Consider the following 55383-nt stretch of genomic DNA (forward strand, 5'->3'; position numbering starts at 1 on the left):
TCCCGCTACCAGCTGCGCATCGCCGCCCGCGCCCGGGAACTCGTCGACCAGGGCACCCCCATCGAGGCCGCCTGCCGCATCGTCATCCTCGAAGACCAGCTCGAAGAAGCCCAGCGCATCAACGCCGAACACCGCCGCACCGCCGAATCAGCGAAACCGCCCGTGGCTTGAGGCAGCGCGCCCGCCTTCGCCAACGTCTACGGCGTGGGCGTTCTGCTGCGCCGTGCCACAGGAACCACGGCGATCACCTCTGCCTCCCGCACGTTGCGGGAGGCCTACATCGGCTGGCAGGCATGAGACATGGCTACGGGAACGGTGAAGTGGTTCAACGAGGACAAGAGCTTCAGCTTCATCGCGCAGGACGGCGGAACAGACGTTCAGGCACTCGTCCAGGCTTCGAGGAAGGCTTTCCGTCCAGCGGGATCGTCCGACCTGCCGTCGGCGTGCAGGACGCGCCAAGCGGTGAGTTCGAGATCTCGGAGCCATAGTTCTCCGATGACCTGTGTCTTGAGGTCGGGAAGATGGTCGGACTCGGCGAGGGCTTGACCGATCACCTCCCCGGCCGCGACGCGTTGGGACGGGGTCATCTCGTCGACAGCCGAGAGGATCTGCCGGGCCAGGGTGGTTCCTTCGCCTGCCAGGGATTGCAGCACCTCAGCCTTCATGTTGGCAGGTAGCAGGTAGGCGGTGCCCGAGGACCTCCACAGTTCCAACCAGAAGTGCTCACCTGCCGCGGTGGGGGCAGGGAGCGCGGCCAGCAGCCCGAGGAGATGGCCGATGGCCGCGTAGCCACCGGAGTGAGCAGCTGCGACGACTGCGATGCCGGCTACGCGCTCCACATCGAGATGGCTGGCTTCGAGGTCTGGAGCCAGACCCAACTGGTGTTCCAACTGGTCTGTGAGGGGGGCGGATACGTGGGGGCGGACTTCAGGAAGCATCGGCGATCCTTGCGGGTAGGCGAGCAGTGGTGCCCGTTCGGAAGCCCTGATCTTTCCCACGATCGGCCGGGCTACTCGGCCTCGGGGGCCCATCGGCGGGACCAAGGGGACCGGAGTCCGCACGGCGAGAGACAGTCCAGGCCCGGCGACTTGGGCCTGGATTTCAGGCCGGCCTCTCGAAAGGGCTGTCCTGTGAGGTCTCTTAGCATGAGCGCGTGATTGCCAGTGACGCCCAGGAGTCCGGGGGAGGACGGGAAGCCATGTGCCGTGACGCCGCTGAGGTCGAATGTGGCCACGTCGCCTCAGAGTGTGGAGAACACCGCGAAGTCGGGCTGGCTCCCGGGCCACGATGTGACGATGCAGGAGAAAAGGGTCACTCGGTTGCCGCTCTGGTGGAGCAGGCGGCCGCCCTGGCAGAACCGATCAAGCCGAGGTTGCGTGGCTGGCTCCATGCCGGAATGGTCCCCACCGCGCTGATCGCAGGCATCGTACTCATCTGCCTGGCCGGCACCCCGCAGGCGACTTGGGCCTGCGCCGTGTACGCGGTCACCGCCTGGCTGCTGTTCGCAACGAGCGCCGTGTACCACCGCGGCACCTGGGGACCGCTCGGCGAGGCCCTTCTGCGACGTCTGGACCACGCCAACATTTTCCTGATCATCGCCGGCACCTGCACCCCCCTGGCTGTGCTTCTCCTGCCGCCGGACCAGAGGTCCATGCTGCTGTGGATCGTATGGACGGGCGCATTGGCCGGCATCGCGTTCCGGGTCCTGTGGGTCGGAGCTCCGCGCTGGTTGTACACCCCGTGCTACCTGGCCCTGGGGTGGGCACCGGTGCGCTACCTGCCCGACTTCCTGCATACCGGCGGAGCGGCCGTACTCACCCTGATCGTGGCCGGCGGTCTCCTCTACAGCGCGGGCGCAGTCGTCTACGCCCTCCAGCGCCCCGACCCCTCACCCCGCTGGTTCGGCTTTCACGAAGTGTTCCACGCGCTGACCGTGGCAGCCTTCACCGCGCACTACATCGCCATCTTCCTGAACATCTCCTGACCGCGCCCCCGATCTGTGTCGAGACCGGCTACGGGCCGACGCCGGGCGAGATGGTGCCACCGGAACAGTTGTGCCCTCCGAGCCGTGAACAGCGCCCGCCTTTCCTGAAACGCTGCGGTCCGGGTGGGGCAATATCTATGACCGCGAGATGAGGGTTTAACGCGCAGCGCGGGGAGTGTTTTTATGGCAACCAACGGAGTGGAGTTATTTACCGTACATGGGCCGCTACCTCATGCTACTGTCGATCTCAGTTGCAGTTGTGGTTCCCAAAAACTTTCGAGCTTCTTCGCCGGAGTTTCCCGGCAGTCTGGAAGCTTTTTGTATTGCCGGTCTTTTTCCGGACGGGGCATCATCGCGGCGACCCGGTATCCGCACATCGCGGGTCCCGGCGTACTGCCCCCAAAGGAGATATGGCATGGCGTCAGGCACAGTGAAGTGGTTCAACGCGGCCAAGGGTTTCGGCTTCATCGAGCAGGACGGTGGGGGCGCCGACGTGTTCGCCCACTTCTCGAACATCGCCGCCCAAGGCTTCCGCGAGCTGCTCGAAGGCCAGAAGGTCACCTTCGACATCGCGACGGGCCAGAAGGGCCCGACGGCCGAGAACATCGTTCCCGCCTGACGCTGACGCGGACTTCGTAGCTGGGGCCCGCATCCCTCGGGGTGCGGGCCCCAGCTACGGACATTTCCCACAGCGGTGTCACCTGTGGGACAACACTGCCCGCAGCCCCATCCTCAGGGGCGCCTTTCCGGAGCTGTGCCGGTCGACGTCCGGGATTTCACGTCCACATGACGTCACCTATTTCATAGCTTGCATCCCGCACCGGATTCACTGCAAGCCACATTCCTCTTTCGCATTTCCATTCGGTTCGTTCTTGTGATTCCCCGCGCTGCTCTTTCGCTGAGGGAATTCCTTGATACGCGCCGTATCAAGGAAGGTTCTCGATGAACCCCACACGTACGAACGGCCGTTCCTCCCGCCCCCGCCGGACCGAGGGCCCCGCTTTCGGGTCCGGCGCCGGTTCGAGGCGGGGCGCCCGCTTCGGCTCGCCCGCCCCGACCCGTTCCGGCGCTCAGGTCCGCTCGGGCGGCCACGGCCGGCGGCCCGCCGCGGTCCAGGGCGAGTTCGCCCTGCCGAAGACGATCACTCCGGCGCTGCCCGCGGTCGAGGCGTTCGCCGACCTCGACATGCCCGCCCAACTGCTGGCCACACTGACCGCGCAAGGCGTGAGCGTCCCCTTCCCGATCCAGGGCGCGACCCTGCCCAACACCCTCGCGGGCCGCGACGCCCTGGGACGCGGGCGCACCGGCTCCGGCAAGACCCTCGCCTTCGGCCTGGCCCTGCTGGCCCGCACCGCCGGGCAGCGCGCCGAGCCCCGCCAGCCGCTGGCCCTGGTCCTCGTGCCGACGCGTGAGCTTGCCCAGCAGGTGACCGACGCACTCACCCCCTACGCCCGCTCGGTGAAGCTGCGGCTTGCCACCGTCGTCGGCGGGATGTCGATCGGCAGGCAGGCCAATGTGCTGCGGGGCGGCGCCGAGGTCGTCGTTGCGACGCCGGGCCGGCTCAAGGACCTCATCGAGCGCGGCGACTGCCGACTCAATCAGGTCGCGATCACCGTCCTGGACGAGGCCGACCAGATGGCCGACATGGGCTTCATGCCCCAGGTCACCGCACTCCTGGACCAGGTACGCCCCGAGGGCCAGCGGATGCTGTTCTCCGCCACCCTCGACCGCAACGTCGACCGCCTGGTCCGCCGTTACCTCACCGACCCCGTCGTCCACTCCGTCGACCCGTCCGCGGGCGCGGTCACCACGATGGAGCACCACGTGCTGCACGTCCACGGCGCCGACAAGCACCGGACGACCACCGAGATCGCGGCCCGCGACGGCAGGGTGATCATGTTCCTGGACACCAAGCACGCCGTCGACCGGCTGACACAAGACCTGCTGAACAGCGGGGTGCGGGCCGCCGCCCTGCACGGCGGCAAGTCGCAGCCCCAACGCACCCGGACCCTGGCCCAGTTCAAGACCGGACACGTCACCGTGCTCGTGGCCACGAACGTCGCCGCCCGCGGCATCCACGTCGACGACCTCGACCTCGTCGTCAATATCGACCCGCCGACCGACCACAAGGACTACCTCCACCGCGGCGGCCGTACCGCGCGGGCCGGGGAGTCCGGCAGCGTCGTCACCCTGGTCACCCCCAACCAGCGCCGGGACATGACCCGCCTCATGACAGCGGCCGGCATCGTGCCCCAGACCACCCAGGTCCGCTCCGGCGAAGAGGCACTCAGCCAGATCACCGGCGCCCAGACCCCCTCCGGCATCCCCGTGACGATCACCGCGCCGGTAGTCGAGCGGCGTCAGCGCAGCGCGTCCTCACGCGGCCGACGCAGCCCCGCTTCGGCGGCCCGGCGCATGACAGCGCGGCAGACCACCTTCGACGCGGCGGCCTAGAACCTTCGTGATCAGGAAACTTGCCCACCACTGCAGGAGGCACCTTGTGACGCTGGTTCAGATGCAGCCCCGCTCGATGAGTGCCGCAACCGTGCACAGGACGGCGGCCGACGCCATGGACACCGGCGGACCGCAGGTCTGCGACGACATGACCGTCGAGGTCGCCCTGTCCGTCATGGCCAGCGCCCGCACCGGACACCTCCTCGTCTGCGACAACGACGGCCTGTGCACCGGACTTCTCACCCAGGCCCAGCTCACCGCGGCCCGTGACAGCTCCGCGTACACAGACCGGGTCCAGCTGCGCGACATCCTCGGCGACCGCGGGCCGTTCACCTCGCCGGTGACCTCGATGGCCGAGGCCGAGCATGCGATGCGCTGCCGCCGGCTCGATGCCCTGCCGGTCGTCGACGAACGGGGCAGTGCTCTGGGTGTCCTCGCCCTTGCCCGCTGAACCGCCTCACCGCGGCAGAACCATCCCCCTTCGTCCTTCTCCTTGTGAGGCATCATGCGCTGTGTCATCGCCCGCTTCCCGTTCGACCTCACCAAGAGCGGCGTCCTGGAGTCGATGAAGGGCGTCAAGCCCGAGCAGGCTTCCGGCGAGTCCGTGATCATCGGCCGCCGCACCTACCCCGTCAAGCAGGTCGGACAGGTCGTCACACGTCAGGACCGCCGTGACTTCAGCGCCGGCGAAGTCCTGCGGGCCATGACCCAGCTCGGCTTCACCTGCCGCGGCCTTCCCCCGGCCGCCGCGCCCACACGCGTTCTCAACCCGTTGCAAGAGGCTTCCGCGATGCTCGGTGCCCCTGCGGCAGCCTGACCGACGGGCAGGCGCGCCGCCAGCAAAGCAGCGATGAGGCTCCGACCGGAATACGCCGGTCGGACCCTCACCGCGTACCGAAGCATTCTCGGCGCGACAGTTGGTCAGTGGTCGGAGTAGCTGAAGTCGCCGATGGTCCAGGCACTGACGCCCTCGATCGCCACGCGGTACATCCCGCCCGTCTCCGGGATCCCCACCGCGTCCTCGCGGGCAGCCGCCCCTTCCGAGGCACATCGACGTCGCCGCTCCGAACGTGGCTCCTGTGGCACCCGCCACAACTCTCGTATGCGCACGCTGAGCTACCGGTGCGCGGCTGACCTGCGAAACGGTCACTGGCTCGACCTCGGGCGCAGGGGAAGCGAGCCCGCGTTCATCTCGATGCCGGTGCGAAGCTCCCCAGTTCGGCCCCCACTCCGACCAGCGACGCTGCCGCTCAGCACGTTCCTGGGGCCGGCGCACGGGAACGGATGGGAACCTGGTGGGAACGGAAGGATCGGGAACGATGCGGCAAGGCCGAGCGAGGGCGGCCACCCGCACCCACCCTGACCTGCAACGTTCCCGAGAATCAGGTCATGCTGATCAAAATCTTGATGATCATGTGCTGACTCGTAATGCGTAGGTCTCGGGTTCGAATCCCGAAGGCGGCTCCATCGAGACCCCAGCCCAGAGATCATCTGAGCTGGGGTTTCTGGTGTCAGCGACGCGACGGCGTCGTTTCGACCGGCGTCGGCTCGATCCCATGCACGGAGCCAAGCTGATCCATACGGAGGCTGCAGCCGAACTCGACCACCCCGACGCGCTGCAACCCATCGTTGATCTGGCGACAGCAATCGACCCGCTGAACGATCGGCTTCCGGACCAGCAGCAACTCTCGGACGAGGTCACCTCCGCAGCACGAGACTCTCTCGCCACAGACGCGCACGACAATCACAGCCCTTGAACTACCTCGCACGCCTTTCCGTGCCATCGAACACGGTCCGGCGGGAGCGAGGTGCGACCCTGCAGGTATGAACCATCTCGGCGACGCGAACATGCGCACGTGGACGCTGCGATGCATGACCCTCCTCGCAGCCGACACCCAGGATCAGCTTGCCTGGCTGGGCGAGCGTGAGCAGGAGACGGAGTCCGTCGTTGAAGAGGCGGAGCTCCTCTGTCGCATCTCCGAAGGGCTCGCGGAGCGCGGAGCCTTCGAACCCGAGAATGTGCGCGCTCTTCAGGCCATCGGCCGTCGCCTCGGCGAGATCGATGCCGCCTGCCGCGCCGGCCTCTGGGTCAACGCCCTGGCCACAGATCCGGCGTGGGACGAAATACGTTCCCTCGCCCGCCAGTTTCTCCTCACGACGCTGGGCGACTGGCGTCAGCCGCTGCCACGCCCCGTGAGCCCGCACACGGGCGACCACTGAGCACGTCCAGGGCGCCTGGGCGACTCTCACGCAGCGTTCGAATCCTCGGTGTGCTCTGGCGCCTCCCGAAGTCGTGAACATCTGCTGCCCGTTCTCATGGACGTCGCCACTCCGTGTAAGTGGCGACGCCTGCCCTGGCGGTGCCCGCGGTGCCCCGGCTCAAGGACTTCTGCGCCCTGCGCCTGGTGAGCGCCCAGGTCCCTGTGAGCTGTGGCGCGTACGTCCGTGTGCGCCTCGTTGCTTCCGCGGCGGCCGGCCGGGCGCGCAAGGCCGCGCTAACCGATGGTGGTCGGCTGTTCGCGATGGTCGGTGGAGCTCCATCGCTGCCTCCGGAGTCTCTCGAATCCGTCGAGCAGCAGATCGAGTGCGAACTCGAACTCGAACTGGTCGTCACAACCCGGGCCGACGACCGACGTTTCGTCGTGGGCGGCCCCCGACGCGATCTCCGCGATGTAGGGGTACCTGCCGGACAACTCGCGCAGCATGGCCGCCTGCCCTTCCGGCTCCATGCCGACGGAGTCGTCGAACAACTCCTGGGCGAAGCCGAACATGCGACTGCCCAGGGCGTGCATCACGTGATGCGTGAGGTCGACGGAGAAGCCGTCGGCCCGGAACATCCCGATCATCGAATTCATGTACTCCAACACGGCCGGTGTCGGGGTGGTGCGCGACTCGATCACGCGAGAAGCCCAGGGGTGACGCAGGAGCGTTCGGCGCGCGGAAAGGATCCGCTGTCGGACCGCCGTCTTCCAACCGGCGCCGGGGTCCGGTGCGTTGATCTCGCCGACGACGACGTCGACCATGCCGTCCAGCAGCTCTTCCTTGTTCGCGACATGCTTGTACAGCGCCATCGGTACGACGCCGAGCTCCTGTGCGAGCTTGCGCATGCTGAGCGCGTCGATCCCGGCGTCGTCGGCGAGCGTGACGGCGGCGCGCAGCACCCGGTCCCTGCTCAGAGGGGCACGGCGCGCGGCCTCCTTCTGCTGGGCCATCGGATCAACCCTTCACCGGGACAGCTTCGCTGTCCGATCTCTCCACTTGACAGGTGTACAGCGTACACCTAGGTTCAGGGTCACAGTGGGTGTACGCCGTACACCTCGGGTTCCATGAATGAGGCGTCGACATGAGCTCAACGAGACGGACCGCGGTGGCCGCAGGTGTGTTCTTCCTGATCACGGAGATCGCTGCGATCGCGGGGCTGGTGCTGTACCGCCCGGTCCTGAGCGATGCGAACTACGTCGCCGGCGCCGGTGCCGACAGTCGCGTGCTGCTGGGCGGGTTCTTCGAGGTCATCCTTGTCGCCGCCGTCATCGGCACAGCGGTCACGCTGTATCCCGTCGTCAAGCGTGAGAACCAGAGCGTCGCCCTCGGCTACGTCTGCGGTCGCCTTCTGGAAGCTGCCGTCATCGTCGTGGGCACCGTCGGTGTTCTGTCGGTCGTGACGTTGCGACAGGGCCTCGCGGGGGCTTCGGGTGCGGACAAGACTTCACTGGTCGCCGTCGGAAGGTCGCTCGTCGCCATCCATGACTGGGCGTTCCTGATCGGTCCCAACTTCGTCCTGGGGGCGAACAGTCTGTTGCTGGCCCACCTGATGTACCGGTCCCGGCTCGTGCCGCGGTTCATCGCCGTGCTGGGGCTCGTCGGGGGCCCGCTCATCTGCGCCTCGGCGACCGCCGTGATGTTCGGGCTCTACGACCAGCTCTCGCCGTGGGGCTCGGTCGCCGCGCTTCCTGTGTTCGCGTGGGAGGTCACCCTGGCCGTCTTCCTCATCCTGAGGGGGTTCAAGCCGTCTCCCGTCACCGCACGTGACATTCCACCGGCGCAACTGCACGCCGGGGCGTCCGCCGCGTGAGAGTCGGGACCTCCCCAACGGGCGGGGTCGGCCTGGTCGTTCGCCGGCAGTGAGTCGGTGTTCGGCCGGGGCGATGCGTGCACCGGAGGGCCAACTCGTCGGCGTACCACGCTGTCTGACGGCGGGCGGAGGACCACTCGGCGAGCGTCGCGAACAGCGGTGCCAGGCTGCCGCCGAGCTCGCAGCGGGTGAGCCCCGACGTCGAGCGGATCCTGGGCCGCGCCCCCACGGCTTCGCGGACTGGGCGGCCCGCAACATCGCGGCCTTCAAGTAGCCCTCTCACCACGCCCGAAGCGCCCCGAAGCCCTCGCACCCCTACGGACCCGCCACTGTAGGGATGCAAGGACATGGACCCGCTCACCGGCTGATGCCGGACCGCGGGTCAGTCGTCGGCGGCCTCGTCGATACGCCGGCGCAGGCTCCGCATGCCGCGGAGCCAGCGATCGGTGTCGGTGGCCCGGAACGCGTAGTGGTCCCGTACTTCCGGGTGGGGAAGGATGAGGAACCGTCCGTCCGCGAGGCCTTCCATGACCTCGTCCGCCACCTGCCCGGGTTCGAGCACCGCGCCGCCGAGTACCGCCTTGGCGGCTGCGTCGGTCCGCTCGTACATCTCGGTGCGCACGCCCATCGGGCACAGGACCTGGACCGTCACGCCCTTGTTCCCGTGGGTGGCGGACAGCCACTCGGCGAAGGCCAGCGCGCCGTGCTTGGAGACCGAGTACGACGCCGATTCGAGGTGGGTGAGCAGGCCGGCCGCGGAGACGGTGGCCAGGAAGTGGCCGCGTCCCCGCTCCAGCCAGGGCCCGATCAGATGACGGGCCGCCCGCACATGACCCATGACGTTCACCTGCCAGACCTGGTCCCACACCTCTTCCGGGGTGTGTTCCCCACCGCCGGGCTCGATGCCCGCATTCGCGCAGAACAGGTCGATCTCTCCGAGGTGGGCACGCGCCGCCGCCACCAGGGCGGCCACGCTCTCCTCGGCGCCGGCGTCGCCCGGCACCGCGAGCCCGCCCACTTCGTCCGCCACCCGGGCGGCCGCCGAGCCGTCCAGGTCGTTGACCACGAGCCGGGCACCCGCGGCGGCGAACCGGCGGGCGAGCGCTGCGCCGATGCCCGATCCGGCCCCGGTGACGACCACACCCGCGCCCTTGAGTTCCATGGCTGCCATCGCTCTACTCGTCCGCGACCTTCAGGACCAGCTTTCCGAGGTTCTCACCGCGGAACAGCCGCAGCAGGGTCTCGGGGAATGCCGCGACCCCGCCGGACACCACGTCCTCCAACGACCGCAGCCGGCCCGTGGCCCGCCACTCGGCCAGCTCGGCGACGGCCTCGTGATACCGGTCCGCGTAGTCGAAGACCACCATGCCCGTCATGGAGGCGCGGTTGACGAGCAGCGACATGTAGTTGCTCGGTCCCTTGACCGGCTCGGTGTTGTTGTACTGGGAGATCGCGCCGCAGATGACGATCCGGGCGCCGCGCGCCAGCCTGGTCAGGACCGCGTCCAGGATGTCGCCGCCGACGTTGTCGAAGTAGACGTCCACACCGTCCGGGGCGTGCTCGCGCAGGGCCTTGCGCACATCCTCGGTCTGGTAGTCGATCGCGGCGTCGAATCCCAGCTCCTCCACCACGGAACGGCACTTGAGCTCTCCGCCGGCGATGCCGATGACCCGGCAGCCGAGGATCTTGGCGATCTGGCCGACGACACTGCCGACCGCACCCGCCGCTCCGGAGACCACGACGGTCTGCCCGGGCTGCGGACGTCCGATGTCGAGCAGGCCGAAGTAGGCCGTCATGCCCGACATGCCAAGAGTGCCGAGATGCACGGGCAGCGGTGCCAGTTCCGGGTCGACCTTGGTGACGCCGCGCCCGTCCGACAGGCAGTACTCCTGGACACCGAACGAGCCCGAGACATGGTCCCCCACCGAGAACCCGGGGTGACGGGAGGCGACGACCCGGCCCACCGCACCGGCGCGCATCACCTCGCCGATCTCGACCGGCCGGATGTACGACTTGCCCGCGTTCATCCAGCCGCGCATGGCCGGGTCGATGGACAGGTAGAGCACCTGCACCAGAAGTTCGCCGTCGCCGGGCTCGCCGGCCGGCTCCTCGACGTGCTCCCAGTCGGTGGAGCGGGGCTGTCCCACGGGACGTGCGGCCAGGCGCAATTGACGGTTGGTGCGGCTCATCTCCGCGACTCCTCGGCTGTGGTGGGCGAATCCGGCGCGCGGCGCGAGCAGCCGGGAAGCCGGTCGCTTGATGGATGCCGGCGTGCCACGCCATACCTACTGGTCGGTACGTATTCGTGAGGCTAGGCGCTGCCGCGCCACGAGGCAAGAGGCCCACCGCCGGCCGGGAGAGGTGCGCATCACATCACCGGGCCGGGCAGGTCGGCGCGGGTCGAAACCGAGGGCCGGGTCCGGGTCCGGAGCCCGGGGCCCGTACCGCACCGGTCGCGTGCCTACCGCAGCGTGGCCCCGAAGCTCCGGCCGTGGGCATGGTGTGTCGTGACGTCGATACGGGTGCCGCCAGGGACGCGGTGGGTGCGGACACCGGCGTCCGACGAAAGGGTCCTCATGGGCCGGCCGTGGACGGTCACCGAGACCGATCTCCGGGTCATCGTCGGGTCGGACACGGCGATCGATGTGGTGCCCTCGGGTGTCCTCCGGAGAATCACCGATGCCGGGCCGTCGGTCGACAGGCGCTCGGCCCGGTGCCTGCCCGGTGCGAAGACGTTGACGGCGACCAGGCCCAGCCGCGCGTGCTTGACGGCCTGGACGCGGACGGTGTTGGCCAGGACGGACACGGGGCCATGGGCGTACGACGCCAACTGCCGTTCGGAGGCGTTCGGTACGAGCAGATGTGCCATGGAGGCGAGCGACGCGGCAGGCGGCTGTTCTACGGTCACGGTGAAGACCTGCTTGCTCACCGGCGAGGCCGGGTTGGACAGGCGGACGACTCGGCGGCTGCGGGTGACGGTCTCGAGTGCGACCGTCGGCCCGGGGCCGGCCAGAAAGACATATCCGACCGCGGCGTTCTCGTCGGCGTTGGCAAAGCGCAGCCAGGCGAGCGGGGCAGTGCCGGTGCCGGACCAGGGCGTGCCGTTGCGCAGCTGTCCGGTGAGCGTGACGGTGTCCGCCGGCTCGGCGATCCTGCTGTCGATCGTCGTCGCGACCGCGCGGCCCGCCGGATCGCCCACTCCGGCGGCGAGCACGACGATCTCGTCGTCGAGCATGAACCACGACTTCGTGGCGCGGGCGCCCCGGTAGACGACGAAGTCGTCGGGAAGCGTGCCGTTCTGCTTCGCGGCGTACGCGACGTCGTCCGCCAGGACGTGCCCGGCCGCGCCGTATGCGCCGAGACGGGTGCCGCCGGAGTACGTGTTGGTGCCACGGGGGAAGTAGACGTAGGTGTTCTGCGGCTCGGACGACGGGGTGAAGCCGCGTTCCGGGTTGTCGTACCACAGCGTGCCGTAGAGCTCAGGGACGGTGCGGCGCATCTCCACGGGGGCGGTGACGCCGGACAGGCGGTGGGGCGGAACGGCGGTGTAGTGGTCGACGCCGTAGGACCGGGTCTGGTCCTGGCCGGAGAGGTAGAGGTGGTGGGCACCGTCGCCCTGGAACCAGGGCATGAGGTTCTCGCCGCTCATGTACTCGTACTTGCTGATCCGTGCGGAGCTGCGGGCCAGGGCGAAGGCGTAGCCGGGCCGTCGGTGGACGGTCCTGTCCATCGCGTTGAACGTGATGTGGCAATGGGCGGGAGTGAGGTCCTTCGCGGGGGCCCCGGAAGCGAGGATGTCGGTGTAGCGGGCGATGCTGGCCGGGGAGACGAATCCTGTCGGGTCCAGGGCCGCCTTCGAGGACTGCCGCACATACGTGACGTAGCCCTTGAGCGCCTCGGCGTCGGCGCCTGTCGCGTACGCGGAGAGGTCGACGACGGCCTCGACGACCGCCGCGACATCGGTGTAGCCGGTGGTCGTCCGGGAGACCCCGCGGCCCTTCACGATCTCCATCATCCAGCCCTCGAAGATCAGCGGGGCGAAGCCGTCGACCACCCATCGCCGCACGACACCGATGAGATCCCCGGCGGGGACGTATCCCGTGCCGTCGAGGATCTTGACCGTCTGGACGACACGGCTGAGCAGGCCCTTGCCGTAGGAGCCCGTGTAGGCGACGGAGGCGTGCTGGATGAAGGAACCGTCCGCGTAGAAGCCGTCGGTGACGCCGTGTCGGAGCTCGTACGGGTCGATCGTCGCGAAGACGGTCAGCTGGTCGGCGACGGCCTTCCTGATGCGGGCGTCGTCGCCGAGGACGGCGCCCTGGAGGATCCGGTTCGTCGTGATGTCGGCCAGGTTCGCGCCGGTGTGGAAGCGGGAGTCGAGGTCGACGTCGCCGTCCGTGCCGTTGCGCAGGTAGGCGTCCATCGAGGCCGCGTAGGCGGCGGCGAGGCCGGGCCGGTACGCCGTGAGCTGGTCCTTGAGGAGGACGAGGGTCTTGCTCACGTGGGAGGAGATGCCGATCTCCCAGGTGAACCAGTTGCCGTAGTAGCCCTTCGACTGGTCGCCGTAGTAGGTGTCGTGGAGGTGGTGCAGGCCGTCGATCACGCGCCGCTGGACCGCGGGGTTGTCGCGCAGGTCCGAGGGGGTGGGGCCGGGTGTGCGGGTGGCGAGAGCGATCTCGTACAGGTACTGGAACGACCTGTTCAGATTCGGGTCGCTCGTGCCGAGCGGGACACCGGCGAAGAGCTCGTTCTGTCCCGCGCCGTCCATCGCGGTGAGCCGGGCGTGTGCCGTCGATTCGATCGACGCTGTCTTCGGAGCGACATCCGGCCGGGCGTTGGACTCGGCGGTGCCGGCGAATACGGCGACCGTGTTGCGGATCAGGGCGGCATGGTCGGAGGGAGAGCCCTCGGTATCGGTGTCGGCTCTCGGCTGCGGCGCGGCATGTGCCGGCGGCTGAGCGGCGGCCGCTGTGGCCGCGGGGAACATGGACAGCAGGGTGCGACGCGAGATGTGCACCTGACGCTCCAATGCCGGCGGGAAGCGCTTGCTGCAAGCAAAGCAACGGTCACTGGCCGTGTCAACGGAGCGCGGGCCGGGCCTCCCGACGGCGATCCGGGCACGGCACACGCGGGGTTGCCCTCGTCACGGCAGCCGGCTGCCGGCCCGTATCCGGTCCATCGGCCCGGCCCTGCCCTCGCTGACCTGGGCGCTTCCGTTCGGTGTGCCACTGCGCGCCCGAGGGGTGCACGCTGGGGGTATGGCCGGGAGCCCGCCGATCGTCGTGCACCGGATCTCCCCGTCGGGCGGCCGACGGGTGACCGTACGGGGACGGATCATGGGGCTGGCGCACTCGGACGGAGACGTGGTCGAGTTCCTGCGGCAGGCGGGGCTGCCGGACGAGGGGGAGCTGCTGGAGGACCCGACGTGGACGGAGTGGGTCGGGGACCGGCCGCACCAGTACGACCCGCTGGAACTGATGCCGTAGGACGGCTCGGTCCGGACGCGGCGTGCTGCCGTGGTACGCGGCGCCCGGACTGTCTTGAGTCGTCCGCCTCACCGCACGGGCGGCGTCGGCGTGGTCGTCAGACCTCCGTCGCCCGGGCGGCCTTCCAGGCAGCGGCGTTGCTCTCGTCGAGGCGGTAGAACGCCTCGGCCTCGAAGTCCGAGTCAGGGTCCGTGCCCCATACGAACTGCATCGGCCAGTTCCCGCGGTCGTAGTGCGCGTGCACATGGCGGGTGAACGCGGACAGGGCTCCCTTGAGCCGGCTGCGGTCGAAGTCCAGGCGGGCGACGACGGCCGTGGTGCTGAAGGACCGGCCCGGGTCGGCCGCGAGAAGGTCGAGCAGCGCCGCGACCCGCTGGACCGACGGGAGGTTCGTGGCGATCAGGGACTTGAGGTCCTCCACCGTCCACTCCCGCTTCGGCCACTTGCCGCCCGGGTCGGCTCCCTGTGTGCCCCCGGGGAGCGGGCTCTCCGGCTTCGACGGGTGGTCCAGTTCGGCAAGAAGTGCGTAGACGCGGGTCACGTGCTGAGCCGGTACGGGCACGGAGATGAACTGCTGGTCGTGGGACATGTCGGGACCCCCAAGTCCTGTCGGCGGACTGCCTGTCGACAGACACAGAAGAGACCGGACGGGTTCCCACTCTGTCCAGTTGTCTGTCTACTCCCAAAGGACTCTGTCCAGTTCGACGGGTCCGGGCAAACTGTTGGGCAGGCGCAGGGCGACTCGGTTGGCGTCGCCGCATGACGACGCCTGCCGACAGCATCTGCGGGAGTACGTCGGGGCGTGAACAGGCGCGTGACGAGGGGCACGAACATCCGCCTGAAAAGACGTCTGAAACATTTCGCGGGCGTCGGCGCGTCAATGAGGTGAAGGGGTCGCCGACGTACGACGGGGAGAGTGGAATCGGGTATGGGAGCGTCCCGCGCCGAGCAGTTCAGGGAGTTCGCGGCCGGCCGCGCCGCCCATCTGTACCGCTCAGCCTGCCTCCTCACCAGCGGTGACACCCATCTCGCCGAGGACCTGGTGCAGGAGACGCTGGGCCGGATGTACGTGCTGTGGGGCCGCGTCTCCCGGATCGACAACCCGGCGGGCTACGCGCAGACCGTTCTCGTACGTGTCTTCCTCACACACAAGCGACGCCGCTCGGCCACCGAGCGACCGGTCGGCGAACTTCCCGACACTGCCCCGGAGTCCGGCGAGGACCCGGCGTTGCGCATCGCACTGCTGGGCGCGCTCGGCCAACTGGCGCCCAAGGACCGGGCGGTGGTGGTGCTGCGGTACTGGGAGGACCGCAGTATCGAGGAGACCGCCGACGCCCTGAACGTCAGCTCGGCCGCCGTGCGCACCAGAGCGGTGCGCGCGCTCGCGAGGCTGCGCGAGCAACTCGGCGGCAGCCTGGTGGAGTTCGCGGCGCACTGACGCGCACGTCCATCGTGCCCCCGCGCGGCGGGAGCGGGGGCCCGGCCTTCCCCCCGGGCCCCCGAGGGCTCTTGTTACGTCCGTATCTGATCAGGGAGCGTGGTTCCCCATGCCTTTCGAAGACGAGCTCGGCCAGGCACTGCACCGCACCGGTGAGACTCTCCGGCCCACGGACCGGCCCGCGCTGGTCGAAGGAGGGCTGACGCGCGGCCGCCGACGGCTCGCCCGGCGCCGCGGGGCGGCCGTGACCGGCAGCGTGCTGGCGCTGGCCGTGGTGGGCGTGACCGGTGCGTACACAGGCGGCGCCTTCGACGGGGGCGGCAAGGACGGCGCCGTCGAGATCGCCTCCCCGTCGGATCCGGCCGGGAAGGACAAGAAGGACGGATCCGCGGGCGCCGTCACCGAGGAGCGGATGCTCGGCACGCTCAAGAGCCTCCTGCCCGAGGGGAGGATCCGCCAGGAGAACGGGCGTGGCTTGGAAGCGGGGCCCGGGGGCAGGTCCATGCCGCCGTACGCCTCCGTCGTGTTCGACGACGGCAGAGGTGCCGCGGCCGTCGTGCTGTCCCTGAACACCGTCGTCCCGGACAGCGAGGAAGCCGAGGAGTGGGTGACCTGCCCTTCCAAGGCGCTGGTCCCGCACGACAACTGCACGTCCGAGACCCTCGCCGACGGCTCCAAGTACATGCTGTTCCAGGGGTACGTGTACCCCGACAAGCGCGTGGCGACCAAGAACTGGCGCGCCACCCTGGTCACGCCGGCCGGGGTGCTGTTCGACGTCACTGAGTACAACGCGCCCGGCGAGAAGGGGACAGCCGTCTCCCGGCCCAACCCGCCGCTGACCCCGTCCCAGATGAAGGCCCTGGTCACGGCCGGGGCATGGAAGCCGATCGCCGAGGACTACGCGAAGACGGCGGCCGAACCGGCCGGGAAGCCCGCCGGCCAGGGCGGTGGGACGAGCGCCGACGCGGCGCACAAGACTCTCGCCTCCTTGCTCCCCGAGGGTATGAAGGTCACCGACAAGGGCGGTGACAGCGGCTACGGCTTCGTGGTCGTCGACGACGGCAAGGGCAAGAGCTTCATCCAGGTCAACGTCCAGTCCGGCATGTCGGATGTACCGGGACACTGGACCGGGTCGGTCACGACGGAGCCGGACGGCACCCGGGTCATGGAGGAGCAGCAGACGGACCCCGACCAGAAGGGCGGCGCGGGTACGGTCGGCTGGACCGTCGACACGGTGCGCGCGGACGGCTTCCGCGTGGTGGTCATGGCGTTCAACGCGCCCGGCCAGGGCCAGGACGCCAGCCGCCCCGAGCCCGCGCTGACCATGGCACAGCTCAGGAAGCTCGCGCTCGACAAGAGCTGGCTCACGTACAAGTAGCCCCATCGCGTGGCTACTTCGCGTCGGAGTAGCGCTCCACCACCGCCGTGGTGAACGGAAACCGCACCGGCGTCTCCCCGAAGGCGATCCGCCCGGCCAGCTCACCGGCCGCGCGGATCGCCTTCGTCACGTGATCCGCCTCCTCGGCGGGGCAGTGCACGATCACCTCGTCGTGCTGGAAGAACACCAGCTCCGCGCGCATGCCGGCCAGTGCCTGGCGCAGGGCGGCCAGCATCAGCAGCGCCCAGTCGGCGGCGCTGCCCTGCACCACGAAGTTCCGGGTGAAACGGCCCCGCGCGCGGGCGTTCGTCGATGCGTAGCCGGGCGTGAACTCGCCGTCCGCCGACGGGCCGGGCTCCTCGCCCTCCTGCGGGATGCCGGCCTCTTCGTCTTCGCCCGCGCCGGCCGCGCGCGGACTGGTGCGCCCCAGCCAGGTGCGTACCAGCCGGCCTTCCTCGCCCGCCCTGGCCGCGTCGTCCACATAGGCCACGGCCTGCGGGAATCTGCGGCGCAGCGCGGCCAGGTTCTTCAGGCCGTCGCCCGAGGTCTGGCCGTAGATCGCGCCCAGCAGAGCGACCTTGGCATGGTCGCGGTCGCCGGAGAAGGCCCGGTCGGACAGGACGGAGTACAGGTCGCCCTCGTGCCCGGCCACCTCCATGAGGCCCGGGTCACGGGAGATCGCGGCGAGCACGCGCGGTTCCATCTGGTCGGCGTCGGCGACCACGAGCTTCCAGCCGTCGTCCGCGACCACCGCGCGCCGGATGACCTTCGGGATCTGAAGGGCTCCGCCCCCGTTGGTCGTCCAGCGGCCGGAGACCGTGCCGCCGGGCAGGTACTCGGGCCGGAACCGGCCGTCGCGCACCCAGTCCTGGAGCCAGCTCCAGCCGTGCGCGGTCCAGATGCGGTACAGCTTCTTGTACTGGATCAGCGGCTCCACCGCGGGATGGCCGAGGCCCTCGAGCTCCCAGCGCCGGGTCGACCTCACGCGGATCCCGGCCTGCGCGAAGGCCTTCACCACATCCGCGGGAAGGTCGGGACGAACCCGGCGCCCGAAGGCCGCCGACACCTCGTCGGCCAGCTCCGCGAGCCGGCGCGGCTCGCCCCCGCCCGCGTACCGCTCGCCGAGCAGCTCGTGCAGCACCTCGCGGTGCACGTCCGCCCGCCACGGCAGCCCCGAGCGGTTCATCTCGGCGGCGACCAGCATTCCCGCGGACTCGGCAGCGGTCAGCAGCCGCATCCGTGCCGGGTGCTCGGCGGCGTCGTGCCGTCGCTGCTGGTCGGCGTAGACCTCGAGCAGTGCCGCCAGCGGCACGGCGACCGGCTGCGGCTCGAACAATGACGACTGCGAGCCGGGCTCGGCCGCCCTCTGCGGCGGATCGGGCGGTACGGGGGAGTGGTGCAGACGGGCGAAGGCCGCGGCCGCCGAGCGGGGCTCGCCCAGCCGCCCTTCGTGGCCGAGCAGGAGCAGTTCCGCGTCCTCGATGTCGTAACACCGCTCGACCCGGACGCCGGCGGCCAGCAGCCGCGGATAGATCTCGGCCGTGGACCGCCACACCCAGCGCCCCACCTGCGGCCGGGACCGGACCGCCCCGGCGAGATCGGGCTCCGCGACGACCGGTCCCGCGGGCAGGCCGTCGGGGCCGAGGGGGACGAGCAGCGCTCCGTCCCCTTCCGCGGCCACAGCCCATCGTTCGCTCACGAGCGCGAGTCTGACAGGCGGGTCCGACAACCGAGGGGCACGCCACCGAGCCCTACGCCACCGCGTGGAACAGGGCCGATGCCTCGCCGCGGGTGGCGACCCCCAGCTTGGTGAGGATGTTCGCGACATGGAACTTCACCGTCGACTCGCTGATGTGCAGCTCCTGCGCGATCACGCGGTTGCGGTGGCCGCGCGCCAGATGCGTGAGCACTTCCAGCTCCCGTGCGCCCAGTGGCGCCAGCGGGTCCTCGGGCGCGGTCTGCGGCGTGCCCAGCGGGAAGGTCGCGGTCGCTGTCGTTCCCCAGCCCGGCACCGCGTCCACGTCCAGCCGGCCGCCCAGTGCCTCCAGCCGTTCGCCGACCCGCTGCGGTCCGAGGCTGCACGCCGACAGGGCACCGGGGCCGTCGTCCCGTACGGTCGCCCGCAGTTCCGTATCGCCCAGCGACCAGCCGACATGGACGCGGCTCACCGCGTCCTGCTCCAGGCAGGTGAGCAGCATGGCCCGAACCACCGCCCGCGCCGCATGTGCCACGTCAGCGGCCAGCGGGCGGGCCGACTCGGGTGCGCCGAACTCCAGCCTGACCGGGCTGTGGCGCACCAGCGGCCGCAGGGAGTCGGTGAGCCGGGCGAAGGCGTCGGTGGCCGGCTCCTCGGCGACGGCCCGGTCCCGTTCGGTCTCCGCGCGCAGGTCCACCAGGGCGGTGACGGCCAGGTCGACGGCGGTGGCACGGGCCGCCGCGTCGTCCAGGTTCCGGCTGCGCAGCACGCTCAGCAGACCGGACAGCGCGGTCGCATGGTTCTCGCTCAGCTCGGCGATCACCCGGGCCCGCTCGCCGGCCGAGGCCCGCGACCGGGCGAGCGTGCCGGGCAGCGCCTCGGTGACCAGCCGGTCGAAGTGGCTGGTCACCAGGTCCCACAGGGCCTGGACGACGGCGGTGTCCGACGCGGTGAGCGGATCGTCGTGGGCGCGTACGAGCACCAGCAGCGCGCCGCGGTCGGTCGCCTCGCTGGCCACGGCGAGTACCGGGCGGTCCGCCCCGCCGATGTGGGCCGTGCCCTGCCAGGGGCTGCCCGCGGACACGGAGGCGATGAGCGGGTCCAGCTCGGCGGAGGTGATCCGCCCGACCGCGCCGTCCGGGACGCCTGGTGCGGTGTGAGACTTGAACGGGGAGTGCGCGCAGTGCGTGGACCGTTCGGCCGCCGCCAGATGCGGGACGAGCGGGGCCACGGTGGCCGACAGCCGGGGCAGCACCTGGCCCAGTGGCTGCCGGATCACGTCCTGGGCGGCGGCCAGCGTGGACGCCGCCGGCGCGGACGCGGTGAGTCCGGAGTGCTCCATGCCTGTCAGCGTACGGGGGCGGCTCGCCTCGTCGGCCGTTCCTTCGGACAGGTGCAACTGTCCGAAAGGCGGGCCGGATCTGTGTCCTCACCACCCGAAGGTTGATTGCGGCGGAAGGAGCCAGACATGGAAGCGATCGTCTTCGAAGAGTTCGGCGGACCCGAGGTGCTGCGATTCACCGAGGCGGAGGAGCCGCACGCAGGACCCGGTCAGGTACGGGTCAGAGTCATGGCGGCCGGGGTCAACGCGCTCGATCACAAGATCCGCAACGGCTGGATGGAGGAGCAGTTCCCGACCCCGCTGCCCAGCACGCCCGGCCTGGAGTTCGCCGGGATCGTCGACGAGGTCGGCGAGGGGGTGACCGGTACGGCGGTCGGCGACGAGGTCCTGGGCTGGACCGCGACGGGTGCCTATGCCCAGTACGCGCTGAGCGAGTCGTACGCCCCCAAGCCCGCCGGCCTGGACTGGGCCGACGCGGCGGCGCTGCCGGTGGCGACCGAGACCGCCGCGCGTGTGCTGGACCTCCTCGGGGTGCGGGACGGCGAGACCCTGCTGCTGCACGGCGCCGCCGGGGTGGTCGGATCGGCGGCGGTGCAGCTCGCGACCGCGGCCGGCGTACGCGTGATCGGCACATCGTCGCCGGGGAACCACGACTACCTCAGGGAGCTCGGTGCCGTCCCGGTCACATACGGGGAGGGTCTGGTCGAGCGGGTCCGCGCGCTGGCTCCCGAGGGCGTCGACGCCGTCTTCGACACGGCGGGCCGGGGCGCGCTCGCGGACTCCGTCGTTCTGCGCGGCGGCACGACGGACCGGATCGTCACCATCGCCGACCCCGACGCGGCCGAGCACGGGGTGACGTTCTCGTCGGGCGGCACCAAGGCACCGGAGCGCGCACTGGCCGGGCATGCCCGGCTGGCGGCGGACGGCAGGCTGCGGATCCGGATCGACAGCTCCCACCCGTTGCGGGACGCGGCGAAGGTCCAGACGCTGAGCGAGGCGGGTCGTGCCCGGGGGAAGCTGGTGCTCACTCCGTGACGGGAGCGCAGCCTCCGCCGGCGGACGTGCCGGGGGAGAGCGTGCGGATCACGCGGGCCGGGTTGCCGACGGCGAGCACCCCGGCCGGCAGGTCCTTGGTGACCACCGCCCCCGCTCCGACCACGGTGTTCTCGCCGATGGTGACGCCGGGGCAGACGATCACCCCGCCGCCCAGCCACACGTTGTCGCCGATCGTGATCGGGACGGCCCTCTCCCAGCCGGCCCGGCGGCGCTCGGTGTCCAGCTCATGGGCGGGGGTGAGAAGTTGGACATTCGGTCCGATCTGGACGTCGGCCCCGATCGTGATGGGCGCGGCGTCGAGGAACACCGCGCCGAAGTTGATGAACGTACGGTCGCCGATGCTGATGTACCGGCCGTAGTCGCACTGGAACGGCGGCCGGATGCGGACGCCCTTGCCCAGTGAGCCGAGCAGTTCGGTGAGGATCCGCTCCCGCCCGGCGGCCCCTGCGCCGCCGGCGTTGTACGCGGCGCAGAGTTCGACGCGCCGCTCGTTGTCCGCGGCCAGTTCGGGGTCGTCGGGGAGGTACCACTCGCCCGCGAGCATCCGGTCCTTGTTCACACCCATCCCGTGTCCTTTCCCGATATCTCCAGGCTGGAACGGCCTCTTCGGAACGGCCTCCTTAGGATGGGCCGGCGCGGCATATGACCGGCGCACGCGACTCGGCATGAGCGTGACATTCACAGGGTGGGGATCCATGGTGCGCAGTGCGGTACGAGGTCTGATGTCAGGTGTGGGCCTCGCAGTTGTTCCGGCGGCGCTGCTGCTCGGGTCGGTGACCGGCTGTACGGCCGAGCCGGAAGCCGGCCGGCCGGCGAACGGGGCATCGAGCGCCAAGGGCGGCAAGGACGCCGAGGCGGACAGCGGCAAGGCGGGCGGCAAGGGCGACGGCGGCGCGAAGGCCGCCGAGAAGGGCGGCTCGGTCGGCGGCGCGGGTTCGCCGTGCTCCCTGCCTGTCACCTTCGACCTGGCCAAGTCCTGGAAGCCGGAGGCCGTTCAGGCCGGATTCAGCCAGGGCACGGTCTCGCTCGCCTGCGAGATCGACGCGAAGCCGGCGGGAAGCATCGGCTACATACGGGTGTGGACCGGGGGCAAGCAGGGCGACGACGTGCGCAAGGCGCTGGAGGGGTTCGTCGCGGAGGAGTCGAAGGACCGCGAGGGCGAGAAGTACACCGAGACCAAGGCCGGTGCGTTCGACGCGGTCGAGATCTCGTACCTCAGCAACAGCGAGTTCCAGGACGGGCCGAAGAAGGAGCGGGCGTTCGCCGTCGCCACCCCGAAGGGGGTGGTGGTCGTGCACCTGGGCGGACTGGACTCGCAGGAGCACGAATCGATGCTTCCGGCCTACGAGCTGGCCAAGAAGACGCTGCGCGGCGTCTGAACGAGCCTGAGGACGCGTCCCACCCGCTGCGGGTGGGACGCGCCGCCGTTTCGGGAACGGTTTTCGCGGCACGGGACTTTCGTCGTCGGGGACGGAACCTTCAGCGGCGTACCCGCCGGCAGCTGAGCAGCGCCGTCACGGGTGCGATCACCGCGCACGCACCGAGCGCGAGCCCCGCCGTCCCCCACGGCACCGCAATCGTCACGGGTGCCGAGAGCGACGCCAGCGCCGCGCCGAGCCCCGCGAGGTTGACGGCCGTGACCGCCGCGCCCAGCACCCCGCCGACGGTCACGGCGAGCAGCGCCTCGCCCGCCACGACGCGCAGGACCTGGCCGCGGGTGGCGCCGGCCAGCCGCAGGGAGTTCAGTTCGCCGGTGCGCGCGGCGGTGGCCATCAGCAGCGTGCCCGCGAGGGCGATCGCCGTGTAGACGAGGGCGACACCGAGGACGACGAGCAGCCCGAGACGGGTCTGCGGACCGGTGCGGGCGTGGGTGTCGGCGACCCACTCGGCCACCGGGCGCACCGTTCCGCCGGTGGCGGCGCGCAGTCGGGCGGCCACCCGCGGACCCGCTCCCGCCCCGATCCGTACGTCGATCCGGTCGACCGGAGCGGCGGGTGCGTTGGCGGCGGTGATGTACGCGCCGTTGCTGCCCGTCCCGGTGGCCAGCACTGCCGCGATCCGCAGCGTGACCGGGCGACCGTCGCCGAGCCAGACGTCGACACGCTCGCCGACCGTGTGCCGCTCCCACTCCTCGTTGACGACGATCGACCCGTCGTCGAGGTCCCGCAGCTCACCGGCTACGACAGGGAGCCGGGCCAGGTCCGCGAACGCCGCCGGGTCGGCGACCGCCCGAGCCTCGGACCTGATGAGGGCCGTGCCTTCCTCCCGTACGTGGACGGCGGTCGACGCGGACGCGGAAAGCGTCGCGCCCGGCACGTCGGCCTGCTTCAGGTCGTCACCCGTGACGATGAGCTGCGCCGAGGTCTGCTCCCGTGCCTCGGCCGCCTTCGACGCCGTCACGCTCCGGGCCGAACCGAGCAGCGATCCCGCCAGGGCGACGGTCACCAGCACGGGCGCGGCGACCGCTGCGGTACGGCGCAGGGAGGCGGCGGTGTTCTCCCGTACGAGCATCCCGGTGGCCCCGGGCAGCGGCAGCAGCCGGACCGTACGGCGTACGAGAAGCGGGGCGAGCAGCGCCACCGCGGTGATCAGGACCATCGGCCGGGTGGTGTAGGTCTTGCGCTTCAGCAGGTCGGCGGGATCGGTGGCGAGCCCCCAGACCAGCAGCCCGATGCCCGCTCCCACGAGGGCGATCCCGGCCAGCAGCCTCCCGAGCGGCATCGTGCCGCTGTCCACGTCCGCCTCGCGCAGCGCCTCGGCAGGACCGATGCGGCCGGCCCGGCGCGATGCGGCCCACACGCCGGTGAGCGCCACGGCCAGACCCGTCCAGAAGGCGGCGTGGAACGGCCAGTTCACGTCCTCGCGGATCGTGAACCACTGTGGGGCGACCTCCCCGGCGACCAGGAGCCGTGCGAGCCGCGGTGCGCCCCAGGCGCCGAGCGCACAGCCCGCCGCGGAGGCGATCGTGCCGATGACGAGGGCCTCGGTCAGCAGCAGCCGGCGGATCTGGCCGGGCGTCGCGCCCGCCGTCCGCAGCAGCCCGAACTCCCTTCTGCGCAGGGCCACCGTGAACGCGAACGTCGACGCGACGACGAAGACGGAGACGAATGCGGACACGCCACCGGCGGTGCCGAGCAGCGAGTTCACCGAGATCAGCGCCTGCGCGTCCCGCTCCTGTCCGGGGTCGGCACGGCGGCGCTCGTCCCCGGTGAGCACCTGGGCGCGGTCGCCGACGACGGCGCGTACTGCCGCGGCCGGGGCGTCCACCCCGACCGCGTCGGGTCCGCCCCGGCGCAGGAGGGGGCCGAGGCCGCGCAGCTCGCCCACGAGGTCCGGGTCCACAGGGTGTGGATGGGCGAGCCTGTGGGTGACACGGGCGGTTCCGGGTCCCCGCCGCACGTCCACCGAGAGGGTGTCCTGCCCCATGACCACGACGGGAGATGCGGCGAACCGCTGTGGTGCGCGTTCAGGAGCGTCGAGGGTGGAGGCGAGGCCGAGCCCCATCGCGGTGACCAGTCCGACGCCGAGCGCCAGCGCGACGGAACTCGCGACAAAGGTGGCCCAGCGGGCACGCAGGGCGGAGAGGGCGACGATCAGCACAAGGTGTCCTCCGGTCTCAGGGGTCCGCCGCCCGACGGGGAGTCGTCGGCGGCTCGGGGCGAGGGGACGGCCGGGGGCGGCGCAGGAGCGCCCAGGCGCACGGCCGGACAGGTCGCGGCCGGACGGGTCGCGGGCGGACGGGGTGCGGGCGACGGCGTCAGCACCGCGCCGTCTCCGGATCCGGGCATCGCGCCGTCTCGGGACCCGAGCTCCGCGCCGTCTCCAGACCCGCCAGGTGCGACGCGACCTGCCCGGCCGTGGGCGCGGTGAGCTCGCCGGCGATCCGGCCGTCGACCAGCAGCACGACCCGGTCCGCGAAGGCCGCCGCCACCGGGTCGTGGGTGACCATCACGACGGTCTGACCCTCCCGGTCCACGAGCGCCCTGAGCAGCGTCAGCACCTCGCGGCTCGTGACCGTGTCCAGCGCGCCCGTCGGCTCGTCGCCGAAGAGCACGGCGGGCCGGGTGATCAGCGCCCGCGCCAGGGCCACGCGCTGCTGCTGGCCGCCGGACAGCTGCCCCGGGCGGTGCCCCGCGCGGCCCTCCAGACCCACTTGCGTCAAGGCCTCGCGCACCGCCGCACGGGACGGCCGCCTGCCGGACAGCCGCAGCGGCAGGGCGACGTTCTGCGCGGCCGTCAGCGACGGCAGCAGATTGAACGACTGGAACACGAACCCGATCCGGTCCCGCCGCAGCAGTGTCAGGCGGCGCTCGCTCAGCCCGCCGAGGTCGGTGCCGTCGATCTCCACCCGCCCGGAGGTGGGCCGGTCGAGTCCGGCGGCGCACTGCAGCAGCGTCGACTTGCCGGAGCCGGAAGGCCCCATGACGGCGGTGAAGGAGCCGCTGGGGAAGTCGAGGTCGACACCGTCCAGCGCCGTGGCATCGCGGTGGACGCGTCGGAGCGCGGTGAGCCGTACGGCAGTTGAGGTCATGCCTCAAGGCTTGCGTCCCGCGGCGCGCGGATCACGACCACTGGGGGGCGTCCGGCAGGTAGGGCCTGCCCTACCCCGTGGGACCATCTGAGGTGTGAGTGAGGTCGGCACGGTCGGGAAGGCACTGGCCGCAGCGTTGTACGCGGACGGCGACGAGGGGCTCGACACGGGCGCGTCGCTGCTGGCCGCGGATCCGGCCGCCGACGACGAGCTGCGGCGGCGCGGCGAGGAGTACGTCCGCGGCGCCTGGGAGCGCGGCTGGCAGCCGGCCGACGTCGTACGCCTCGTACGCCGTGACCTCGACGAGCCGCATGAGCGGCTGGCGGCGGAGCTGATCACGGGAGAGTCGACGCGGTACGGCACCCGGCTCGCGCCGCGCTGGCAGGCGCAGCTCGCCGAACTGTCGGGCGTCGCCCCCTACCGGGCGGACCGTTTCTCCCGCGCGACGGCCGTGCTCGAGCTGTACCGCCTGCTGGTCCGCCTCCCGCGGATCGAGCCGGTCGCGCCGCCCCCGGGCACGGCCGCACTGCTCTCCGTACCGTCGCCGCACGAACCGCGCATGCTCTCCCGTGTCCGCGCACTGCTCGCGAAGGCCGAGGCGACGGGCTACCCGGAGGAGGCGGAGGCGCTCACGGCGAAGGCGCAGGAGCTGATGGCGCGCCACAGCATCGACGACGCGCTGCTGGCTGCGCGCACGCACAGCCCCGAGACCCCCTCCGCCTGCCGGATCGGCGTGGACGCGCCGTACGAGACGGCCAAAGCGATCCTTCTCGACGCCGTGGCCTCGGCGAACCGCTGCCGCGCGGTGTGGAACAGCGCCTTCGGCTTCTCGACGGTCGTCGGATTCGAAGGGGACCTGGAGTCGGTCGAGTTGCTCCACACCTCGCTCCTCGTCCAGGGCACGACGGCCATGACCCGTGCCGAGGCGGCGCAGCGCGCGGGCGGCCGCAAGCGCACGAAGACCTTCCGCCAGTCCTTCCTGATGGCGTACGCGACCCGGCTCGGCGAGCATCTGTCGGCGGTGGCCGACGAGGTGGTCACCCAGGACCTGCTGCCGGTCCTGGCCTCGCGGGACGTGGCGGTGGCGGACCGCGCGGACCGGATGTTCCCCGAGACCACGACCGCACGGGTCCGTGGCGTCACCGACCTCGGCGGCTGGCAGGACGGCACGGCTGCGGCGGACCGGGCCGAGGTCGCGGGAGGCCGGCGCCGGCTGGGCGGGACGCGCGCCGGCGAGAACCAGCGGTGACGCGGCCGGCCCGACACGCAGGCATCCTGGCCGGAACGGCCACGCCCTCCCCGCCGGCGGCGGAGCCCGTCAGGCCGCGTCGTACCGCTGCTTGCCCGAGTGCCGGTGCCGCACCCACCCGGTGAAGCCGGGCCTGTGCCGTGGTGTGTCCGGACACCCCGCACCGACAACCCGCCGGTCGGCAAAGGGCCGCGGACCCGTGCGGGTTCCGCGGCCCGGGGCGCAGCGCTCCTGCGCGATGTCGGTGGCGGGGCCGTCAGCCGGTCGGCAGGTCCGTGGGCAGATCGGTGGGGAGCTCCGGCAGCTTGCCGGGGTCCGCCTTCTTCAGCGTGTCCTTCTTCCCGGCGTCCCAGGAGATGACCAGGGTCTTGCCGTCGTTGGACTCGATCGCGCCCATCGTGCGGTCGGTGTTCCCGTCCGCGCACTTCAGCGACAGCATCGGCTCGCCGCCCATGTCCTTCACCTGGCCGGTGCAGGCGTGACCGTCCGCGACGATCGATGCGGCCGTGCCCGAGACGGACAGCGCGACGGGCCCGCCGTCGGCCATGCCCGTCCAGGCGCCCTCGAGGCTCGCGCTCTCGCCGCCGCCACTGCCGTTGTCGCCTGACTCGCCCGGCGAAGCCGAAGCCTTGGGCGTGCCGTTGCCGCCGCCAGCGTCGCTGCCGCATCCGGTCAGCGCGAGCGCGGCGAGAAGACCGGCCGCGGCCGCCGATGTACGTACGAGCTTGCGCATGTCTCATTTCCCCCTGGTCGGTTGCAGGACCGCGCCAAGCTACCAGGAGGACCTCCGGCAGATCTGACCGAGGATCACGACGCAGTGAGCCGAACGGGCTTCCCGTGCGTCTGTCTCTACGAAGGGACTCACCGACACGAGGGGACTCACCGACGCACGGAGCGCCCCCGCCTGTAACCAGGGGAACACCCCACGTGCACGTGCATCTGCCCGTGCAGCCGCTCATGCATCGGCATATGAACACAGCTATGATCCGGGATAGTTGACACCTGCACCTTGCATCCCGGGAGCGACTTGTGCACCACGTGTACAACGGCATGGCGGCCACGGAGCTTCAGGGGGTCGTCTGGCAGAAGAGCAGGCACAGCAACTCGCAAGGCTCCTGTGTGGAGTTCGCCAAGCTGCCCGGCGGTGACGTCGCGATGCGCAACTCGCGGCACCCCGACGGCCCCGCACTCGTCTATACGCCGGCGGAGATAGAAGCGTTGCTTCTGGGCGTCAAGGACGGGGAATTCGACCATCTGATCGCGGGAGCCTGACGGCCGGGAGTGGTCACCGGCCGCCGCTCACGCGGGCTTGCCCAGACGGAACAGCGCCCAGACCACTTTGCCGTGCAGCGACCCGGCGAGCGGGTGCCAGCCCCAGCCGTCGCTGAAGGAATCGACCAGGAAGAGCCCACGGCCCGACTCCGCGGAGAAGTCCTCGTCGGTCTCGCGGGTCGCCGGGCCGTCCTGGCTGGGGTCGCGGACCGCACACACCAGGCGGCTCGTCCAGCGCATCAGATGCAGCCGTACCGCAGGTTCCTGGGCCGGCTCGCGCGCGGCGTCGGGGGTGGGCACGGCGTGCCGCAGTGCGTTGGTGACGAGTTCGGACACGACCAGTGCGACATCGTCGAAGCGGTCGTCGAGTTCCCACTTGCCGAGCGTCGTCCTCGTGAACCGGCGGGCTCCGCGGACCGCTTCGTAGCGGGCGGGAAGGGCGCACGAGGCGGAGCTGGAGACGGCCGCGGGATCGATCGGAGGAAGCCCCTGCCGTAACGGCTCGAGCATGGTCGATCCATTCGTCCCCATGCGAGGCACTCCCGAAATCGCGGCTGTGGCGCTACAACACGAACGAGCACGCAGGTGCGCGAGGACCATGGTTGCGAATGCGTAGAGCAGATGCAAGGGCAGATGCACGTGCACGCGCCTGACCTGTCCATGCCCGTGCCGGTTCTTGCTCATTTCTTCCATGACCCTCTTCCGGGGCCCTGCCCGACTGCTTCCCGTTTCCGTAATCGCCTGTGTACGGGCTGAAGCGTTTGGTGGCAGAATCCGGCTCTTGGGATTCGGGGGGATCTCGCGAGAGAGTCGAGCCGGCATCGAGGACCGGGCATCGGGCCGGGCACATCACGCACATCGAGTACATCGGGTCACTACGAAGAGGCAGCGATGGGGAGGGTTGTAGCCGTGACGGCAGGCGAGTCGTGGGGTTACCCCCGAGGCGACGGCCCAGGCGGAGGTTCTGTGGTGCGTCGCATCCTGTTGGGCTCGCAGCTGAGGCGGCTGCGGGAATCGAAAGGCATCACCCGTGAGGTCGCCGGATACTCCATCCGCGCGTCCGAATCCAAGATCAGCCGCATGGAGCTGGGCCGGGTGAGCTTCAAGGCACGGGACATCGAGGACCTGCTCACCCTCTACGGGGTGGCGGACGACATCGAGCGGGAGTCCCTGCTCGGCCTCGCCAAGGAGGCCAATGTCGCCGGCTGGTGGCACAGCTTCGGCGATGTGCTGCCGGGCTGGTTCCAGACGTACATCGGCCTCGAAGGCGCCGCCTCGCTCATCCGTGTCTACGAAGTGCAGTTCGTGCACGGTCTGCTGCAGACCGAGGCGTACGCGCACGCCGTCGTCACGCGCGGAATTCCGGACGCGCCCCTGGCCGAGATCGATCGCCGGGTCGCGCTCCGTCTCGAGCGCCAGAAGACGCTGGTGTCCGAGCGGGGCCCCCACTTCCATGCCGTGCTCGACGAGGCCGCGCTGCGCCGCCCGTACGGCGACCGGGCCGTGATGCAGGGACAGTTGAGGCATCTGATCGAGATCTCCGAGCAGCCGAACATCACCCTGCAGGTGATGCCGTTCAGCTTCGGCGGGCACGCGGGCGAGAGCGGCGCGTTCACGATGCTGCGCTTCCCTGAGTCGGACCTCTCCGACATCGTCTATCTCGAGCAGCTGACCAGCGCCCTCTACCTCGACAAGCGCGAGGAGGTGGCCCAGTACGAGCGGGTCATGAAGCGGCTCCAGGAAGACAGTCCGGATCCGGCCGAGAGCCGGGACCTGCTTCGCGGACTCCTTCAACTCACGTGAAACACAAGTACGATGACGCAACATCAGAAAGATCAGACGTCCGTGCTTCCGTCTCCGGAGTAAGGGATCACATGTCCTTCTTCACCGACCTGGCCCACCAGTACATAGACGGCGAATGGAGGCCCGGCAGCGGGTCCTGGGACATCATCGACTTCAACCCGTACGACGGGGAGAAGCTGGCCTCGATCCCCGTGGCGACGGCGGACGAGGTGGACCAGGCCTACCGGGCGGCGGAGCGCGCGCAGCGCCAGTGGGCGCAGACGAACCCGTACGCCCGCCGGCTGGTCTTCGAGCGCGCGCTGCGGATCATCGAGGACCGCGAGGCGGAGATCACCGAGACGATCATCGCGGAGCTCGGCGGCACGCATCTGAAGGCGGGCTTCGAACTGCACCTCGCCAAGGAGTTCCTGCGCGAGGCGATCCAGCTGGCCCTGCGGCCCGAAGGCAAGATCCTGCCCTCGCCGGTCGACGGCAAGGAGAACCGGGTCTACCGCGTTCCCGTCGGCGTGGTCGGCGTCATCAGCCCGTTCAACTTCCCCTTCCTGCTCTCGATCAAGTCGGTCGCTCCTGCGCTGGCGCTCGGCAACGCCGTGGTGCTCAAGCCCCACCAGAACACGCCGATCTGCGGCGGCTCCCTGGTGGCCAAGGTCTTCGAGGACGCGGGCCTGCCCGCGGGTCTCCTCAATGTCGTGATCACCGACATCGCCGAGATAGGCGACGCGCTCATCGCGCACCCGGTCCCGAAGGCGATCTCCTTCACCGGCTCCGACAAGGTGGGCCGTCATGTCGCCACCGTCTGTGCCGCGAACTTCAAGCACGCGATCCTCGAACTCGGCGGCAACAGCGCGCTGATCGTCCTCGACGACGCCGACATCGACTATGCGGTCGACGCGGCGGTCTTCAGCCGGTACGTGCACCAGGGCCAGGTGTGCATGGCCGCCAACCGCATCCTGGTGGACCGCTCGGTGGAGCAGGAGTTCACCGAGAAGTTCGTCGCCAAGGTCAAGACGCTCAAGGTCGGTGACCCGGCGGACCCGCAGACCCACATCGGGCCGCTCATCAACTCCTCGCAGGCCGATGCGGTCACCGCCGTCGTCGACCAGACCATCGAGGCCGGCGCGACGGCCCTGCTGCGCGGGAGCACCGAGGGCAATCTGGTGGCGCCCTCGGTGCTGACCGGACTGCCGGCGAATTCGCCCGTCCTGTCGCAGGAGATCTTCGGCCCGGTGGCGCTGATCATCCCCTTCGACGGCGAGGACGAGGCGGTCCGGATCGCCAACGACACCCCGTACGGCCTGAGCGGTGCGGTGCACACGGGTGACGTGGAGCGAGGTGTGCGGCTCGCCAAGCGGATCGACACCGGCATGATCCACATCAATGACGGCACGGTCCATGACGAGCCGATCGTCCCGTTCGGCGGCGAGAAGCACTCGGGCATCGGCCGCCTGAACGGCGACTCGATGGTCGACGCGTTCACCACCCAGAAGTGGATCTCGGTGCAGCACGGGCGCTCGCAGTTCCCGTTCTGATCCCGGAGGCATGTGGGCACCCCGGGCCCTTGCGGACAGTACCTGTCCGCAAGGGCCCGTAGCGTTGTCGTGTCGGAAGGAGGGGCGTACGGGCCCCTCCGATGGATCCGGAAGGGCGGACATCATGGTCACTCACGTTCCCGCGGAGGCTCAGGGCGACGAGCGCGGCGCGCTGCTGAACTTCGTCGAGGCGCAGCGCGGGGCGATCCGCCGCTCGGTCCTCGGGCTGACCGAGGAGCAGGCCGCGAGCCGCCCGAGCGTCAGCGAGCTGTCGTTGTCCGGACTGCTCAAGCATGTGGCCGAGACCGAGCTCAACTGGCTGCGGATGGCGCAGGAACGGCCGAACGAAAAGGCCCGCACCGAGGAGACCTGGGGCGACAGCTTCCGTCTGGTCGACGGTGAGACGATCCCGGAAATGCTGGCCTTCTGGGACACGGTCGCCAAGGAGACCGAGGCCTTCATCCGCTCGGTGCCGAGTCTGGACGACACCTTTCCGCTGCCCGAGGCGCCGTGGTTCCCGAAGGAAGGCCGGGTGTCCATGCGCTGGCTGATGATCCACCTGGTGGAGGAGACCGGCCGGCACGCCGGCCACGCCGACATCATTCGTGAGTCCTTGGACGGTAAGGGCGCGTTCGACCTGGTCGCCGAGGAGAGCGCGCGGGGCAGGGGCTAGGGCGTGGTCTAGGACCGCAGCTCCTCCAGTCTGGCCAGGCTGTCGTGCGCCGACTCCCTTTCCTCATCGGTGAGCGGGAGCGCGGCCGCCCGGTCGAGGAGACTGCGCGCCAGTTCGTCGTCGCCGAGCCGCTGTGCGATGTCGCTGCGCAGGACGAGCAGCCGCAGATGCTGGACGGCGGTCGGCCTTTCGTCCGGGACCAGCTCCAGTGCGTGGTCGATGATCTTCGCCGCGCCCGGCAGGTCCTGCTTGGAGTCGGCGAAGAGATCCGCCATGTGCAGGGCCCGGGCGAAGGTCTCCTTGGGGGCCGGCCGGTGGCTCTGGTCCTCGCTGATCGCCTGTCCGATCCGGATGGAGTTGCCGCCCGGGTCGGTCATCAGGAACTGCCGCATGCCGTACGACATGTCCTTGAGCGGCCCGATGCGCGGCAGACCGCGGAGCGGGATCCTCCCGTACGCCGCCTTGAGGCCGGCCCGGAAGGTCCCGTGGAGTGTGTCGACGTCGTCGGTGACGATGTAGCAGCCGGAGTACGACTCGGCCGGGTCGTACTGCTTCATGCCGAAGAACTGGAGCTGGACGGGGCCGCGCTCGACGACCGCGTACGGATACGGACTCTTCTGCAGGAATGTCGTATCGAAACCCAGGGCGGTGTAGAAATCGACCACCGGCTGGATCGTCCGGCACGGAAGGAGCGGGATGGTCTTCTCGGTCATGCCGAGTAGTCTAGTCAAACTTGAATAGAAGGGAATCCCGGCTGATGTCAGCGATCCGTCTGCTGGTCCTGGGAGCCGTACGCCAGCACGGGCGGGCGCACGGCTACCAGGTCCGCAACGACCTGGAGTACTGGGGCGCGCACGAGTGGTCCAACGCCAAGCCCGGTTCGATCTATCACGCGCTGAAGCAGATGGCGAAGCAGGGACTGCTGCACGCTCATGAGACCGCCCCGTCGACGGCCGGCGGCCCGCCGCGCACCGAGTACGAGCTCACCGAGCAGGGCACCGAGGAGTACTTCAAGCTGCTCCGGGAGTCCCTGACCGCCTACGACGAGAAGCTGGACGTCCTGTCCGCGGGGGTCGGCTTCATCGTCGACCTGCCGCGGGAGGAGGCCGTGGCGCTGCTGAAGGAGCGCATCCGGGGGATGCAGGAGTGGCGGTCGTCGGTGACCGAGTACTACACCCCCGAGGAGGGGCCCGAGTCGCTCGGGCACATCGGCGAGATCATGAATCTCTGGGTCTCCTCGGCGGATTCCGGAGCGGAGTGGACCCAGGGCCTGATCCGGCGGATCGAGGCCGGGGCGTACACCTTCGCGGGTGAGGGCGAGCCGTTCGTCGGAGTGCTGGCGGAGGGCGAGGAGAACCCGTACGCGACAGGTGAGCCGCACGAGGGCGACAGCCGCTGAAGCGGCCCTGCGCCCGATCAGTGGTGGAAGGCGGTCACCGTCGCCGCGTCCTTGCTCATGGGTTCCTGCTGGCGCCGCAGCTCCGGCAGCACCTGGAGCAGGTCGTCCATCAGCAGGTCGGCCAGATCCGCGGAGAAGCCGTTGCGGCAGACCATACGCAGGACGGAGAGGTCCTCACGGTTCTTCGGAAAGGTGTACGCGGGCACGAGCCAGCCCTGCTCGCGCAGCCGCCGGGAGACGTCGAACACGTCGAAGGACGTCACATCGGGCGCTGTGGTGAAGGCGAAGACGGGCAACTCGTCGCCGTGGGTGAGGAGCTGGAAGTCGCCCATCGCCTCGATCCGTTCCGCGAGGCCCCGGGCGATGTCCCGGGCGGTCTGCTGGACGGCCCGGTAGCCCGCCCGCCCGAGCCTGACGAAGGTGTAGTACTGCGCCGCCACCTGTGCGCCCGGCCGGGAGAAGTTGAGGGCGAAGGTCGGCATGTCGCCGCCGAGATAGTTCACCCGGAACACCAGCTCCTCGGGCAGATCGGCGGGCGAGCGCCACAGCGCCCAGCCGACGCCGGGATAGACGAGGCCGTACTTGTGCCCCGAGGTGTTGATCGAGGCGACCCGCGGCAGCCGGAAGTCCCAGACCAGGTCCTCGTCGATGAAGGGCGCCACCATCGCCCCCGACGCCCCGTCCACATGGACGGGAATGTCGAGGCCGGTGCGCTCCTGGAGGGCGTCCAAGGCCGCACACAGGTCGGCGACGGGTTCGTAGGACCCGTCGAAGGTCGAGCCGAGCACGGCCACCACGCCGATGGTGTTCTCGTCGCAGAGGTCGGCGGCGGCCTGCGGATCGAGATGGAAGCGGTCGCCCTCCATGGGAACCAGCCGCGCCTCCACCTCCCAGAAGTTGCAGAACTTCTCCCAGCAGACCTGCACATTGATGCCCATGATCAGATTGGGTCGGGCGGACCGGGGGTAGCGGTCGCTGTTGCGGTTGGCCCAGCGGCGTTTGAGGGCCATCCCGGCGAGCATGCACGCCTCGCTGGAGCCCGTGGTGGAGCAGCCGACCGTGGAGGTCGGGTCCGGGGCATGCCACAGATCGGCGAGCATCGCCACGCACCGGCGCTCCAGTTCGGCCGTGCGCGGGTACTCGTCCTTGTCGATCATGTTCTTGTCGCGGCACTCGGACATCAGCACGCCGGCCTGCGGCTCCATCCAGGTGGTGACGAAGGTGGCGAGGTTCAGCCGGGAGTTGCCGTCGAGCATCAGCTCGTCATGGACCAGTTGGTAGGCGGTGGAGGGAGGCAGTGGTCCGTCGGGCAGCCGGTGCGTGGGCGGGGCGGAGGTCATCCCGCTGACCGGGTTGGCCTCCCCGTAGAAGGGGTTGAGGGAGAGTCTGCGCCGCTCCTTCTCGGTCTCCTGCTCGCTGTCGTCGGTCGCGCCCTTGTGGAGTGCCATCGCCTCGGTGCCTTCCTCCCTGGCCCCGCCTGGGCCATCTCAAGCGGGACGATACGTATATAACGGACTCTTTGCCCGTTGGGCTTGCACCTCACGCGGCGTGAGGAGCCAGGCTGAGGCGCGTACCGAGAAATGAAGGAGCGGAAAGCGATGAGCTACTCCGTGGGACAGGTCGCGGCCTTCGCCGGGGTCACGGTGCGCACGCTGCACCACTACGACGAGATCGGGCTGCTCCGACCGGGTGGCCGCAGCCATGCGGGACACCGGCGCTACGACGACGCCGACCTCGACCGGCTGCAGCAGATCCTGTTCTACCGGGAGCTCGGCTTCCCGCTCGAGGAGGTCGCGGCGCTGCTGGACGACCCGGACACGGACCCGCAGGCGCATCTGCGCCGGCAGCACGAACTGCTGTCCGCCCGGATCACCAAGCTGCAGGAGATGGCCGAGGCCGTCGAACGAGCCATGGAGGCGAAGAAGATGGGCATCAACCTCACGCCCGAGGAGAAGTTCGAAGTCTTCGGGGACAACGACCCCGAGCAGTACGCGCAGGAGGTCGAGCAGCGCTGGGGCGGCACCGAGGCGTACGCCGAGTCCCAGCGCCGGGTCGCGCGCTACACCAAGGACGACTGGAAACGGATGCAGGACGAGAGCGCCGACTGGGGGGCGCGCTACGACGCCCTGATGGAAGCCGGCGAACAGCCGACGGGCGAGCGGGCCATGGACCTGGCCGAGGAGCACCGTCGCCACATCTGCACGTGGTTCTACGACTGCACCTACGAGGTCCACACCTGTCTCGGTGAGATGTATGTCTCGGACGAGCGTTTCACGGCGTTCTACGACACCATCCGGCCCGGCATGGCCGTGCACCTGCGCGACGCGATCCTCGCCAACGCGGTGCGCAACAGCTGACGGGGACAGCCTCCGGGGCGCTGCCGCCCCGGAGGCCGTCCCGGTCCCCGGGCCGGATGCCGGGCCCGGCGTGCACAGCTGCGTCAGCCCCGATGCCCGGCTGCGTCAGGTACGGGCGATCACCACCGCCGTGCCGTAGGCACAGACCTCGGTGCCGACGTCCGCCGCCTCCGACACGTCGAAGCGGAACATGAGCACCGCGTTCGCGCCGCGGGAGCGGGCCTGCTCGATCAAGCGCTCCATGGCCTGGTTCCGGGTCTCCACCAGGGTCTTGGTCAGGCCCTTCAGCTCCCCGCCGATCATCGACTTCAGCCCTGCCCCGATCTGGCTCCCCAGATGGCGCGAGCGCACCGTCAGCCCGAAGACCTCGCCGATCACCTGCTGCACCTGGAAGCCGGGTACGTCGTTGGTGGTGACCACCAGCACGTCCGAGCCCTTGCCCTGTCCGCCGCCGTAGTCCTCGATGCCCATCAATGTCCGCCTTCCGTACAGCTGCCGCCCCTCCCCTCGAGGCACAGCTTTGTCCCAGGTGCCGCACAGTGCATCCTGGGCAGGCCGGTGGAACGTGGAGCGGCCATCCCGCGTTGATACCTTGGGGCGGCCGTTCACGCCGATTCGCCGATCGACCGACTGAAGACTCAGGAGCCCGGACCTCGTGACTACCCTTGCGCTCGGACCGAGCTGGCTGGACCCGGACTATCTGATCGGGACGTTCGGACTCATCGGTGTACTCGTCATCGTCTTCGCCGAGTCGGGCCTGCTCATCGGTTTCTTCCTGCCGGGCGACTCGCTGCTGTTCACCACCGGCCTGCTGGTCACCTCCGGCAAGCTGGACTTCCCCCTGTGGGTGGTGTGCACGCTCGTCGTGCTGGCCGCGATCATCGGCGACCAGGTGGGCTATCTCTTCGGCCGCAAGGTCGGCCCTGCCCTCTTCAGGCGCCCGGACTCCAGGCTCTTCAAGCAGGAGAACGTCGAGAAGGCGCACGAGTTCTTCGAGAAGTACGGCCCCAAGTCGCTGGTGCTGGCCCGCTTCGTGCCCATCGTGCGCACGTTCACGCCGATCATCGCCGGTGTGAGCCGGATGAACTACCGCTCCTTCGTCACGTTCAACGTCATCGGCGGCGTGCTGTGGGGCGCCGGGGTCACCCTGCTCGGTGCGGCGCTCGGCAAGGTCGAGTTCGTCCACAAGAACATCGAGGCGATCCTGATCCTGATCGTGCTGATCTCGGTGCTCCCGATCGCGATCGAGTTCCTGCGGGCCCGTTCGAAGGGCAGGAAGCAGGCCGCAGTGGCGGACCCCGGTCCGGCCGGCGAGATGCCCCCGGGCCAGCGCGGCCGGCACGCCAAGCGCTGACCCCGCCGTACGTCGGCGCCCGCCACCCGGCGGTACCCGCTCCTGTCCCGTTCGCCTCGCCTCAGAAGCCGCGCGTCCGCTTGGCCGCGCGGCGTTCGGCGCCCGGCGCCCGCAGCACCAGCCGGGAGATCTCCGCGCCCAGGTTCACCCCGATCGCGATGGCGAGCGCGAGGGCTGCCGCCTTGCTCAGTGAGGCGAGGCCCGTGTTCAGATCGTTCCTGGCGATCGACAACAGCCCGAAGTATGTGGCGCTGCCCGGCAGCAGCGGCCCGATCGCGGCGGTGACATACGGCAGCGCGGAAGCGTACTGGTAGCGCGACAGCAGCTGCCCGAACAGGCCCACCAGACCGGCGGCGATCGCCGTCGCGGCGACCGGAGAGACATTCGCCGTGTTCGCGAGGGCCGCGTAGATCACCCACGCGACGCCGCCGTTGAGAGCGGCGAGGGGCAGGGTGTTGCGCTCCTGCTGGAGCATCACGGCGAAGAACAGGGACAGCGCCATCGCGGCGAGCGTCTGTGCCACCGGCCGTTCGACGATGTGAATGGCGGTTTCCGGGTTGAGGCCCGCGTCCAGCGCGAACCCCAGATACAGCACCGACAGCACACCGATGACGAGGGCGACCACCAGATAGCCGACCTCGAGGAGGCGGGCGGCCGCGGTGATGTAGAAGCCGGTCAGTCCGTCCTGTACCCCGGCGACCAGCGCCCGTCCCGGGATCAGCGCGAACAGGCCGCCGGTGATCACCGCGGAGGCGCGCACGTCCAGTGGCGACAGTGTCAGGGCCACGCCCATCGCGGCCGAGGGCATGGCGGCCGCGGCGAACTGGTAGAACTCCGGCAGTCCCCGCCCGGCGCACAGCCACGCCAGCCGGTCGCCGAGCATCGCGCTGATCGCCGCCGCGATGAACACCAGCACATCGCCACCCACCAGGACGGAGGCCGCGCCCGCCAGCAGCCCGCCGGCCAGGGTGAGCGCCCAGCCCGGATACGGATGCCGGTTGCGCCGGATCTCCGCGAGGCGCCGGTAGGCCTCCTCCAGGGTGATCTCCGAATCCTCCGTGCTGATGTCGTGCACCAGCCGGAAGACCGCGGCGAGCCGGGTGTAGTCGGTGCCACGCCGCCGTACGGTGCGATTGGCCGTCACGGGGTCGTCGACCAGGGACGGCTGATAGGTGATCGACAGCAGCGTGAAGGTGACGGTGGGCTCGCAGCGGTCGAGCCCGTAGGCACGGCAGATGGCGAACATGGCCGCCTCGACGTCCTCCGCGCCCTCGCCGCCCGCGAGCAGCAGCTCGCCGATACGCAGCGTCAGGTCCAGTACGCGGGGAACGGCGGGCCCTGCCTCGTCGTGCCGGTGCGCCGTCTCCGGTACCGGCCGCTCGTGGACCGGCATCCGCAGCATCGCGCGCATCCGGTCCTGCCAGGGCGCGCCCTTGGTGAGCTGGACGACCGGCATGCCGTGCGCCGGAGTGAACGCGGGCGGCGAGCGCCGGGCGCTGTAGACGCTCGGTGTCGCGAACGCGGAATGCTCCGGCTCGGCGGGAGGTTCGGGGGCGAAGCCCTTGGGAATCGCGAACTCCGATGACGGGTGGTCCTCTTCGGGCGCCTCCGGCTGCCCCATCCCGGCGGGCGGGGTGAAAGCGCTGTGCGCCTCGTCGGACTGAGGCTTCCGGTCTTCCGGACCCTCGGGCTCCGCCACCACGTCTGTCCTCGCTCCCTCTTGTCCGGCCGTCTGCCTGGCGCGTCTGCCCAGTATGGCCACGGACATGGGCGGCGGTACGCGACGCGGGCGGGACCCCCCCTCCAGGGTGTCCCGCCCGCGTCGGGCCGCTTGACGCGGCCGGTTGCTCAGTGGAGTGCGCTCAGTGCGCGCCGCCCTGCGCCTCGAGGCGCTTGTAGGAGGCCTCGATCTCGGCCTCGGCCTCGGTGCGGCCGACCCAGTTGGCGCCCTCGACGGACTTGCCGGGCTCCAGGTCCTTGTAGACCTCGAAGAAGTGCTGGATCTCCAGGCGGTCGAACTCGGACACGTGGTGGATGTCACGCAGGTGCTCCACGCGCGGGTCGGAGGCCGGAACGCACAGCAGCTTGTCGTCGCCGCCGGCCTCGTCCGTCATCCGGAACATGCCGATGGCGCGGCACTTGATCAGACAGCCGGGGAACGTCGGCTCGTCAAGGATGACCAGGGCGTCCAGCGGGTCGCCGTCCTCGCCGAGGGTGTTCTCGACGAAGCCGTAGTCGGCCGGGTAGCTGGTCGAGGTGAAGAGTCGACGGTCCAGGCGGATCCGACCGGTCTCGTGGTCCACCTCGTACTTGTTCCGCGAACCCTTCGGGATCTCGATGGTGACGTCGAACTCCACGGGTGGCTCCTCCATGATCAACACTCAGGTCTTCTGTGGTTCTGTGCCCTCCCGGGGGATGCCCCCCGGACCCCCGGCACAGGGCCTATCGGGGTGCCATGTTCGCGGCAAGACGCAGTTCTGGTGGTTAAGTGTCCCTCACGCACGTGTGTGATCGCGAAAGGGGCTGGTGCGGGGTGCCAGAGGTCAGGACGTGGCAGCTCGCTGCGGGCGCCGCCGTGGTCGGCCTCGCCCTCGCCGCCGGAGCGGTGGCTGCGGCGGGTCCTTGGGACTCGGGCCAGCGTAAGGCCGAGAGGCAGCGCGCGGCCGCTCCCGCCCGCGTGGGTGAGGCACATCACGAACCGGCCGCGCCCCGGCCCCCCGCCCCCGCGCCGAGCGCCCCCGTCGTCCTCACCGCGCTCGGCACCCCGCGGGCCGAACCCGCCAACGCGCCGGCGAGCGGCCCGGCCGACCTGTCCAAGACCCTCGCGCCGCTGCTCTCGGACCCCGCCCTCGGCACGGCCCGTACGGCCTGCGTCATCGACGTGGCCACCGGCGCACGGCTGTACGGGAAGGGCGCCGAGAACCCGATGACACCGGCGTCCACGATCAAGATCGCCACGGCTGTCGCGGCCCTGACCGCGCTCGGCCCGGACCACCGCATCCCGACGACCGTCGTCGCGGCCCCGGACGCCGAGCGGATCACCCTCGTCGGCGGTGGCGACGCCACCCTGGAGCGGGCCGGACTCGCCCGGCTGGCCGACCGGACCGCACGCGCCCTGCGCGACCGCGGGATCACCAAGGTCCGGCTCGCCTACGACACCTCGCTGTACCAGGGCCCCGCGCTGCACCCCATCGGCCGCAACGGCAACCTCGCCCCCATCAGCGCCCTGATGGTCGACCAGGGAAGGCGCGCCCCCAAGAGCACCGGCAGCGCGACCCGCTCGAACGACCCCGCCGGGGACGCGGCCCGGCTGTTCGCCGAGCTGCTTGCCGGCAAAGGCGTCCGCGCATCGGCGCACCCTGCCCCGGGCCGTCCCGCGAAGAACGCCGTCCCGCTCGCCCAGGTGCTGTCGGGGCCCCTGTCCGGAATGGTCGAACGGATGCTGACCACCAGCGACAACGACATCGCGGAGTCCCTCGCCCGTCAGTCCGCCGTCGCGACCGGCCGACCGGCCCACGCCGTCGGCGCCGGCCGGGCCGTGGCCGCGCAGCTCCGCCGCCTGGAGCTGCCGGTCGAGGGCGCCAGGTTCGCCGACGGCAGCGGTCTCGACCGCAACGACAAGGTCTCCGGCGCCCTGCTCACCGCGCTGCTCGCCACGGCCGCCGACCCCGACCGCCCCGAACTGCGCCCGGTCCTCACCGGGCTGCCCGTGGCGGGCTTTTCCGGCACTCTGGAGGAGCGCTACGCGAACGGCTCGGCGGGCACCGGCCTGGTGCGCGCCAAGACCGGCACCCTGTCCGGCATCGACACGCTCGCGGGCACGGTCGTGACGGCCGACGGCCGGCTGCTGGCCTTCGCGTTCCTCGCGGGAGGCACAGAGTCCCGGGACACCGCACGGCCGGCCCTGGACCGGCTCGCCGCCGCCCTGGTGCCCTGAGAGCCGGCCGCCTTCCGACGAAGCGTCGGAGCCCAACACCTCACCGCAGCCCGAGCGGAGAACGTACGGTTGACGCATGACGAGCATCGGTGGTGCCGAGATGGTCGACTGGAACCTCGCCGTCGCGACCGCGACCCGCTTCGTGCGGCCCGGTCCCGAAGTGAGCAGGGACGAGGCGCGTGCCGTCGTCGCCGAGCTGCGACGGCATGCCAAGGCCTCCGAGGAGCATGTCCGGGCATTCACCCGGCTGATCCCCGAAGGCTCCGAACCGCTGGACACCCCGGTCCTGGTCGTGGACCGGGCCGGCTGGGTCCGGGCGAACGTCGCGGGCTTCCGCGAGCTGCTGCGGCCGCTGCTGGACAAGATGCAGGAACGCCGCTCGGGCACCCCGGGAGGGGCGATGCTCGGCGCGGTGGGCGGCAAGGTCACCGGCGTCGAACTGGGCATGCTGCTGTCGTTCCTGGCCTCCCGGGTGCTGGGACAGTACGAGACCTTCGCCCCCGCACCCCGAGACCTGCCCGCCGGCGAGAGCGCCGGCTTGAGCGGCAGCGGCGGCGGACGGCTGCTGCTGGTCGCGCCGAACATCGTCCATGTCGAGCGCGAACTGGACGTGGACCCGCACGACTTCCGGCTCTGGGTCTGTCTGCACGAGGAGACCCACCGCACCCAGTTCACCGGCGTGCCCTGGCTGCGCGACCACCTCGAGGGTGAGATCCAGTCGTTCCTCGGGCAGACCGAGGTGGACCCGATGACCGTGCTGGAGCGGTTCCGGGAGGCCGCGCAGTCGCTCGCAGGGGCCCGTCCCGAAGGCGAGGAGGACGACACCGGTCACTCCATCGTCGAGCTGGTGCAGACTCCGGCCCAGCGGGAGATCCTGAGCCGGCTGACCGCCGTGATGTCGCTGCTGGAGGGGCACGCCGACTTCGTGATGGACGGCGTCGGTCCCGATGTGGTGCCCTCGGTCGGGGAGATCAGGGAGAAGTTCCAGCAGCGCAGGGCACGCGGGGCGAGCCGGCTCGATCTCGCGCTGCGCAAGCTGCTGGGGCTCGACGCCAAGCTGCGTCAGTACCGCGACGGCGAACGCTTCGTACGGGCCGTGGTGCAGGAGGTGGGCATGGACGGCTTCAACCGGGTGTGGACGTCGCCGAACACGCTTCCGACGAAGGCGGAGATCGCCAAACCGGCGGACTGGGTCGCGAGGGTGCACCGCAAGGCCGAGGGCGCACCGTAGAGCAGAGTGGTGAAGCGCGGGGTGCCGACGGCAGACGAACGCCCCGCCAATCACCCATCCGAGGGACCGTGGGCGCTTGGTAGGCGTGCGATGCTCGGGGTATCGGCTCGGTTCTGTCACCATCGACGCACTCTGAGTGACCGATCGTCGTCCTCCACCCGACGATTTCGACCGAGGCACCCCTCCCGACACTTTCACGAAGGGCACCGGACATGGGTCCCCATCCTGCGGTCGCGGCGATACGCCTGGCGGTCCGCCGCGTACTCCACGACGTGCTCACCGAGCACTCCGACAACACAGCACACTCCGTGACCCCGAAGCCCCCCCTCGTGCTGGTGGCCTGCTCGGGCGGCGCCGACTCCATGGCGCTCGCCTCCGCCCTCGCCTTCGAGGCCCGCAAGCTCTCCATCCGCGCCGGCGGCATCACCGTCGACCATGGCCTTCAGGACGGCTCCGCCCTCCGCGCCGGCGAAGTCGCCGCCCGTCTCACCGCCATGCAGCTCGACCCGGTCGAGGCCGTCACCGTGCGGGTCGGCCGCGAAGGTGGCCCCGAGGCTGCGGCCCGCTACGCCCGCTACGCCGCGCTGGACGAGGCCGCGGAGCGCCTCGGCGCCGCCGCCGTCCTGCTCGGCCACACCCGCGACGATCAGGCAGAAACCGTCCTGCTCGGCCTCGCCCGCGGCTCCGGGATCCGCTCGCTGTCGGGAATGGCCGCCGTCTCGGGGGCGGTCGGCCGTTACCGCCGCCCCTTCCTCGAGATCGACCGGCAGACCGCGCGCAAGGCCTGCATGGTCCAGTCGCTGCCCGTGTGGGACGACCCGCACAACGCCGACCCCGCCTACACCCGCTCCCGGCTGCGCCACGAGGGCCTGCCCGCTCTGGAGAAGGCGCTCGGCAAGGGCGTCGTCGAGGCTCTGGCACGTACCGCCCAGCTCTCCCGCGACGATGCCGACGCCCTGGACGCCTGGGCCGCCGACGCGGAGGCCACCGTGCGGGACGACGCGGGCCGGCTGGAGTGCGCCAAGCTGTTCGCGCTGCCCCCCGCCGTACGCCGCCGGGTGCTGCGCCGGGCCGTCATCGAGGCCGGTTCGCCCGCCGGTTCGCTCTTCGCGCGGCACATCGAGGAAGTGGACCGCCTCATCACCGGCTGGCGGGGTCAGCGGGCCATCAATCTGCCCGGCCGCGTCGAGGCGCACCGGCAGGGTGGCAGACTTGTCATTCGGCAAGGCTGACCCGGCCGCAGAAATGCGCCGGCCGAGTCATTCCGGGCTCGACCCCCGGAACCCCCGGCAACAGAAAGCGACGCGGGTGAACGAGAAGGACATGAGCACCGATCTCCAGTCGGTGCTCATCACCAAGGAAGAGATCGACGCGAAGCTGGCCGAGCTGGCGGCGAAGATCGATGCGGAGTACGCGGGCAAGGATCTGCTCATCGTCGGTGTCCTCAAGGGCGCCGTGATGGTGATGGCGGACCTGGCGCGTGCGCTGTCCACCCCGGTCACCATGGACTGGATGGCGGTGTCGTCCTACGGCGCGGGCACCCAGTCGTCGGGCGTGGTCCGGATCCTCAAGGACCTGGACACCGACATCAAGGGCAAGCACGTCCTGATCGTCGAGGACATCATCGACTCCGGCCTGACGCTGTCCTGGCTGCTGTCGAACCTCGGCTCGCGCGAGCCGGCCTCCCTGGAGGTGTGCACCCTGCTGCGTAAGCCGGATGCCGCAAAGGTCTCCATCGACGTGAAGTGGATCGGATTCGACATCCCGAACGAGTTCGTCGTCGGTTACGGCCTGGACTACGCGGAGAAGTACCGCAACCTCCCGTTCGTCGGGACGCTCGCCCCGCACGTCTACGGCGGCTGAACCGGCCGGAACGGGACGCCGAACCAGACGGGAACCAGAGCCCCCCTCCGGCCGTTGAAGCTTGGGAGGACGGGTTTGTCAGCCGTACCGCGCGGTCGCGGCTCGCTCGCTGGGGTACCGTCCGAAGAACAGTTGTCTTTAACCAAGAGCAGTCACAGCAGCATTTACTACGGGCAGGAGGGACGGGGCGTTCTCGCCCCGTATGGATGGACGTGAAGCGATACTTCCGTGGGCCGGTCATGTGGATCGTGCTGGCCGTCCTCGCCGTGGTCGTGCTGATGCAGGTCGTCGGCTCTTCCGGCGGCTACAAGACGGTGGACACCGGCGATGTGGTCCAGGCGATCAGCAAGAACCAGGTCGACCAGGTCAAACTGACCACCGGCGACGAACAGATCATCAAGGCTGACCTCAAGGAAGGCCAGAAGGTCAAGGGCAGCGACAAGATCCAGGCCAGCTACATCGGCACCCAGGGTGCCGACCTGGCCAACACGCTGCAGGAGAAGTTCGAGGCAGGCGAGATCAAGGAGGGCTACACGGTCTCGCCCTCGAAGCAGAGCCCGTTCGTCTCGGTGCTGCTCTCCCTGCTGCCCTTCGTCCTGATCGTCGTGGTCTTCCTCTTCCTGATGAATCAGATGCAGGGCGGCGGCTCCCGTGTCATGAACTTCGGGAAGTCCAAGGCCAAGCTGATCACCAAGGACACCCCCAAGACGACCTTCTCCGATGTGGCAGGGTCCGACGAGGCCGTCGAGGAGCTCCACGAGATCAAGGAGTTCCTGCAGGAGCCGGCCAAGTTCCAGGCAGTCGGCGCCAAGATCCCCAAGGGCGTGCTGCTGTACGGCCCGCCCGGTACGGGCAAGACGCTGCTCGCCCGCGCCGTCGCGGGTGAGGCGGGCGTCCCCTTCTACTCGATCTCCGGCTCCGACTTCGTCGAGATGTTCGTCGGTGTCGGTGCCTCCCGGGTCCGCGACCTGTTCGAGCAGGCCAAGGCGAACGCCCCGGCGATCGTCTTCGTCGACGAGATCGACGCCGTCGGCCGGCACCGCGGTGCGGGTCTCGGCGGCGGCCACGACGAGCGCGAGCAGACCCTGAACCAGCTGCTCGTCGAGATGGACGGCTTCGACGTCAAGGGCGGCGTGATCCTGATCGCCGCCACCAACCGGCCTGACATCCTCGACCCGGCGCTGCTGCGCCCGGGCCGCTTCGACCGGCAGATCGCCGTCGACCGCCCGGACATGCAGGGCCGTCTGGAGATCCTCAAGGTCCACCAGAAGGGCAAGCCGGTCGCCCCGGACGTCGACCTGGGTGCGGTTGCCCGGCGTACGCCCGGCTTCACCGGCGCCGACCTGTCGAACGTGCTGAACGAAGCCGCGCTCCTCACGGCGCGCAGCGACAAGAAGCTGATCGACAACCACTCCCTGGACGAGGCGATCGACCGTGTGGTCGCGGGCCCGCAGAAGCGGACCCGGATCATGTCGGACAAGGAGAAGAAGATCACCGCGTACCACGAGGGCGGTCACGCCCTGGTCGCGGCGGCTTCGCCGAACTCCGACCCGGTCCACAAGATCACGATCCTGTCCCGCGGCCGGGCCCTCGGTTACACGATGGTGCTCCCGGAGGAGGACAAGTACTCGACCACGCGCAACGAGATGCTCGACCAGCTGGCGTACATGCTGGGTGGCCGTGCGGCGGAGGAACTGGTCTTCCACGACCCGACCACCGGTGCGGCCAACGACATCGAGAAGGCCACCGCCACGGCCCGTGCGATGGTCACGCAGTACGGCATGACCGAGCGGCTCGGCGCGATCAAGTTCGGCGGCGACAACACCGAGCCCTTCCTGGGCCGGGAGATGGCGCACCAGCGCGACTACTCGGAAGAGGTCGCGGCGCTGGTCGACGAAGAGGTCAAGAAGCTCATCGAGACCGCGCACAACGAGGCCTGGGAGATCCTGGTCGAGAACCGCGACGTCCTCGACAACCTGGTCCTGCAGCTGCTGGAGAGGGAGACGCTCGGCAAGGAGGAGATCGCCGAGATCTTCGCACCGATCGTGAAGCGCCCGGCCCGCCCGGCGTGGACGGGCTCCGCGCGGCGTACGCCCTCCACGCGTCCGCCGGTGCTCTCGCCGAAGGAACTGGCGCTGACCAACGGCGCAGCGAACGGCACGGGTCCGACGGTGACCGATGTCACCAAGGCCCCCTCCGAGGCGGTCCCGGAGGAGCGTCCCGAGGCCTGACCAGCCGGTCTTCCGTCCGGAGGGCCCCTGAACAGGAATGAACGCCGTATCTCCCAGGTTCTAGCCTGGGAGATACGGCGTTTTCACGCCACGTCGGAGTACAGGAACGAGGCACAGATGACCGACCCGGTGACGCTGGACGGCGAGGGCACCATCGGCGTGTTCGACGAGAAGCGGGCCGAGAACGCGATTCGCGAACTCCTCATCGCGGTCGGCGAGGACCCTGACCGTGAAGGTCTGCGGGAGACACCCGCGCGGGTGGCGCGTGCGTACAGGGAAATATTCGGCGGTCTGTGGCAGCAGCCCGAGGACGTACTGACGACGACGTTCGACCTGGGCCACGACGAGATGGTCCTGGTGAAGGACATCGAGGTGACCAGCTGCTGCGAGCACCACCTGGTGCCGTTCCGGGGCGTGGCGCACGTCGGCTACATCCCGTCGACCTCCGGCAAGATCACGGGTCTGTCCAAGCTGGCGCGCCTCGTGGACGTCTTCGCCCGCCGGCCGCAGGTGCAGGAGCGGCTGACCACGCAGATCGCGGACTCCCTCATGGAGATCCTGGAGCCGCGCGGCGTGATCGTGGTCATCGAGTGCGAGCACATGTGCATGTCGATGCGGGGCATCCGCAAGCCCGGTGCCAAGACGATCACGTCTGCGGTACGCGGTCAGCTGCGGGACGTGGCGACGCGCGCCGAGGCGATGAGCCTGATCATGGCTCGCTGAGCCAGGCGACGGCCCGGTCCTCCTACGAGGACCGGGCCGTCGTCGTGTTGTCGTCGTCGTCCTCGGGGAGCTTGCAGACACGCTCCAGAAAGAGTGCCGCCGCGATCACGCCGATGCCCGCCAGCACCGAGAACGCCGCGTAGATCGCCTGGTCCCGGCGGGGCGGGATGTCGAGGGAGCCGAGCAGGAACACACCCGTGCCGCCGTACATGCCGCTCACCAGGGCCGCCACGAGGGCACTCGCCTGCCCGAATACCACCGCGCGGGCCGCCATCAACGGCTCGACCCCCTTGGCGCCCGGGCGCCGCTCGCGCTGGGCCCGCAGCCGGGCGCGCAGGGAGAGCGCGGTCGCGGTGAGGACGACGGCGATCGCCGCCAGCACGATCGGCGCGGCCAGCGGCACGCTGGGCAGGGTGCCGAAGGAGTCCCACAGGCGCGCGGCCCCCCAGGAGAGCACTCCTGCCGCGGCGAAGAGTCCGGCCAGCACACCGAGCCGTAGTTGCTTCACCGAGAAAGCCGCCCTTCACCTGTCCAGCCGCACGAAGTCGTGGCGGGTACGTCGCGTACTCCGCGTACGAGCCTAACGACTACTCGGGCAGCCGCAGTTCCAGGTCGGCGCGGGGCTGCACACCACCGTGCCCCATGACCGCCAGCAGCTCGGCCACGGCGCCACGGCCGGGCAGCTGCGCCTCCGGCTCCACGTCGTGCCACGGCGCGAGCACGAAGGCGCGCTCATGGGCACGCGGGTGCGGCAGGGTCAGCACCGGGTCGTCGGAGACGACGTCGGCGTACGACACGATGTCGACGTCGATGGTCCGCGGCCCCCAGCGCTCCTCACGGACCCGCTCGAAGGCCTCCTCGATGGCCTGGCCGCGCTCCAGGAGCGAGGACGGGGGCAGCGTGGTCTTGATCACCACCACCGCGTTGAAGTACGACGGCTGGCTGCCCGGCTCGACGCCCCACGGCTCCGTCTCGTACACGGGTGAGACGGCCTTGACCCGCAGCCCCGGGGTGTCCTCCAGGGCGTCGATGGCGCCCTGGAGCGTCTCCATGCGGTTGCCCAGGTTGGAGCCGAGTGAGATGACGGCCCGTTTGGGATTGGACAGAGTGACATCGGCGGCGTCCACCTGCTCCATGACGGAGGACGGCACCGGCTGCACGGTCGGGTCGCTCGCTGCCTGGTTCATACTCGGCTCCGGGTGATCGTGATCGTGACATCGTCGAAGGGCACCGTGATCGGGGCGTCCGGCTTGTGCACGACCACCTCGATCTCTTCCACGCCGTCGTGCTTCAGGCACTTCTGGGCGATGCGCTCGGCGAGTGTCTCGATCAGGTCGACGGGCTCGCCCTCGACGATGGCGACGACCTCCTCCGCCACCACGCCGTAGTGCACGGTCTTCGCCAGGTCGTCGTCGGCCGCCGCGGGGCGGGTGTCGAGGCCGAGCACCAGGTCGACGATGAAGGTCTGGCCCTCCTCGCGTTCCCGGGGGAAGACGCCATGGTGCCCACGGGCCTTGAGGCCGCGCAGCGCGACACGATCCACGCGAATCACTCCTGCTGTCGTAGTTCTTGCGAGCACCGAGCCGCGTGCGGGCGGCGGTGCCCACGTTCGAATCTACCTGCGAGCACCGACAGCACCCGCCCATGGGGGCCATGGACACGGCGGCACGAGGCTGGTAGCCGCGTATACCCCGAGGACGCCATGCCGAATCCCTCGCCGCCCCGGTTACCCCGCGTCCGCGGGAGTGTTGCCCCTATGCGGGCGTCTCGTCGTCTTCCTCGTCGTCGCTCTCGGTCAGCACCGGCGAGCCGTGGTGGGACCAGATCTTCCAGCCGTCCGATGTGCGGCGAAACACATTGGTGGCGACCACCAGCTGCCCGACGAGCGGTCCGAGCTCCCCGCCGTCCTCGGCGGGGCCGCCGCTGAGAATGTTCTCCGTGCAGGTGACCAGAGCGGTGTCACCGGCCACATTCACCTTGACGTCGGTGAGGAAGAACTGGATGTACTCCGTGTTCGCCATGATCAGCGCGTACGAGCGGAGCACCTCCCCACGGCCGGAGAGCACCGGCCAGCCCGGGTGGATGCAGGAGATGTCGTCGTCGAGCCAGAGTGTGGAGAGCTTCTCGAAGTCGCCGCGCTCCATGGTCTCGTAGAAGGCGGTGTTGGCCTCCTCGACCCGTTCGAGATCGGTACGGCTCACCGGGCGCCCTCGACGGCCCGCGCGACGCGGACCGCATCCGCGGTGGCCCGTACCTCGTGGACCCGTACCGCCCACGCACCTTCGTGCGCCGCGATGGCGGACACCGCGGCGGTCGCGGCGTCGCGCTCGCGGGCTGGCGGGGCGGCGCCCTCCTTGGCCAGGACATGCCCCAGGAATCGCTTGCGGGAGGCGGCCACCAGCACTGGGCGGCCCAGGGCGCGCAGCTCCGCGAGGTGGGCGACCAGGGCGAGGTCGTGCTCGGCCTGCTTGGCGAAGCCGAGTCCGGGATCGATGACGATCCGCTCGGGCGCGATGCCGCCGTCGATGACCGCCTCCATGCGCCGGCGCAGCTCCGTGACGACCTCGGCGACCACGTCGCCGTACACCGCACGGCTGTTCATGTCCTCGCTGAACCCGCGCCAGTGCATCACCACGAACGGTGTGTCCAGGGCGGCCACCGCCGGAACCATCCGGGGGTCGGCGAGCCCGCCGCTGACGTCGTTGACCAGCGCCGCACCGGCCGCGACTGCCTGCTCGGCGACGCCGGCGCGCATCGTGTCGACCGACACGGTCACGCCCTCGGACGCGAGGCCCCGGACGACCGGGACGACCCTGCGCAGCTCCTCGTCCTCGTCGACGCGGGTGGCGCCGGGCCGGGTCGACTCGCCGCCGACGTCGACGAGGTCGGCGCCCTGGGCGACCAGGTCGAGACCGCGCTTGACCGCGGCCGTGGTGTCGAACCAGCGGCCCCCGTCGGAGAAGGAGTCGGGCGTCACATTGACGACTCCCATGACTGCACAGCGATCCCACTCGGGCATGCCGTCTGCCGTGCCACGTCCGCGCAACGTACTCATGTGCCCAGCCTAGGGGGTGCCTTTCGGATCCGGCCGGGTCACGCCGCGCGGACCTCGGGCTGCTCGTGATGGCGGGCGGGATGCGCGCAGGGACGGGGCAGCCGGTCAGGGCGGTGGCGGGTGAAGGGGCGTGGGAGCGAGACGTTCACGAAGCCCTCCGCCTGCATGGCGGCGAAGCCGATCCGCGGCAGGTCCCTGGTGTTGCGGAAGACCACGAAACGCGGTTCCCAGCGCGGCCGGAACTTGGCGTTGAACTTGTACAGCGACTCGATCTGGAACCAGCGCGAGAGGAAGACGAGCAGCCCGCGCCACAGCCGCAGCACCGGGCCCGCGCCGATCTTCTCGCCGCGCGCCAGCGCCGAGCGGAACATCGCGAAGTTGAGGGAGACCCGCTCGACCTTCAGCGCGGGCGCGGCCTGAAGGGAGGCGACGATGAGGAGTTCGTTCATGCCGGGGTCGGCCGAGCGGTCGCGGCGCATCAGCTCCAGGGACATGCCGTCCACGCCCCACGGAACGAAATGGATGATCGCCTTCAGGTCGCCGTAGGGAGAGTCGGCATCGTTCGGATCGGCCTTGTGAGCCGTGGCGATCACCGCCTCGCCGTCGGCCGGATCGCCTATGCGGCCCAGCGCCATGGAGAACCCGCGCTCGGTGTCGGTGCCGCGCCAGTCGGCCGCTGCCCGCCGGATGCGCTCCAGTTCGTCGTCGGTGAGGTCACGGGCGCGCCGTACGCGGGTTTCGTAACCACCCCGCTCGATCCGCTTCACCATCTGGCGTACGTTTCGCATCGCACGCCCGGCCAGGGAGAAATCCGCGACGTCCACCACCGCCTCGTCGCCGAGTTCCAGGGCGTCCAGGCCCGTCTCGCGGGTCCAGACCTCGGCGCCTGTCTCCGAGCAGCCCATCACCGCCGGGGTCCAGGAGTGTGCCTTGGCCTCGTCCATGAACCGCTCGATGGCGCCGGGCCAGGCCTCGACGTCGCCGATCGGGTCACCGCTGGCGAGCATCACCGAGGAGACGACGCGGTAGCAGACGGCGGCCTTGCCGCTGGGGGAGAAGACGACGCCCTTGTCGCGGCGGAGAGCGAAGTGGCCGAGCGAGTCGCGGCCGCCGTGCACGGCCAGCAGGTCGCGCAGCCTGCGCTCGTCGTCCTCGGTGAGGCGAGCTGCGGGGTGTTCGGGCCGGAAGGCGAGATAGACGGTGGTGACCGCGGTCAGCAGACCGAGGGCGCCGAGCGAGTAGCCGACGGTCCAGGAAACGCGGCCCGCGTAGTCGACGGGGCCCTCGAAGCCGAAGAGGCCGTAGATGACGTGCTCGAGGCGGTCGGTCAGGCTGGGGCTGCCGACGACCTTGCCGGGGTGGGCGCTGACGACGACCAGCCCCAGACCGAGGGAACCGGCGCTCATCAGAACGAAGTTGGCGAGAGCGCGCCAGCGGCTGCGCGGGTCGGGCAGCGCGGCGAACTGGCCCCGGTGACGCAGCAGCAGGGCCAGCAGCGCGAGTGAGAGCAGCACACCGACGACGGAGTGCCGGTAGACGAACTGGGCAGCGGCTCCGGCCGGCAGCAGGATGACGGCGGCCCGCCAGGCGCGGCGCTTGTGGCGCTTGAGCCCGTGGGCGAGGAGCAGCAGCAGGACGCCGGCGCTGAGCGAGAGGGCCGCGGCGAACGGGCCGGTGGCACCGGGCAGCACCTCGGCGAACGCGTGCATGCGGCTGTGCCGGAACCGCGGGAAGACCCCGGCCGCCACGTCGACCAGGCCGACGAAGGCGCAGGCTGTGCCCACCAGCGACGGCACCGCGTCGGGCCTGGGGCCGCGCAGCGCGCGACGTACCCGCGGAACCAATACTGATTTGTCCCCATCTACCGTTGCAGACATCGCTTCCCGTGACTCCGCGAGAGATCCTGCGCCCAAGGCCTCAGATCGGTCGGCCCGGACGACGTGCGCTCTCTAGGACGGGAGTTCCACGGGGCGGGTTCATTCGTCCCCGGAATTTGTCGACGCAGAAGGCACACGCCACTCATGGGTCTGACCAGCAACAAAGTACTGGCTTTGGCAGTCCTGGCAGCGCTGCTGCTGTTCGTCGCCACGATCTGGTGGTGGCCGAGGCTCGCGCGCGGCGGTGTTCGAGCGGTCGCCGGCCGCGTCGGACTGCTGCTCGCCACGCAGCTGACCCTGTTCGCAGTGATCGCCCTGACGGCCAACCGGGCCTTCCTCTTCTACGGTTCCTGGGCCGATCTCTTCGGCCAGAAACAGGAGCTCGGTGTGGTCGTGGACCATTCCGCCGACCGTTCGCACGTCAGGCTCGTCGCCAAGCAGCAGCCTGGGGTGCCCGGCGGTTCGCGGCCCGCGAAGGCGGGTCAGATCCACAAGGTCGTCATAGCGGGGAAGGATTCGCAGATAGACAGCCCCGCCTACGTGTATCTGCCGCCGGAGTACTTCCAGGCGGAGTACCGCAAAAGCACTTTTCCGGCGGTCGTGGTCCTGACCGGCTATCCGGGAACCGCGGAGAACCTCCTCAAGGGGCTCAGATACCCGAAGACCGCGTTCGAGCTTGCCGCGGCCGGCCGGATGAGGCCGACGATTCTGGTGATGCTGCGTCCGACCGTGGCGCCGCCCCGGGACACCGAGTGCGTCGACGTCCCCGGCGGGCCGCAGACCGAGACGTTCTTCGCGAAGGATGTGCCGCAGGCCGTCGCCGGGACCTATCGGGTCGGCACCGCGGCACGGAACTGGGGTTTCATCGGCAACTCCACCGGCGGTTACTGCGCCCTGAAGATCGCGCTGCACCATCCGGAGCGGTTCGCGGCGGGCGCCGGGCTCTCCGCCCACTACAAGGCGGCCGAGGACCCGACGACCGGTGATCTCTTCCAGGGCGACGACCAGGAGCGCAAGCGGGCGGACCTGCTGTGGAGCCTGGACCATGTGCCGCAGGGAAAGACGTCCTTCCTGGTCACCAGCTCACGGCAGGGCGAGCACAACCTCGGGGAGACCCTGGAGTTCATCAAGCGGGTGAAGGCGCCCGCGCGCGTCTCGTCGATCATGCTGGACAGCGGCGGGCACAACTACAACACCTGGCGCCGGGAGATCCCGCCGGCCCTGGAGTGGCTCAGTGGGAGGATCCGCCCCTAGGAACCTGCTTTGCGGATCGGGCCCTGGCCGATCGTCTCCAGCTCCACCTCGGTGCGGGGGACGTCGTGGGCGTCCGCGTCGATGGAGCGGCGCAGCGCCTCGTGCAGCCGGGCGGGCGTCAGGACACCGAGGAAGCGTCCCGTCTGCTCGCGGTCGATGACCGCGACCCAGCCCGCGTCGTGCTGCAGCATCGTCGAGAAGGCCTGCTTGAGCGAGGCGCCGACGGGCAGCCAGGCCTCCATGCGCCGCGCGTGTTCGCGTACCGAACCCTTGCCGGACGCGGCCTGATCGGCGGACATCCAGCCGTGCAGGGAGTCCTCGGCGTCCAGTACGACCGCCCATCGCGCACCGCCGAGGTCGCGAGGCAGCGGGTCGTCGAGATGGACGACCGGCGGCTGCTCCAGATCGCCCTCCTCGATGGGGGTGACCGACAGGCGCTTGAGGCCGCGGTCCGCGCCGACGAAGTCGGCCACGTACTCGGTGGCCGGGGCGCCCAGTACGGCGGCCGGCGCGTCGAACTGCTCGATCCGCCCCTGGCCGTAGACAGCGATACGGTCGCCCAGCCGCACGGCCTCCTCGATGTCATGGGTGACGAAGAGGACCGTCTTGCGCACCTGTGCCTGGAGCCTCAGGAACTCGTTCTGCAGGTGCTCGCGCACCACCGGGTCGACCGCGCCGAACGGCTCGTCCATCAGCAGCACGGGCGGATCCGCCGCCAGCGCCCGGGCGACGCCCACGCGCTGGCGCTGGCCGCCGGAGAGCTGCTCGGGGTAGCGGTCGCCGTAGACGGAAGGGTCGAGGCCCACCAGGTCCAGGAGTTCGGCGGCACGCTCGCGGCGCCGCGAGCGCTTCACGCCGAGGAGATGGGGGACGGTCGCCGTGTTCTCCAGGACCGTCTTGTGCGGGAAGAGGCCGACCTGCTGGATCACGTAGCCGATACGGCGGCGCAGCTGGACCGGGTCGAGTGTGGAGATGTCCGCACCGTCCACGAATATCCGCCCGCTGCTCGGTTCGATGAGACGGTTGACCATCTTCATCGTGGTCGTCTTGCCGCAGCCGGACGGTCCGACGAGCGTGACCAGTTCACCCGCGGCGACCTCGAAGGAGAGGTCGTCGACGGCCGTGGTGCCGTCCGGGTAGCGCTTGGTGACATGCTCGAAACGGATCATGGCTCCCATTGTGACGGTTGGTGGCGGGCCATGTGTGAAGGGCGTGTTGCCGGACTGCGAAGCTCCTCGGCGGTTGTCAGCGGCGGGGGTTAGGGTCGGTTTCGGTCGAACAGATCGCACGCGACACATGCATCGAGCACACCGAGCACACTGAGCTCGTCGTTCCGGATCGGGGGGTGGGGACAGTGGCCGGACAGAACTGCCTCGTGGCGAACGACTGGGTCTGCGGTGAGTACCTCCGCTCCCGCAGTGGGGAACTGATCGACGCGACGGTCCAGCATGTCTGGATCACGGCGGCCTCGGTTCTGATCGGGCTCGCCGTGGCCTTCCCGCTCGCGTTGCTGGCGCGCAGCCGTCCGCGGTTCGCCGGCCCCGTTCTGGGGCTGACGACCGTGCTCTACACGATTCCGTCGCTGGCGATGTTCTCGCTGCTGCTGCCCGTCTTCGGCCTGTCCGCCGCGCTGGTGATCACGGGGCTGGTGCTGTATTCGCTGACGATCCTCGTGCGGAACATACTGGCGGGCCTTGAGGGGGTCCCGGACGAGGCCCGTGAAGCGGCCCGCGGCATGGGGTACGGGCCGGGCAGGCTGCTGTGGGAGGTCGAGCTTCCGCTGGCCCTGCCGGCGCTGATGGCCGGCCTGCGGATCGCCACGGTCTCGACGGTCGCGCTCACCACGGTCGGTTCGATCGTCGGCCGCGGAGGCCTCGGCAATCTCATCGAGGACGCGCTGCCGAGTTTCTTCAAGGCGCAGGTGCTGACCGCTTCGGTGCTCTGCGTGCTGCTGGCGGTCGCGGCCGATCTGCTGCTGCTCGGTGTGCAGCGCCTGCTCACGCCCTGGACCCGGATACGGGGGGCCCGCTGATGGGTGTACTGGCGCAGGCCTGGACCTGGCTGACCACGGCCGCCAACTGGTCGGGGGAGAGCGGCGTCTGGCACCGCCTCGGCGAGCACCTGTACGTCAGCGGGGTC

Annotated in this window: 55 protein-coding genes and 2 pseudogenes (1 of these 57 only partly in view); 32 read left to right on the top strand and 25 right to left on the bottom strand. The window is 70.2% G+C overall.

From position 1 onward, the window contains the following. Positions 1–171: pseudogene (locus tag ABZ208_RS29110) on the top strand (MerR family transcriptional regulator); the annotation flags it as partial. 129 nt (positions 172–300) lie between these two features. Continuing rightward, positions 301–378: pseudogene (locus ABZ208_RS29115) on the top strand (cold shock domain-containing protein); the annotation flags it as partial. Here the strand turns inward: ABZ208_RS29115 and ABZ208_RS29120 are convergent. After that, positions 378–938: a hypothetical protein gene (locus tag ABZ208_RS29120; RefSeq protein ID WP_356912419.1), complete on the bottom strand. Its 561-nt coding sequence runs from the start codon at positions 936–938 to the stop codon at positions 378–380. The pseudogene ABZ208_RS29115 and the gene ABZ208_RS29120 overlap by 1 nt on opposite strands. Before the next feature lie 260 nt (positions 939–1198). On the opposite strand from ABZ208_RS29120, the gene ABZ208_RS29125 reads away from it, so the two are divergent. The 7 genes from ABZ208_RS29125 to ABZ208_RS29155 all read left to right on the top strand — a co-directional run bounded on the left by ABZ208_RS29125 (position 1199) and on the right by ABZ208_RS29155 (position 6658). Continuing rightward, positions 1199–1984 carry a hemolysin III family protein gene (locus tag ABZ208_RS29125; protein WP_356912482.1) on the top strand — a complete coding sequence of 262 codons (786 nt, stop codon included), beginning with the start codon at positions 1199–1201 and terminating at the stop codon, positions 1982–1984. A gap of 415 nt (positions 1985–2399) precedes the next feature. After that, positions 2400–2603 (top strand): cold-shock protein, encoded by a 204-nt coding sequence (locus ABZ208_RS29130; RefSeq protein ID WP_328398200.1) that lies wholly within the window; start codon positions 2400–2402, stop codon positions 2601–2603. Positions 2604–2926: 323 nt separating this feature from the next. Next, the gene (locus tag ABZ208_RS29135) at positions 2927–4438 is read left to right on the top strand and encodes a DEAD/DEAH box helicase (protein WP_356912420.1); all 1512 of its coding nucleotides are present in this window, start codon (positions 2927–2929) and stop codon (positions 4436–4438) included. A gap of 46 nt (positions 4439–4484) precedes the next feature. After that, complete coding sequence (locus ABZ208_RS29140) at positions 4485–4889, top strand: CBS domain-containing protein (protein ID WP_356912421.1); 405 nt, start codon at positions 4485–4487, stop codon at positions 4887–4889. Positions 4890–4943: 54 nt separating this feature from the next. Further along, positions 4944–5255 carry an SCO5918 family protein gene (locus ABZ208_RS29145; protein WP_356912422.1) on the top strand — a complete coding sequence of 104 codons (312 nt, stop codon included), beginning with the start codon at positions 4944–4946 and terminating at the stop codon, positions 5253–5255. Between the two features lie 739 nt (positions 5256–5994). Beyond that, positions 5995–6195 (top strand): hypothetical protein, encoded by a 201-nt coding sequence (locus ABZ208_RS29150; RefSeq protein WP_356912423.1) that lies wholly within the window; start codon positions 5995–5997, stop codon positions 6193–6195. 115 nt (positions 6196–6310) lie between these two features. Then, positions 6311–6658, top strand: coding sequence for a hypothetical protein (locus ABZ208_RS29155; RefSeq protein ID WP_356912424.1), 348 nt, complete (start codon positions 6311–6313; stop codon positions 6656–6658). Between the two features lie 275 nt (positions 6659–6933). Here ABZ208_RS29155 and ABZ208_RS29160 read toward each other — a convergent pair whose 3' ends face one another. Then, on the bottom strand, positions 6934–7650 hold the full coding sequence (locus ABZ208_RS29160; RefSeq protein WP_356912425.1) for a TetR/AcrR family transcriptional regulator C-terminal domain-containing protein: 717 nt from the start codon (positions 7648–7650) through the stop codon (positions 6934–6936). A gap of 131 nt (positions 7651–7781) precedes the next feature. Between ABZ208_RS29160 and ABZ208_RS29165 the strand changes: the two genes are divergently transcribed. Continuing rightward, complete coding sequence (locus ABZ208_RS29165; protein WP_356912426.1) at positions 7782–8510, top strand: DUF4386 domain-containing protein; 729 nt, start codon at positions 7782–7784, stop codon at positions 8508–8510. 382 nt (positions 8511–8892) lie between these two features. Here the strand turns inward: ABZ208_RS29165 and ABZ208_RS29170 are convergent, their stop codons facing one another. From ABZ208_RS29170 to ABZ208_RS29180, 3 genes are all read right to left on the bottom strand, one after another. Continuing rightward, on the bottom strand, positions 8893–9681 hold the full coding sequence (locus ABZ208_RS29170) for an SDR family oxidoreductase (protein ID WP_356912427.1): 789 nt from the start codon (positions 9679–9681) through the stop codon (positions 8893–8895). Between the two features lie 4 nt (positions 9682–9685). Beyond that, positions 9686–10699, bottom strand: coding sequence for an NADP-dependent oxidoreductase (locus tag ABZ208_RS29175; protein WP_356912428.1), 1014 nt, complete (start codon positions 10697–10699; stop codon positions 9686–9688). 272 nt (positions 10700–10971) lie between these two features. Then, complete coding sequence (locus ABZ208_RS29180; RefSeq protein WP_356912429.1) at positions 10972–13527, bottom strand: polysaccharide lyase family 8 super-sandwich domain-containing protein; 2556 nt, start codon at positions 13525–13527, stop codon at positions 10972–10974. A 241-nt stretch (positions 13528–13768) separates the two neighbouring features. On the opposite strand from ABZ208_RS29180, the gene ABZ208_RS29185 reads away from it, so the two are divergent. After that, on the top strand, positions 13769–13996 hold the full coding sequence (locus tag ABZ208_RS29185) for a hypothetical protein (RefSeq protein ID WP_356912430.1): 228 nt from the start codon (positions 13769–13771) through the stop codon (positions 13994–13996). 97 nt (positions 13997–14093) lie between these two features. Here ABZ208_RS29185 and ABZ208_RS29190 read toward each other — a convergent pair whose 3' ends face one another. Then, positions 14094–14585: a hypothetical protein gene (locus tag ABZ208_RS29190; protein ID WP_356912431.1), complete on the bottom strand. Its 492-nt coding sequence runs from the start codon at positions 14583–14585 to the stop codon at positions 14094–14096. A gap of 339 nt (positions 14586–14924) precedes the next feature. Here ABZ208_RS29190 and ABZ208_RS29195 point away from each other — a divergent pair, with 339 nt between their 5' ends. Both ABZ208_RS29195 and ABZ208_RS29200 read left to right on the top strand, forming a co-directional pair. Further along, complete coding sequence (locus ABZ208_RS29195; protein WP_356912432.1) at positions 14925–15434, top strand: SigE family RNA polymerase sigma factor; 510 nt, start codon at positions 14925–14927, stop codon at positions 15432–15434. A gap of 109 nt (positions 15435–15543) precedes the next feature. After that, positions 15544–16812 carry a hypothetical protein gene (locus ABZ208_RS29200; RefSeq protein WP_356912433.1) on the top strand — a complete coding sequence of 423 codons (1269 nt, stop codon included), beginning with the start codon at positions 15544–15546 and terminating at the stop codon, positions 16810–16812. A 13-nt stretch (positions 16813–16825) separates the two neighbouring features. On the opposite strand, the gene ABZ208_RS29205 is transcribed toward ABZ208_RS29200, so the two are convergent. Together ABZ208_RS29205 and ABZ208_RS29210 are read right to left on the bottom strand one after the other, a co-directional pair. Continuing rightward, positions 16826–18511 (bottom strand): bifunctional 3'-5' exonuclease/DNA polymerase, encoded by a 1686-nt coding sequence (locus ABZ208_RS29205; protein WP_356912434.1) that lies wholly within the window; start codon positions 18509–18511, stop codon positions 16826–16828. A gap of 52 nt (positions 18512–18563) precedes the next feature. Then, a complete protein-coding gene (locus ABZ208_RS29210; protein WP_356912435.1) occupies positions 18564–19850 on the bottom strand; it encodes a LuxR C-terminal-related transcriptional regulator in 1287 nt (428 codons plus the stop codon). Positions 19851–19976: 126 nt separating this feature from the next. Between ABZ208_RS29210 and ABZ208_RS29215 the strand changes: the two genes are divergently transcribed. Beyond that, positions 19977–20885: an NADP-dependent oxidoreductase gene (locus tag ABZ208_RS29215; protein ID WP_356912436.1), complete on the top strand. Its 909-nt coding sequence runs from the start codon at positions 19977–19979 to the stop codon at positions 20883–20885. Here ABZ208_RS29215 and ABZ208_RS29220 read toward each other — a convergent pair. Next, positions 20875–21471, bottom strand: coding sequence for a sugar O-acetyltransferase (locus ABZ208_RS29220; RefSeq protein ID WP_356912437.1), 597 nt, complete (start codon positions 21469–21471; stop codon positions 20875–20877). The genes ABZ208_RS29215 and ABZ208_RS29220 overlap by 11 nt on opposite strands. 130 nt (positions 21472–21601) lie before the next feature. Between ABZ208_RS29220 and ABZ208_RS29225 the strand changes: the two genes are divergently transcribed. Beyond that, complete coding sequence (locus tag ABZ208_RS29225; RefSeq protein WP_356912438.1) at positions 21602–22285, top strand: lipoprotein; 684 nt, start codon at positions 21602–21604, stop codon at positions 22283–22285. Between the two features lie 100 nt (positions 22286–22385). On the opposite strand, the gene ABZ208_RS29230 is transcribed toward ABZ208_RS29225, so the two are convergent. Both ABZ208_RS29230 and ABZ208_RS29235 read right to left on the bottom strand, forming a co-directional pair. Continuing rightward, the gene (locus ABZ208_RS29230; protein WP_356912439.1) at positions 22386–24506 is read right to left on the bottom strand and encodes an FtsX-like permease family protein; all 2121 of its coding nucleotides are present in this window, start codon (positions 24504–24506) and stop codon (positions 22386–22388) included. Positions 24507–24663: 157 nt separating this feature from the next. Continuing rightward, positions 24664–25437 carry an ABC transporter ATP-binding protein gene (locus ABZ208_RS29235; protein ID WP_356912440.1) on the bottom strand — a complete coding sequence of 258 codons (774 nt, stop codon included), beginning with the start codon at positions 25435–25437 and terminating at the stop codon, positions 24664–24666. Positions 25438–25531: 94 nt separating this feature from the next. Between ABZ208_RS29235 and ABZ208_RS29240 the strand changes: the two genes are divergently transcribed. Beyond that, a complete protein-coding gene (locus ABZ208_RS29240) occupies positions 25532–26686 on the top strand; it encodes a DUF2786 domain-containing protein (RefSeq protein WP_356912441.1) in 1155 nt (384 codons plus the stop codon). 256 nt (positions 26687–26942) lie between these two features. Here the strand turns inward: ABZ208_RS29240 and ABZ208_RS29245 are convergent, their stop codons facing one another. After that, positions 26943–27419, bottom strand: coding sequence for a hypothetical protein (locus tag ABZ208_RS29245; RefSeq protein ID WP_356912442.1), 477 nt, complete (start codon positions 27417–27419; stop codon positions 26943–26945). Between the two features lie 296 nt (positions 27420–27715). Between ABZ208_RS29245 and ABZ208_RS29250 the strand changes: the two genes are divergently transcribed. Beyond that, entirely contained in the window at positions 27716–27958 is a 243-nt protein-coding gene (locus ABZ208_RS29250) for a DUF397 domain-containing protein (RefSeq protein ID WP_328398145.1), read from the top strand. A gap of 27 nt (positions 27959–27985) precedes the next feature. Here the strand turns inward: ABZ208_RS29250 and ABZ208_RS29255 are convergent, their stop codons facing one another. Next, positions 27986–28489, bottom strand: a complete 504-nt coding sequence (locus tag ABZ208_RS29255; protein WP_356912443.1) for an ATP-binding protein — start codon at positions 28487–28489, stop codon at positions 27986–27988. Between the two features lie 438 nt (positions 28490–28927). Here ABZ208_RS29255 and ABZ208_RS29260 point away from each other — a divergent pair, with 438 nt between their 5' ends. From ABZ208_RS29260 to ABZ208_RS29270, 3 genes are all read left to right on the top strand, one after another. Continuing rightward, complete coding sequence (locus tag ABZ208_RS29260; RefSeq protein WP_356912483.1) at positions 28928–29761, top strand: helix-turn-helix transcriptional regulator; 834 nt, start codon at positions 28928–28930, stop codon at positions 29759–29761. Between the two features lie 71 nt (positions 29762–29832). Then, the gene (locus tag ABZ208_RS29265) at positions 29833–31290 is read left to right on the top strand and encodes an aldehyde dehydrogenase family protein (RefSeq protein WP_356912444.1); all 1458 of its coding nucleotides are present in this window, start codon (positions 29833–29835) and stop codon (positions 31288–31290) included. 124 nt (positions 31291–31414) lie between these two features. Beyond that, on the top strand, positions 31415–31963 hold the full coding sequence (locus tag ABZ208_RS29270) for a DinB family protein (RefSeq protein WP_356912445.1): 549 nt from the start codon (positions 31415–31417) through the stop codon (positions 31961–31963). A gap of 8 nt (positions 31964–31971) precedes the next feature. Here the strand turns inward: ABZ208_RS29270 and ABZ208_RS29275 are convergent, their stop codons facing one another. After that, positions 31972–32676, bottom strand: coding sequence for a VOC family protein (locus tag ABZ208_RS29275; RefSeq protein ID WP_356912446.1), 705 nt, complete (start codon positions 32674–32676; stop codon positions 31972–31974). Between the two features lie 44 nt (positions 32677–32720). Between ABZ208_RS29275 and ABZ208_RS29280 the strand changes: the two genes are divergently transcribed. Further along, positions 32721–33362, top strand: coding sequence for a PadR family transcriptional regulator (locus ABZ208_RS29280; protein WP_356912447.1), 642 nt, complete (start codon positions 32721–32723; stop codon positions 33360–33362). A 17-nt stretch (positions 33363–33379) separates the two neighbouring features. Here ABZ208_RS29280 and ABZ208_RS29285 read toward each other — a convergent pair whose 3' ends face one another. Beyond that, positions 33380–34810: a glutamate decarboxylase gene (locus ABZ208_RS29285; RefSeq protein WP_356912448.1), complete on the bottom strand. Its 1431-nt coding sequence runs from the start codon at positions 34808–34810 to the stop codon at positions 33380–33382. A gap of 150 nt (positions 34811–34960) precedes the next feature. On the opposite strand from ABZ208_RS29285, the gene ABZ208_RS29290 reads away from it, so the two are divergent. Further along, entirely contained in the window at positions 34961–35719 is a 759-nt protein-coding gene (locus tag ABZ208_RS29290) for a MerR family transcriptional regulator (RefSeq protein ID WP_356912449.1), read from the top strand. Between the two features lie 105 nt (positions 35720–35824). Here ABZ208_RS29290 and ABZ208_RS29295 read toward each other — a convergent pair whose 3' ends face one another. Beyond that, on the bottom strand, positions 35825–36190 hold the full coding sequence (locus ABZ208_RS29295) for a YbjQ family protein (RefSeq protein WP_356912450.1): 366 nt from the start codon (positions 36188–36190) through the stop codon (positions 35825–35827). 184 nt (positions 36191–36374) lie between these two features. Here ABZ208_RS29295 and ABZ208_RS29300 point away from each other — a divergent pair, with 184 nt between their 5' ends. Further along, the gene (locus tag ABZ208_RS29300; RefSeq protein ID WP_328398127.1) at positions 36375–37073 is read left to right on the top strand and encodes a VTT domain-containing protein; all 699 of its coding nucleotides are present in this window, start codon (positions 36375–36377) and stop codon (positions 37071–37073) included. Between the two features lie 61 nt (positions 37074–37134). Here ABZ208_RS29300 and ABZ208_RS29305 read toward each other — a convergent pair whose 3' ends face one another. Continuing rightward, positions 37135–38775, bottom strand: coding sequence for a threonine/serine exporter family protein (locus ABZ208_RS29305; RefSeq protein WP_356912451.1), 1641 nt, complete (start codon positions 38773–38775; stop codon positions 37135–37137). A gap of 160 nt (positions 38776–38935) precedes the next feature. Then, on the bottom strand, positions 38936–39430 hold the full coding sequence (locus tag ABZ208_RS29310; RefSeq protein WP_108151010.1) for an inorganic diphosphatase: 495 nt from the start codon (positions 39428–39430) through the stop codon (positions 38936–38938). A 176-nt stretch (positions 39431–39606) separates the two neighbouring features. Here ABZ208_RS29310 and dacB point away from each other — a divergent pair, with 176 nt between their 5' ends. The 6 genes from dacB to folE all read left to right on the top strand — a co-directional run bounded on the left by dacB (position 39607) and on the right by folE (position 47058). Then, entirely contained in the window at positions 39607–41010 is a 1404-nt protein-coding gene (gene dacB, locus ABZ208_RS29315) for a D-alanyl-D-alanine carboxypeptidase/D-alanyl-D-alanine-endopeptidase (protein ID WP_356912452.1), read from the top strand. A 76-nt stretch (positions 41011–41086) separates the two neighbouring features. Beyond that, complete coding sequence (locus ABZ208_RS29320; RefSeq protein WP_356912453.1) at positions 41087–42241, top strand: zinc-dependent metalloprotease; 1155 nt, start codon at positions 41087–41089, stop codon at positions 42239–42241. Between the two features lie 212 nt (positions 42242–42453). Further along, a complete protein-coding gene (gene tilS / locus ABZ208_RS29325; RefSeq protein WP_356912454.1) occupies positions 42454–43473 on the top strand; it encodes a tRNA lysidine(34) synthetase TilS in 1020 nt (339 codons plus the stop codon). Between the two features lie 91 nt (positions 43474–43564). Continuing rightward, positions 43565–44104: a hypoxanthine phosphoribosyltransferase gene (gene hpt / locus ABZ208_RS29330; protein ID WP_328398117.1), complete on the top strand. Its 540-nt coding sequence runs from the start codon at positions 43565–43567 to the stop codon at positions 44102–44104. A gap of 206 nt (positions 44105–44310) precedes the next feature. Continuing rightward, positions 44311–46335 carry an ATP-dependent zinc metalloprotease FtsH gene (gene ftsH / locus ABZ208_RS29335; protein WP_328398115.1) on the top strand — a complete coding sequence of 675 codons (2025 nt, stop codon included), beginning with the start codon at positions 44311–44313 and terminating at the stop codon, positions 46333–46335. Between the two features lie 117 nt (positions 46336–46452). Further along, positions 46453–47058, top strand: coding sequence for a GTP cyclohydrolase I FolE (gene folE, locus ABZ208_RS29340; RefSeq protein ID WP_356912455.1), 606 nt, complete (start codon positions 46453–46455; stop codon positions 47056–47058). A gap of 22 nt (positions 47059–47080) precedes the next feature. Here the strand turns inward: folE and ABZ208_RS29345 are convergent, their stop codons facing one another. The 6 genes from ABZ208_RS29345 to ABZ208_RS29370 form a co-directional block, all read right to left on the bottom strand. Continuing rightward, a complete protein-coding gene (locus ABZ208_RS29345; protein ID WP_356912456.1) occupies positions 47081–47566 on the bottom strand; it encodes a DUF3180 domain-containing protein in 486 nt (161 codons plus the stop codon). A gap of 79 nt (positions 47567–47645) precedes the next feature. Next, positions 47646–48245, bottom strand: a complete 600-nt coding sequence (gene folK / locus ABZ208_RS29350; RefSeq protein ID WP_356912457.1) for a 2-amino-4-hydroxy-6-hydroxymethyldihydropteridine diphosphokinase — start codon at positions 48243–48245, stop codon at positions 47646–47648. Continuing rightward, complete coding sequence (gene folB, locus ABZ208_RS29355; RefSeq protein WP_356912458.1) at positions 48242–48601, bottom strand: dihydroneopterin aldolase; 360 nt, start codon at positions 48599–48601, stop codon at positions 48242–48244. Before folB ends, folK begins: the two co-directional genes overlap by 4 nt. 211 nt (positions 48602–48812) lie before the next feature. Then, on the bottom strand, positions 48813–49259 hold the full coding sequence (locus tag ABZ208_RS29360) for a nuclear transport factor 2 family protein (RefSeq protein WP_328398105.1): 447 nt from the start codon (positions 49257–49259) through the stop codon (positions 48813–48815). Then, positions 49256–50113: a dihydropteroate synthase gene (gene folP / locus ABZ208_RS29365; protein WP_356912459.1), complete on the bottom strand. Its 858-nt coding sequence runs from the start codon at positions 50111–50113 to the stop codon at positions 49256–49258. The genes ABZ208_RS29360 and folP overlap by 4 nt, the downstream gene beginning before the upstream one ends. A gap of 38 nt (positions 50114–50151) precedes the next feature. Further along, entirely contained in the window at positions 50152–51990 is a 1839-nt protein-coding gene (locus tag ABZ208_RS29370) for a phosphatidylglycerol lysyltransferase domain-containing protein (protein WP_356912460.1), read from the bottom strand. A 144-nt stretch (positions 51991–52134) separates the two neighbouring features. Here ABZ208_RS29370 and ABZ208_RS29375 point away from each other — a divergent pair, with 144 nt between their 5' ends. Continuing rightward, on the top strand, positions 52135–53244 hold the full coding sequence (locus ABZ208_RS29375) for an alpha/beta hydrolase-fold protein (RefSeq protein WP_356912461.1): 1110 nt from the start codon (positions 52135–52137) through the stop codon (positions 53242–53244). On the opposite strand, the gene ABZ208_RS29380 is transcribed toward ABZ208_RS29375, so the two are convergent. Beyond that, a complete protein-coding gene (locus ABZ208_RS29380; RefSeq protein ID WP_356912462.1) occupies positions 53241–54413 on the bottom strand; it encodes a betaine/proline/choline family ABC transporter ATP-binding protein in 1173 nt (390 codons plus the stop codon). The two genes, ABZ208_RS29375 and ABZ208_RS29380, sit on opposite strands and share 4 nt — an antisense overlap. Before the next feature lie 185 nt (positions 54414–54598). Here ABZ208_RS29380 and ABZ208_RS29385 point away from each other — a divergent pair, with 185 nt between their 5' ends. After that, complete coding sequence (locus tag ABZ208_RS29385; RefSeq protein WP_356912463.1) at positions 54599–55276, top strand: ABC transporter permease; 678 nt, start codon at positions 54599–54601, stop codon at positions 55274–55276. Further along, a protein-coding gene (locus ABZ208_RS29390; RefSeq protein WP_356912464.1) for an ABC transporter permease crosses the window boundary here: on the top strand, positions 55276–55383 show its 5' end (the start). The gene runs 561 nt beyond the window's last position; only the first 108 of its 669 coding nucleotides appear in the window; the start codon lies at positions 55276–55278; the stop codon falls past the right edge of the window. Before ABZ208_RS29385 ends, ABZ208_RS29390 begins: the two co-directional genes overlap by 1 nt.

This window comes from Streptomyces sp. NPDC006208 (assembly GCF_040613775.1).
Taxonomy (GTDB): Bacteria; Actinomycetota; Actinomycetes; order Streptomycetales; family Streptomycetaceae; genus Streptomyces.

Bases quoted from the DNA above. Each gene is read 5' to 3' on its own strand.
- ABZ208_RS29175 (WP_356912428.1), bottom strand. From the start codon at position 10,699: ATGAGCCGCACCAACCGTCAATTGCGCCTGGCCGCACGTCCCGTGGGA.
- ABZ208_RS29235 (WP_356912440.1), bottom strand. From the start codon at position 25,437: ATGACCTCAACTGCCGTACGGCTCACCGCGCTCCGACGCGTCCACCGC.
- ABZ208_RS29265 (WP_356912444.1), top strand. From the start codon at position 29,833: ATGTCCTTCTTCACCGACCTGGCCCACCAGTACATAGACGGCGAATGG.
- ABZ208_RS29170 (WP_356912427.1), bottom strand. From the start codon at position 9,681: ATGGCAGCCATGGAACTCAAGGGCGCGGGTGTGGTCGTCACCGGGGCC.
- ABZ208_RS29255 (WP_356912443.1), bottom strand. From the start codon at position 28,489: ATGGGGACGAATGGATCGACCATGCTCGAGCCGTTACGGCAGGGGCTT.
- ABZ208_RS29145 (WP_356912422.1), top strand. From the start codon at position 4,944: ATGCGCTGTGTCATCGCCCGCTTCCCGTTCGACCTCACCAAGAGCGGC.
- ABZ208_RS29370 (WP_356912460.1), bottom strand. From the start codon at position 51,990: ATGTCTGCAACGGTAGATGGGGACAAATCAGTATTGGTTCCGCGGGTA.
- ABZ208_RS29290 (WP_356912449.1), top strand. From the start codon at position 34,961: ATGAGCTACTCCGTGGGACAGGTCGCGGCCTTCGCCGGGGTCACGGTG.
- ABZ208_RS29225 (WP_356912438.1), top strand. From the start codon at position 21,602: ATGGTGCGCAGTGCGGTACGAGGTCTGATGTCAGGTGTGGGCCTCGCA.
- ABZ208_RS29320 (WP_356912453.1), top strand. From the start codon at position 41,087: ATGACGAGCATCGGTGGTGCCGAGATGGTCGACTGGAACCTCGCCGTC.
- ftsH (WP_328398115.1), top strand. From the start codon at position 44,311: ATGGACGTGAAGCGATACTTCCGTGGGCCGGTCATGTGGATCGTGCTG.
- ABZ208_RS29295 (WP_356912450.1), bottom strand. From the start codon at position 36,190: ATGGGCATCGAGGACTACGGCGGCGGACAGGGCAAGGGCTCGGACGTG.
- ABZ208_RS29165 (WP_356912426.1), top strand. From the start codon at position 7,782: ATGAGCTCAACGAGACGGACCGCGGTGGCCGCAGGTGTGTTCTTCCTG.
- ABZ208_RS29245 (WP_356912442.1), bottom strand. From the start codon at position 27,419: ATGCGCAAGCTCGTACGTACATCGGCGGCCGCGGCCGGTCTTCTCGCC.
- tilS (WP_356912454.1), top strand. From the start codon at position 42,454: ATGGGTCCCCATCCTGCGGTCGCGGCGATACGCCTGGCGGTCCGCCGC.
- ABZ208_RS29380 (WP_356912462.1), bottom strand. From the start codon at position 54,413: ATGATCCGTTTCGAGCATGTCACCAAGCGCTACCCGGACGGCACCACG.
- ABZ208_RS29135 (WP_356912420.1), top strand. From the start codon at position 2,927: ATGAACCCCACACGTACGAACGGCCGTTCCTCCCGCCCCCGCCGGACC.
- ABZ208_RS29210 (WP_356912435.1), bottom strand. From the start codon at position 19,850: ATGGAGCACTCCGGACTCACCGCGTCCGCGCCGGCGGCGTCCACGCTG.
- ABZ208_RS29220 (WP_356912437.1), bottom strand. From the start codon at position 21,471: ATGGGTGTGAACAAGGACCGGATGCTCGCGGGCGAGTGGTACCTCCCC.
- ABZ208_RS29120 (WP_356912419.1), bottom strand. From the start codon at position 938: ATGCTTCCTGAAGTCCGCCCCCACGTATCCGCCCCCCTCACAGACCAG.
- ABZ208_RS29200 (WP_356912433.1), top strand. From the start codon at position 15,544: ATGCCTTTCGAAGACGAGCTCGGCCAGGCACTGCACCGCACCGGTGAG.
- ABZ208_RS29150 (WP_356912423.1), top strand. From the start codon at position 5,995: ATGCACGGAGCCAAGCTGATCCATACGGAGGCTGCAGCCGAACTCGAC.
- ABZ208_RS29215 (WP_356912436.1), top strand. From the start codon at position 19,977: ATGGAAGCGATCGTCTTCGAAGAGTTCGGCGGACCCGAGGTGCTGCGA.
- ABZ208_RS29280 (WP_356912447.1), top strand. From the start codon at position 32,721: ATGTCAGCGATCCGTCTGCTGGTCCTGGGAGCCGTACGCCAGCACGGG.
- ABZ208_RS29160 (WP_356912425.1), bottom strand. From the start codon at position 7,650: ATGGCCCAGCAGAAGGAGGCCGCGCGCCGTGCCCCTCTGAGCAGGGAC.
- ABZ208_RS29130 (WP_328398200.1), top strand. From the start codon at position 2,400: ATGGCGTCAGGCACAGTGAAGTGGTTCAACGCGGCCAAGGGTTTCGGC.
- ABZ208_RS29155 (WP_356912424.1), top strand. From the start codon at position 6,311: ATGACCCTCCTCGCAGCCGACACCCAGGATCAGCTTGCCTGGCTGGGC.
- folP (WP_356912459.1), bottom strand. From the start codon at position 50,113: ATGAGTACGTTGCGCGGACGTGGCACGGCAGACGGCATGCCCGAGTGG.
- ABZ208_RS29285 (WP_356912448.1), bottom strand. From the start codon at position 34,810: ATGGCACTCCACAAGGGCGCGACCGACGACAGCGAGCAGGAGACCGAG.
- ABZ208_RS29375 (WP_356912461.1), top strand. From the start codon at position 52,135: ATGGGTCTGACCAGCAACAAAGTACTGGCTTTGGCAGTCCTGGCAGCG.
- ABZ208_RS29275 (WP_356912446.1), bottom strand. From the start codon at position 32,676: ATGACCGAGAAGACCATCCCGCTCCTTCCGTGCCGGACGATCCAGCCG.
- ABZ208_RS29270 (WP_356912445.1), top strand. From the start codon at position 31,415: ATGGTCACTCACGTTCCCGCGGAGGCTCAGGGCGACGAGCGCGGCGCG.
- hpt (WP_328398117.1), top strand. From the start codon at position 43,565: ATGAGCACCGATCTCCAGTCGGTGCTCATCACCAAGGAAGAGATCGAC.
- folE (WP_356912455.1), top strand. From the start codon at position 46,453: ATGACCGACCCGGTGACGCTGGACGGCGAGGGCACCATCGGCGTGTTC.
- ABZ208_RS29185 (WP_356912430.1), top strand. From the start codon at position 13,769: ATGGCCGGGAGCCCGCCGATCGTCGTGCACCGGATCTCCCCGTCGGGC.
- folK (WP_356912457.1), bottom strand. From the start codon at position 48,245: ATGAACCAGGCAGCGAGCGACCCGACCGTGCAGCCGGTGCCGTCCTCC.
- ABZ208_RS29195 (WP_356912432.1), top strand. From the start codon at position 14,925: ATGGGAGCGTCCCGCGCCGAGCAGTTCAGGGAGTTCGCGGCCGGCCGC.
- ABZ208_RS29125 (WP_356912482.1), top strand. From the start codon at position 1,199: ATGTGCCGTGACGCCGCTGAGGTCGAATGTGGCCACGTCGCCTCAGAG.
- ABZ208_RS29190 (WP_356912431.1), bottom strand. From the start codon at position 14,585: ATGTCCCACGACCAGCAGTTCATCTCCGTGCCCGTACCGGCTCAGCAC.